This window comes from Oscillospiraceae bacterium, assembly GCA_015065085.1.
Classification (GTDB): domain Bacteria; phylum Bacillota; class Clostridia; order Oscillospirales; family SIG627; genus SIG627.
The window spans coordinates 1-46,474 of the sequence record SVQW01000019.1 but is presented as its reverse complement, the minus strand read 5'-3'; the positions used below and the strand labels follow the sequence as shown (position 1 = coordinate 46,474).

Annotated in this window: 35 protein-coding genes and 1 pseudogene; 24 read left to right on the top strand and 12 right to left on the bottom strand. The window is 44.3% G+C overall.

Going from position 1 to position 46,474, the window contains the following annotated elements; translation table 11 throughout:
• Nucleotides 1–9 precede the first annotated feature (9 nt).
• The gene (locus E7588_10175) at nt 10–474 is read left to right on the top strand and encodes a hypothetical protein (GenBank protein ID MBE6689618.1); all 465 of its coding nucleotides are present in this window, start codon (nt 10–12) and stop codon (nt 472–474) included.
• Between the two features lie 15 nt (nt 475–489).
• Complete coding sequence (locus E7588_10170; protein ID MBE6689617.1) at nt 490–969, top strand: hypothetical protein; 480 nt, start codon at nt 490–492, stop codon at nt 967–969.
• A gap of 1,001 nt (nt 970–1,970) precedes the next feature.
• On the opposite strand, the gene E7588_10165 is transcribed toward E7588_10170, so the two are convergent.
• Complete coding sequence (locus tag E7588_10165; GenBank protein ID MBE6689616.1) at nt 1,971–2,384, bottom strand: hypothetical protein; 414 nt, start codon at nt 2,382–2,384, stop codon at nt 1,971–1,973.
• A gap of 605 nt (nt 2,385–2,989) precedes the next feature.
• Between E7588_10165 and E7588_10160 the strand changes: the two genes are divergently transcribed.
• Nucleotides 2,990–4,483: a hypothetical protein gene (locus tag E7588_10160; protein ID MBE6689615.1), complete on the top strand. Its 1,494-nt coding sequence runs from the start codon at nt 2,990–2,992 to the stop codon at nt 4,481–4,483.
• Nucleotides 4,484–4,637: 154 nt separating this feature from the next.
• Here the strand turns inward: E7588_10160 and E7588_10155 are convergent, their stop codons facing one another.
• Nucleotides 4,638–5,417 carry a helix-turn-helix domain-containing protein gene (locus tag E7588_10155; GenBank protein MBE6689614.1) on the bottom strand — a complete coding sequence of 260 codons (780 nt, stop codon included), beginning with the start codon at nt 5,415–5,417 and terminating at the stop codon, nt 4,638–4,640.
• A 278-nt stretch (nt 5,418–5,695) separates the two neighbouring features.
• Between E7588_10155 and E7588_10150 the strand changes: the two genes are divergently transcribed.
• Together E7588_10150 and E7588_10145 are read left to right on the top strand one after the other, a co-directional pair.
• Complete coding sequence (locus tag E7588_10150) at nt 5,696–7,987, top strand: hypothetical protein (protein MBE6689613.1); 2,292 nt, start codon at nt 5,696–5,698, stop codon at nt 7,985–7,987.
• Nucleotides 7,988–8,234: 247 nt separating this feature from the next.
• A complete protein-coding gene (locus tag E7588_10145; GenBank protein MBE6689612.1) occupies nt 8,235–9,887 on the top strand; it encodes a long-chain fatty acid--CoA ligase in 1,653 nt (550 codons plus the stop codon).
• 130 nt (nt 9,888–10,017) lie between these two features.
• Here the strand turns inward: E7588_10145 and E7588_10140 are convergent, their stop codons facing one another.
• Complete coding sequence (locus E7588_10140) at nt 10,018–10,215, bottom strand: helix-turn-helix transcriptional regulator (protein MBE6689611.1); 198 nt, start codon at nt 10,213–10,215, stop codon at nt 10,018–10,020.
• A gap of 1,062 nt (nt 10,216–11,277) precedes the next feature.
• Here E7588_10140 and E7588_10135 point away from each other — a divergent pair.
• From E7588_10135 to E7588_10120, 4 genes and pseudogenes are all read left to right on the top strand, one after another.
• A pseudogene (locus E7588_10135) lies at nt 11,278–11,370 on the top strand (SHOCT domain-containing protein).
• Between the two features lie 155 nt (nt 11,371–11,525).
• Nucleotides 11,526–13,580, top strand: coding sequence for a hypothetical protein (locus E7588_10130; protein ID MBE6689610.1), 2,055 nt, complete (start codon nt 11,526–11,528; stop codon nt 13,578–13,580).
• Nucleotides 13,581–13,587: 7 nt separating this feature from the next.
• Nucleotides 13,588–14,415 (top strand): radical SAM protein, encoded by an 828-nt coding sequence (locus tag E7588_10125; protein ID MBE6689609.1) that lies wholly within the window; start codon nt 13,588–13,590, stop codon nt 14,413–14,415.
• A 42-nt stretch (nt 14,416–14,457) separates the two neighbouring features.
• Complete coding sequence (locus tag E7588_10120) at nt 14,458–15,930, top strand: DUF853 family protein (protein MBE6689608.1); 1,473 nt, start codon at nt 14,458–14,460, stop codon at nt 15,928–15,930.
• A gap of 131 nt (nt 15,931–16,061) precedes the next feature.
• On the opposite strand, the gene rsmG is transcribed toward E7588_10120, so the two are convergent.
• From rsmG to E7588_10090, 6 genes are all read right to left on the bottom strand, one after another.
• Nucleotides 16,062–16,814: a 16S rRNA (guanine(527)-N(7))-methyltransferase RsmG gene (rsmG, locus tag E7588_10115; protein ID MBE6689607.1), complete on the bottom strand. Its 753-nt coding sequence runs from the start codon at nt 16,812–16,814 to the stop codon at nt 16,062–16,064.
• Nucleotides 16,815–17,233: 419 nt separating this feature from the next.
• Nucleotides 17,234–19,477, bottom strand: coding sequence for an ABC transporter ATP-binding protein (locus E7588_10110; GenBank protein MBE6689606.1), 2,244 nt, complete (start codon nt 19,475–19,477; stop codon nt 17,234–17,236).
• 31 nt (nt 19,478–19,508) lie between these two features.
• Nucleotides 19,509–20,147, bottom strand: a complete 639-nt coding sequence (locus E7588_10105; GenBank protein ID MBE6689605.1) for a DUF1854 domain-containing protein — start codon at nt 20,145–20,147, stop codon at nt 19,509–19,511.
• A gap of 18 nt (nt 20,148–20,165) precedes the next feature.
• Nucleotides 20,166–22,448, bottom strand: coding sequence for an ABC transporter ATP-binding protein (locus tag E7588_10100; GenBank protein ID MBE6689604.1), 2,283 nt, complete (start codon nt 22,446–22,448; stop codon nt 20,166–20,168).
• A gap of 246 nt (nt 22,449–22,694) precedes the next feature.
• A complete protein-coding gene (locus E7588_10095; protein MBE6689603.1) occupies nt 22,695–23,540 on the bottom strand; it encodes a hypothetical protein in 846 nt (281 codons plus the stop codon).
• Between the two features lie 291 nt (nt 23,541–23,831).
• Nucleotides 23,832–24,107 (bottom strand): helix-turn-helix transcriptional regulator, encoded by a 276-nt coding sequence (locus E7588_10090; GenBank protein MBE6689602.1) that lies wholly within the window; start codon nt 24,105–24,107, stop codon nt 23,832–23,834.
• A 160-nt stretch (nt 24,108–24,267) separates the two neighbouring features.
• On the opposite strand from E7588_10090, the gene E7588_10085 reads away from it, so the two are divergent.
• The 11 genes from E7588_10085 (at nt 24,268) to E7588_10035 (ending at nt 34,992) form a co-directional block, all read left to right on the top strand.
• A complete protein-coding gene (locus tag E7588_10085; protein ID MBE6689601.1) occupies nt 24,268–25,149 on the top strand; it encodes a hypothetical protein in 882 nt (293 codons plus the stop codon).
• A 154-nt stretch (nt 25,150–25,303) separates the two neighbouring features.
• Complete coding sequence (locus E7588_10080; protein ID MBE6689600.1) at nt 25,304–27,247, top strand: hypothetical protein; 1,944 nt, start codon at nt 25,304–25,306, stop codon at nt 27,245–27,247.
• A 2-nt stretch (nt 27,248–27,249) separates the two neighbouring features.
• The gene (locus E7588_10075) at nt 27,250–27,954 is read left to right on the top strand and encodes an N-acetylmuramoyl-L-alanine amidase (GenBank protein ID MBE6689599.1); all 705 of its coding nucleotides are present in this window, start codon (nt 27,250–27,252) and stop codon (nt 27,952–27,954) included.
• A gap of 208 nt (nt 27,955–28,162) precedes the next feature.
• Nucleotides 28,163–28,354: a hypothetical protein gene (locus tag E7588_10070; protein ID MBE6689598.1), complete on the top strand. Its 192-nt coding sequence runs from the start codon at nt 28,163–28,165 to the stop codon at nt 28,352–28,354.
• A 30-nt stretch (nt 28,355–28,384) separates the two neighbouring features.
• Entirely contained in the window at nt 28,385–29,953 is a 1,569-nt protein-coding gene (locus E7588_10065) for a hypothetical protein (protein ID MBE6689597.1), read from the top strand.
• On the top strand, nt 29,922–30,320 hold the full coding sequence (locus tag E7588_10060; GenBank protein ID MBE6689596.1) for a hypothetical protein: 399 nt from the start codon (nt 29,922–29,924) through the stop codon (nt 30,318–30,320). Before E7588_10065 ends, E7588_10060 begins: the two co-directional genes overlap by 32 nt.
• A gap of 22 nt (nt 30,321–30,342) precedes the next feature.
• On the top strand, nt 30,343–31,176 hold the full coding sequence (locus tag E7588_10055) for a hypothetical protein (GenBank protein ID MBE6689595.1): 834 nt from the start codon (nt 30,343–30,345) through the stop codon (nt 31,174–31,176).
• A gap of 39 nt (nt 31,177–31,215) precedes the next feature.
• Complete coding sequence (locus tag E7588_10050; GenBank protein ID MBE6689594.1) at nt 31,216–31,665, top strand: phage holin family protein; 450 nt, start codon at nt 31,216–31,218, stop codon at nt 31,663–31,665.
• Nucleotides 31,662–32,060, top strand: a complete 399-nt coding sequence (locus E7588_10045) for a hypothetical protein (protein MBE6689593.1) — start codon at nt 31,662–31,664, stop codon at nt 32,058–32,060. The genes E7588_10050 and E7588_10045 overlap by 4 nt, the downstream gene beginning before the upstream one ends.
• A gap of 13 nt (nt 32,061–32,073) precedes the next feature.
• Nucleotides 32,074–33,843 carry a hypothetical protein gene (locus E7588_10040; protein ID MBE6689592.1) on the top strand — a complete coding sequence of 590 codons (1,770 nt, stop codon included), beginning with the start codon at nt 32,074–32,076 and terminating at the stop codon, nt 33,841–33,843.
• Between the two features lie 12 nt (nt 33,844–33,855).
• Nucleotides 33,856–34,992, top strand: coding sequence for a hypothetical protein (locus E7588_10035; protein ID MBE6689591.1), 1,137 nt, complete (start codon nt 33,856–33,858; stop codon nt 34,990–34,992).
• A gap of 115 nt (nt 34,993–35,107) precedes the next feature.
• Here E7588_10035 and E7588_10030 read toward each other — a convergent pair whose 3' ends face one another.
• The 3 genes from E7588_10030 to E7588_10020 all read right to left on the bottom strand — a co-directional run bounded on the left by E7588_10030 (nt 35,108) and on the right by E7588_10020 (nt 39,087).
• Nucleotides 35,108–38,125: an alpha-mannosidase gene (locus tag E7588_10030; protein ID MBE6689590.1), complete on the bottom strand. Its 3,018-nt coding sequence runs from the start codon at nt 38,123–38,125 to the stop codon at nt 35,108–35,110.
• Nucleotides 38,126–38,251: 126 nt separating this feature from the next.
• Nucleotides 38,252–38,659 (bottom strand): hypothetical protein, encoded by a 408-nt coding sequence (locus E7588_10025; GenBank protein ID MBE6689589.1) that lies wholly within the window; start codon nt 38,657–38,659, stop codon nt 38,252–38,254.
• 32 nt (nt 38,660–38,691) lie between these two features.
• Entirely contained in the window at nt 38,692–39,087 is a 396-nt protein-coding gene (locus tag E7588_10020; protein ID MBE6689588.1) for a four helix bundle protein, read from the bottom strand.
• A gap of 260 nt (nt 39,088–39,347) precedes the next feature.
• Between E7588_10020 and E7588_10015 the strand changes: the two genes are divergently transcribed.
• The 4 genes from E7588_10015 (at nt 39,348) to E7588_10000 (ending at nt 46,202) form a co-directional block, all read left to right on the top strand.
• Nucleotides 39,348–41,573 (top strand): hypothetical protein, encoded by a 2,226-nt coding sequence (locus E7588_10015; GenBank protein MBE6689587.1) that lies wholly within the window; start codon nt 39,348–39,350, stop codon nt 41,571–41,573.
• Nucleotides 41,557–42,273 carry a peptidase S14 gene (locus E7588_10010; protein ID MBE6689586.1) on the top strand — a complete coding sequence of 239 codons (717 nt, stop codon included), beginning with the start codon at nt 41,557–41,559 and terminating at the stop codon, nt 42,271–42,273. The genes E7588_10015 and E7588_10010 overlap by 17 nt, the downstream gene beginning before the upstream one ends.
• Before the next feature lie 170 nt (nt 42,274–42,443).
• Entirely contained in the window at nt 42,444–45,299 is a 2,856-nt protein-coding gene (locus E7588_10005; protein MBE6689585.1) for a glycoside hydrolase family 2, read from the top strand.
• Nucleotides 45,300–45,437: 138 nt separating this feature from the next.
• On the top strand, nt 45,438–46,202 hold the full coding sequence (locus E7588_10000) for a helix-turn-helix domain-containing protein (protein MBE6689584.1): 765 nt from the start codon (nt 45,438–45,440) through the stop codon (nt 46,200–46,202).
• Nucleotides 46,203–46,474 lie beyond the last annotated feature (272 nt).

The following is a 46,474-nucleotide window of genomic DNA, read 5'->3' as shown; positions in this document are numbered from 1 at the left end:
AACGAGCCTATGGCGTTTATGAATGCACTCGGGCTTATCAAAGGCAAGAGCGATACAGCCATTGACCCGCAGGGTACCTGCACCATTCAGGAAGCAATTTTAGTTGCGCAAAGAAGTGTAAATGCTGATGAAATCGGATATTATCAGGCGGTACTCCCCGATGAAAAAAATCTTCGCGGCTGGAAGGGCGGTACAAACGGTAAAAACTTCCTGCCCACTTCGGATAATCAATGGATGATACTTCAGCACTCTTATACTAATGGCGACAGAATCTGGGTAACGGGACCAAAGGTTGGTAATACTCTTCCCGTTACAGACAAATATAACGGAGAACAGATTTGGGCGTACTACGAGGATTTCAAGCCCGTAAGAGAGCTTAGCGAGGATGACATCTATGCGTATGAGTATTACAATAAAAACAATGTTGACAAATTCAAGGCTTTTGTCGCACCGGCATATAAGGGAACTAAATAAATGGAAGATTTTATTATGAAAAAGATTTTTGCACTTTTACTTATGGTAGTTATGTCATTTACGCTTTTAACAGGTTGCAGTGATCCTGTCTATGATGATTTGGAAAACTTCTTAAATGTTGAAATGAAAGAAGTTACTGAAAATTATACAAAAATCACGACAGAGGTTGGAACTTGGGAAACACTTGAAGACGATGCTGCTATCAAGAAAAGTATTGACGATACACTTCTTCCTCTTGTAAACGGTTCGCTTGAAAAACTCAAGGGTATTACCCCTGAAACAGAAGAAGTTAAAGCAATAAAGGATAAGTATGTTAAGGTGATGGAAGCTTACAAGACAGGATTTGAAGCTCTCTCTGAAGGCTGTGAAACTCAGGAGGAAGCAACAATAAATGCAGGAAGCCAAAAGCTTGAAGAAGCTGTTGAACTTCTTGACGGATATAACAAAGCATTAGAAGAACTTGCTAAAGAGCACGGCTCAGAAGTTGAGTATTAATAGCAGAACAGTGTATTGAGAAAAATCGAATGCAAAAAACTACCAAAGGCACTCCGAACGGAGTGCCTTTGGTGTATCTGACGATATGATGATAGCAAGAAATAATTTGCCTAAATTACAATACAGTAGAAATAATTAAATTAAACGGAAATGAAGTTGAATGATTTCAAACTCTTTTCCGTTTGTTTTTTTATAAAGCTAAATTCGCTTACAACAGAAAATGTGTGGTTTCACCCCCTTGCTATTGCTTGTGTCGCTATCGCTCCACAAACACCGCCCCCACTCTTGGTGGCTATAGCTTCAAAATACACTTCTCCCTACGGTCGAAATGTATTTTGGACATTATTTTTCGGTGAGTTGTAAGAAATATCGCCCGGAGGCTTGTACACAATAATCTTTGTGTCTTGCGGTTTTATCGTGCCCAGTGGTTTAGTAATAGGAAAAGCCTTGTGTTTTATGGTATAATAGAGTAGGCGAAATCGAGTGCTTGACATCGTGTACAAGATATGGTATAATGAGCGTGGGCAAATTCTCGTCCACATTTCGTCCACAAGAGTGAAAAACGAATAACAAATCACACATAAATCGTGTGTTTAGGAGCGCATTTCAATGGCTATCCTTGCACCACAGATGCTGGTAACAACCCCGAGGCTTAGCATGACCGTTGCTGTTGCCGTTGCAGTTCAGGAAGCTATGGCGAAATAATTTTATTGTAATTGAATAGTTTTGATATTATCGGGGAGGGCGTTTTTGAAAAAACGTCCTCCCCGTACCCCTCCCCAAAAACTTTTAATTTGAAAGTTTTAAAGGGAGATTTTTTATTTTGTTCGTTGACGTGAGTTTTATATGTCTTTTACCTTTTATAAATGTTTTTCTCTTTTGGAAAAACAGATAAAATTTAAGTCAGACTATTAACACCGATGTTTTAAAATGGTTTATGTTAATAGTCTGACTTTTTATTTTGTTTTTATTATTTGATTATTTTTATAGTACTTTTAAATTTATTCGATTAAAAAAGCACTTTTTAAAGTGGCGTCAGTTGAATTCTTAACTTCTAAAATACCAACAACAGAAATGTGATCACCGTCATTAATTTCCAACATCTCATTTTCTGGTAAATCAAATCTTAATGATAGAGTAGTATATCCGGAGGGTTTGAGAGATATACGATATTGTGTTTCAAGAGTACTTTCACCTTTAAAGTAGACAGGAATATCGTTTAATTCAACAATTTTGTCATTATACTCTTTTTTTGCTCTTGCTACATTAGCATTCATAGTTTCGAGTAGTTCTGCACGATTCAACTCAACAGCCTGCTCCAACATTTCCTCTTTTGAAGTAGAAACCACATTTCCGCAAGCGGCAAAAGATAAACATACTATTATTGTCAAAATCAATGCAAATAATTTTTTCATTTTTTAAATTCCTTTCTTTAATAAATTGATTGATGTAAGATTTAAATTATACCCCTTTCTCAAATCTCACGCAATAAAAAATGCGTGGCAACAGAAACCTGTACCACGCATAAAAACGAGGCTTTAGATTTCATGTCACCACAACAATAATCTTAAAATATGAATACACAACCATACCATATTATAAGCCTGCGTTTTTAACAAAAACACAAAGTGGTTGTGTATTGCATAAAATTGCAACACAAAAAAGATATTCGTTAGAATATCGGCATTATATTTTAAAATTATTGTTGTGGTAATTACATTATATCACTTTATCATCAAAAAATCAATACATCTTCCAATTTTTATGAAGATACGGCAAACAGACAGATGGTTCTGTTATCGGCGCAGGTAACAACCCCGAGGCTTAGCATGACCGCCTCGTTACCGCCCTATTCAGGAAGCTATGGCGAAATAAGCATAAATAAAGGCTTTTCAAGACTTTTCAAAGGACTCCTGAACTTCGGTTCGGGAGTCCTTTTTACGGCAAAAATTTCCCATGCTTTTACTTGACTTTTCGTACAGTATATAGTATAATGCCATAGTAATGGCATTTCATCTTCATGAAGCCGAAAAAAATCTATATAACAACAGGAGTATTTAATATGCTTACTTATTGCAATCCTTTATCCGTTGAGGATGTCAAAAGCGGAAAATGGCTTGACACACTTCTCACACCGGATCTTATCTGCAATGATTTTCGCTCCATATCAGACCCAAGTGTTATATATCATGACGGAAAATGGATAATGTATCCAAGCTATGCGGTGGCATATGTTTCAGAAGATTTCGTACACTGGAAGCACGTGGATATAGGCGTGCCAAACCTCAGATACAGTCCTGCGGTTGTGGAATTCAGAGGTAAATGGTATCTGAACGGTCACAGTATCAGTGAGGTATATTCTGCCGACAGCCCGCTGGGGCCATTCACATTGTGCGGTCACCTTACTGATGTTAACGGAAACATACTTAAGGTTGCCGACGGATGCTATCTTGCCGATGGAGACAGACTTTATTTTTACTATCACGAATTAATACCGAGTGATCTTGATGTAGAGAACATGGCATGTACAATGGGAGTAGAGCTTAACCCCGACAAGCCCTGGGAATGCATTACCGAACCTGTGGTTATAAACAAGTACGACCCGAGTATTTACTGGCAGCCCAAGGGAGAGCACAATCAAAACCTCCGTATGGGATGGATAGAGGGTCAATGGATGAAAAAAATCGGCTCACGCTATTATCTTCTGTACAGTGCCAACGGCACTCAGTACGGAAAATATGCAAATGCCGTTGTTTATTCGGACGAAGGTCCTCTTTCCGGCTTTGTTCCTCAGAAAAGACACACCCCGCTCACACGAAAGCCTGACGGGATAATGCGCGGTGCGGGACACGGTTGCATCGTTGACGGCCCCAATAACACTCTGTGGATATTTTATACCTGTATTTTCAATTTCTATCATAAATTTGAGCGCCGTATAGGAATGGATCCTATCGGCATAGATGAAAACGGTGAGCTTTACTGCCCCGAGGTGACTGAAACACCTCAGTTTGCACCCGGTGTGCTTAAAAATCCCGAAAATGGCAACTCTGCGGGGCTTTTGCCGCTCACCTTTATGGAGCGCCCCACCGCATCGAGCAATGCGCCCGGCAGAGATTCGATTTATGCCGGTGATGACAGTGTTCTTTCGTGGTGGCAGCCTGCAGAAGATGACAAATCACCCGAAATAACCTTTATTCTGGGCACCGCGACATCTTACTTTGTACACTCCGTGCGTCTCATGTGGCGAGATATCGGCATGGACACCGATAACGGTATATTTCCCGGTCCCATATGCTATGTTATTGAATATGCAGACGATCCGAAATGCACAAGCTGGAAAACCCTTGTGGATGCCTCAGATAACACGGACGATCTGTGTATAGATTACAGGCAATTTGAACCTGTTATCGCTTATGCAATACGATTGAGAATAATTTCTGCACCCAAAGGCATCACCCCCGGACTTGTAAGCCTTACCGCATTCGGAAAATGCAACTGTAAAACAAACGATTAAAAATCAGGATAAAACATTCATTTTGCATAAATAAAGTATGCGAGCATGCCGCACACAAATAGCTGAAAACACATTTGTGCAATAAAAACGGACACATCATTCAGGAGCTTTCTCCTGTGATGTGTCCGATTTTCTTTATCTGAAGGCGCAGAGGTTATTCCTTTGTATTGTTTTTTCTATATGCAAACGGTGACATTCCGAAGCGGCTTTTGAAGCGTCGCGAAAAGTTGGTGTAATCCGTAAAACCCGCATCGGCATATACCTCTCCCACGGGAGCATCGGTGAATTCGAGCAGTATTCTGACATAATCAAAACGCAGGTTATCCAGATATGCTTTGAAGTTTATACCCGTTTGTTTGACAAAATAGTCTGATAGGTAAGCCTTTGACAATCCGAGATTTCTCGCAACATCTCCCAGGGTAATTCCTTTTCTGAAGTTTTCCAATATAAAGGTTATGGCTTTGGAAATATATTGCTCGGTGGGCTTGGTGCTTTTATCGGCAAACAAGGACAGCTTTTGAAAAACACATTCAAGTATCAATCTTCCGTAGTATGCATTATTCTGATGAATTTTCACAAGCTCAAAAAGCATTTCATAAATCAACGTTCTGTCCTGCGCGGGGATTTCGGTAACCGATATGCAGGAGCTTCCCACATTGAAGGGTAATATATCACCGCCGGTTTTGAACATGACGTTTATAAGCTCCATGTCGGCGCCCTTTACGGCATGAACGTTGGCAGGGGTCATAAAGAACAGCATACCCTCTTTTATATGATACGATTTGCCGTCTATCTCGTAAATGCCCTGTCCCTTTATTACATACTCTATTTCAAAAAAATCATGACCATGAGCCTTATAATCCCCTATATACCTTTTTTTGATAGCCCATACCAATGCATCGGAGAAGAGGTCTTCCTTTTTCAAAATATGCAAAAAACCACCGCCTTTTATGATATTTTATCACCAATTCCAAATAAAAGCAATATTTTTCCGTAAAAAAGCCATTCTCAAACGAGTTTTTTTCTGATAAAATAAAAGCACATGATATGTTGAATATATGGTAATATCAAAAATCCGTATGTGGTCAAAAAACGCATATCAGCCACGTGTGGCGGTAAGGTTTTCAAAACAAACGCAATATTTGAAAGCGTTATAGCCGAAAGCAAAGATATCCAAGCACATGAAAATAAAGTGTTAAAGAGGTATAAGCAATGTTGAATCAATCACTTAACGGTACATGGCGGTTGTATTTTGCACCCGAATCGGCGGGATGTCCCCAAGCTTTTTCAGAAGAGATTTTGAAGGATTGGGAGTCTGTGTCCTCTTCTGTCCCCGGCAACACACAGCTTGATCTGTTTCGGGCGGGGATCGAGTATGACCCGTTCTATGCCGACAATATTCACCGCTATCGCAAATATGAGTACTATCAATGGGTTTATGAAAAGGAATTTTTTGTCGAAAAGGACCTGCGTTCCGACAGATATGTCTTGAAATTCAGCGGAATAGACACCATATCCGACATATATCTGAACGGCAAACACATCGGCTCGGCAAAGAATATGTTCATTGAGCATGAGTTTGATGTGACGGATATTATATCTCTTGACGGTGAAAACAGACTGGTCGTACATATTCATTCTTCCATGAATTATGTAAGAAACAAAGAGCACACCATGGCCATGTGGGGCACGGCTCACAGAAATGAGATATGCCATATCCGAAAAGCACCGCACTGCTTCGGATGGGATATCGCACCTCGCATTGTAAGCGCAGGCTTGTGGCGCTCGGTAGAGATATGTGCCGTTGCCAACACAAGAATAACAGAGACTTATTATGCCTGCTCCTCGCTCAAGGACAAAAATGTGACATTACGATATGCAGTAAGATTTACGACCGACCGTGACACCCTTGAAAACTTAAAAATCAGAATACACGGCAAATGCGGTGACCACAGCTTTGAATTTATCCGTCCAGCACATTTTGTCAGTATGAATTATACTGCGGTAATAAGTAACGCAAAGCTTTGGTGGCCGTACGGCTACGGCGAGCAGAATTTGTATGACATCACCATGGAGCTTATATGCGGCGACACGGTGCTGGATACAAAAAAGGAGCGTATCGGTCTGCGTACACTCTCACTGGAGCAAAGATTTGACGTCGGGGATCAGCAATTCAGATTTATTGTAAACAACAAGCCGTTTTTTGCAAAGGGAACCAACTGGGTGCCTCTTGATGCGCTTCATTCGCGGGACGCGGAAAGACTTGAGAGAGCGCACAAGCTTCTTACCGAATGCGGATGCAATATGGTGCGTTGCTGGGGCGGAAACGTTTATGAGGATCACTCCTTCTTCTCTCTGTGCGACGAGGCGGGAATTCTCGTATGGCAGGATTTTGCAATGGGCAATACCAATTATCCCAAAACCGAAGAATTCAGGCAGGCAATAGAGGAAGAGGCTTCATCCGTTATCAGAAAGCTGCGCAATCATCCCAGCGTTGCGGTATGGTGCAGTGACAACGAAATCGATTACAAAAACGAGGCAAATGAAGCTCCATCCCGCTTATCTTACCGCAATCACATAGCCTATGACGTATTGCCTAGCGTATGTGCATCACATGACCCGTTCAGAGTTCTGATAAAATCCTCTCCCGAGATTCCCGAGGGCTTCAATAAGTTCAATGTTCCGGAGCAACATCTCTGGGGCGGTAATCGTTGGTTCAGGGACAGTTTTTACACCAATAATACGGCAAATTTTATAAGTGAATGCGGATTCCATGGTTGTCCCGCACCATCCGGCATCCGAAAGTACATTCCCGAGGATTCCGTGTGGCCCCTCGACAACATATTCTGGGCGGTACATTCCACAGAAGATGTCTTTACGGAGCTTTCAAACGGACGAAATGAAATGATGCGTAATCACGTGAAGCTCATGTATGGCGAGGTTCCGAGCGACATGAACGAATTTGCGCTGCTTTCACAGCTCTATCAGGCAGAGGCATTAAAGTTTTTCATGGAGCATTGCCGTGCACACAATAATTTTCACGGTCTTTTGTGGTGGAATATGATTGATTGCTGGCCGCAGATATCCGATTCCATTGTGGATTACTACTTCAACAAAAAAATTGCGTTTCATTATTTGAAACGCGCACAGCAGCCTGTATTATGCTTTGTTGCACCCGCCGACAGCTGTGGATTGAATAACCCGGTGTATATCTCCAATCACACCCACGGCGAAACAGAGGTAAAGGTGACGATATCCGACGGAGATACAGGCGAAAAACTATTTTGCGCAAATGATTCTGCGGAAGCCGACTGCACGAAAATAATCGGAACCATCAAAGGTATCCGTAGCGAGCAGCGCCTTTTGGTCATTAAATACAGTGTAAACGGCAAAGAATACGCAAATCACTTTATCACAGGCTTCCCCACCTACAAAAAGCAAGACATGCTCCGCTGGTTTGACATCATAAAAACACTTGATACTCCGTTTGATTTTATGAATTAAGGTCAAATACGGAACAAATTATATAAGAGAGGGATTTTCGGAAAAGTTTCCTCCCCTTACTCTCTCCAATAAAACTTCCCGTTTGAAAGTTTTATTGGGGAGATTTTTTGTTTTTCATATATTTTTATAAAATTTACTTTTCATACATAGAACAAAATTTAGTTCTGTGATAAAATATACACATAGTTTTGAAAACTAAATAATATAATTCGATTAACTAACTGACTGCGTTTTCAAAGGAGGAACTATGAGTAAACTATACAACGAAAGAAGATTCAATAATTTTCGTGAAATCATTGACAACTCCGCCACACTTTTTCCGAAAAACGATGCTTTTATTATAAAAAAGGGCGAAAATACATACAGGAAAATAAGCTATACCGAATTGCGTGATACATTTTACGGCTTGTGCCGTCGCTTTATCGAGCTGGGTTACAAGGGTAAAAGAATTGCGGTAATGGGCAAAAACTGCTACGAATGGGTGGTTTGCTATCTTGCCGCCGCTTCTGTGGGTGTTGTTGTACCCATAGACAAGGAGCTGGGTGAGCAGGATATAAAGAATTTCACAGATGCCGCCGAGTGCTGTGCCGTATGTGCGGACGATTCGTGTATTGCAAAGGTAACAACAGACACTGCAGTGCATCCGTTTTCATCAGTAGAGCAGATGGCAAAGATGGGAAAAAGCTCCGGGGTAAGTGAAAGCGAAATACCCGACCCGGAAAAGGATGAGCTGCGCGTGCTTCTGTTTACCTCAGGTACTACCGGAAGCTCCAAAGCGGTTTGCCTTTCGCAGAACAATATATGTGTAAATATATATTCCACCCTGCGCATAGTTCACGTGGACAGCACAAAGGACAGCACTATGTCCATTCTTCCGCTGCACCACACCTACGAATGCACACTCAACTGTATTCTCATGATTTCAAAGGGGCTTTGCATTAGCTATGCGGAAAGTCTGCGTACCATTGCAAATAATATAAAGGAATACTCACCCTCCATACTTGTTGTTGTACCCGAGCTTCTGAAGGTGCTTGACAACCGCATAAAGAGCAATATTGCAAAGGAATGTCCCAAAAAATACCGTGCTCTCTATGAAAACCATTCCCTTGCCTATGCACTCAGACATACACCTTTTATAATACGAGCCGTGATAAAGAAGAAGGTAAAAGCCACTCTCGGCGGAAAAATCAGATTATTCATTGTGGGTGCGGCAGACCTTGACACCTCCATAGTGGATGATTTTACCGCGCTCGGCATACGCACTCTCCAGGGCTACGGACTTACCGAATGTTCGCCTCTTCTTGCCGGAAATAACGATTTTTATTTCAATCCCAAATCAACCGGTATTGCAATTCCGGGCGTCGAATTGAAAATCGAAAATCCCAACGAGGACGGTGTGGGTGAAATTCTTGCAAAGGGCGAGAACATCATGCTGGGCTACTTCAACGACGAAGAGGCAACAAAGGCAGTGTTCCGCAACGGCTGGTTCTGCACAGGCGACTACGGAAGAATGGACCCGGACGGTGCACTTTACATTACGGGCAGAAAGAAAAACATCATAGTAACCGAAAACGGTAAAAACATTTACCCGGAGGAGCTTGAAGCGCGTCTTTCAGATTATGAGGCGGTAAGCGATGTTATTGTTGTACCCGCACAGATAAACGGCAGAATTCAGGTCAAGGCAAGAATTTATCCCAATACCGCCGCAATAAAGGAAGCGCTCGGTCACATACCCTCCGACGAGGAAAAGGTAGCGGCAATAAAGAAAGCAGTGGATGAGGTAAATGCCGTTATGCCGAAATACAAGAATATACGTGCGGTAGATATTCTCAAATTTCCTCTCGAAAAAACTACTACCCGAAAGGTAAAACGCTTCGGCGATAATGTGGAAAAGCAATAAATACGCAGGAAAACAGATTGGTGTTGCGAAAAAACGGGAGTGCGGATTTGCCTGTCGTGCAACGTCACTAAAATTTTCGGTTTGATAAATCTAAAAAAGCACATTGTTTAAGAATTTAAACAATGTGCTTTTATTCTCGCTCAACAAGATAATCCAATGTGACCTTATAATAATCCGCCAGCTTTATTGCCACCCACAGCGGTAACTCTCGTTCTCCGCGTTCGTATCTTTGATATACAGTTAATTGCATATTCAGATAGTCGGCAATGTCCCTCTGCGTTTTATCATTATCCTCGCGCAAGTCGCGTATTCTTCTATACACAACAATTCACCTCTTGTGTAGTATACGGAATATTATACAAAAAAACACCAAAAGGTGTTGACAAAAACACCGCTTGGTGTTATAATGTACAAAAATGTATAAGTATAAGGAGATTAAAGCATGAATAAAAAAATACGCACACCAATTGCGGCATATATGTTGATTGTGTTAGCTGTACTGAGAATATTTGATGTACTAAAATTAACTGAACTTCGGGTTCACAACTCATTCTATGTTTCATCGGCCCTAGTAATTGAAATTGTAATCGACTTGGTGCTTTGCGGAATTCTGTTTGCAAAGAAATATAATAACATATTGGTTATCGCACTTGGTTGCAACGCCTTACTGGATGTCATCTACCTTGTCACATCCTTTAGCATCTATAATCTGCTTTATTTGGCGGCACATGCGCTTTTAACTGTACATGCACTCGCCGCTTGCGAACAGACACTTATAAAAGCAGACCTGTCAAAAATCAGAGATTTTTCCAACAAGCTTTTCAATCTTCCCGCAATTATATATTTAATACCGGACATTATTCTTTCACTTCGGGGCGGTACTCTCGGAATGCTCGGCGTTATAAAATTGCTGCTCGGCGGATTTACTTTATTAAGCATAGGAGCTTGGCTGAAAAACCCTTATTCCGAAATCAAGCCTAATATATCGACAAATTCAAGCGAGGGAATAAATGATGAAGTATATTGCGGATTAGGCAAGCATATTTTGCTTCTTCTTTTCACTTTTGGAATTTGGAATTTGATTTGGACATACCGTACAACAAAATACTTAAATAAGAGCCCGAATGCCGAATATTATAATCCTACAAACAAATTGTTGCTTTTCATATTTGTTCCGTTCTATTCTATTTATTGGTTTTACAAACACGGACAAAGAATTGACTCATTCAATAAGTCAAAGGGTATCAACAATTCTGACATGGCAACACTCTGTTTAATCCTCGGTATTTTTATCCCTATTGTTGCTTGTATTATAATGCAGGACAAGATAAACACTCTTTGCACAAGTAAAGCAGCAAACACAGCTTCGCAAGAACAGCCTCAAACGACAGACGAACTGAAAAAGTACAAAGAACTCCTTGACAGCGGTATTATAACACAGGAAGAATTTGATGCAAAGAAAAAGCAGTTACTTGGTTTGTAATACATACACGGAGCGGCAGACAATGCCGCTCCGTTTTTTCTTTATGTTCGTATGGGGGTTTTTATTTTGTTTTGAGCGATTATCGATAAGCTTTAACATTGACAAATGCATAAAAAAATGATATTATATTCATATATCTTTTTTCGGAGGATAATATGGAAACTTCAAATACAAATTACCGTGACATGATTCGCGGAATATCGGTGTGCAACCCTGTTGACATAGACCCCGAATACTTTATGTACACGGTGGATTACGCCATAAAAAACAGCATTACACACATACAGTTCATCGGTCCCATTCACAACTACATAAAGGGCAACATTGACGGTATTACACCCTACCGCAAATACAGCCGTTACAACGGTGACAAGGATACACAGTATATGAACTATAACCTTGAGCACCTTAACGCAGGCTGTGAAAAAGCACACAACGCGGGCATAAAAATGTATATGTGGCATCACGAGCTTGATCTGCCCGACGGCTTTTCCGCCGACTATCCCGAAATACTGGGCAGCGACGGCGACATCGAGGTCACACATCCTCTTGTAAAGGACTTTCTGGAAAACCGCATAGCCGACTTTTTCGCGGCGTACCCTTATATGGACGGCATAATTCTGACACTGCACGAAACAAAAGTGCCGATTTTGCGCCTTAAAAACCAGAAGCTTGACAAGGTTGAGCGCGTAAAATACGTAACCGAAATTCTGTACAACACCTGTCGGAGTCTCGGAAAAGAGCTTATCGTACGTCCCTTTGCCAGCGTGGAAAAGGACTACGAAATGATGACAAAGGCATACGAAAGCATTTCCACAGATCTTCTTATCATGGACAAGTGGACCCAGTTTGACTGGAGCCTTTGTCTGCCTCACAACAAGTTTTTCAACAAGATAAAGAAAAACCCCATTTTCGTGGAAACCGACATTTTCGGAGAATATTTCGGCAAGGGACGTATTCCTATAATGCTGAAAAACCACATAATTGAAAAGTTCGAGTACTGCGAGGGCTTCACACCCGCAGGCTACGTCAACCGAATCGACCGTGGCGGTCGCCATCCCTTCGGCAGTGTAAATGAGGTTAATCTCGACATAATGAACGCCTGCATGCAGGGCAAGAACACCGATACTGCCATAGACGAATTTTTCGAGAGAACATACCCTGAATGTGCTGAAGAAATGCGTGAAATAATGGAACCCACCGAGCAGATTCTCAGAGAGATAATATGGCTCAAGGGCTACTATTTCAGCGAGCTGAGTGCTTTCCCGCGTCTTAACCACTGCAAGAACCATTTCTATTTTGAAATGATGAAGGACGAGTTCTGCATTGCCTCGGAGGAATGGTTCATACCCCAAAACTGGCAACGCGGAAGCATCGAAAGTGTAATGGCAGAAAAACAGCACGCCGTCGACACCTCCGCTCAGATTTACGAAAAGCTCCTCACCCTCAAGAGCAAAATGAGCCAAGGTGCATTTGATGACCTGCACAAAAAATTTGCCAACCTCAAATATATCGCAAGAGTGTGGAACGGTCTTGTAAAGGTATTTTTCAACTACGCAAAATATTTTGAGAAAAAGGATGAAAAGTACATTACAGGGCTTGAAAACGCCTACAAGGAGCTTACGGCGGACAGTGAAGAGGCATTCAGACTTCTGGGCATCGACTTTTACTGCAGAAGCGGTGTTATTTACGGTGCAACACAGGAATTTGACTATGTCAAGAGCTTTATAGACGAGGTAAAGGTAAGCTTTGAAGCGGAAAAGAAAATGACAGACCGGCTTGAAAGTGAAAAAGGACTTGTTGACTTTATAGTCTGCGGTGGTGCAAACGAGGCTCACAAGCTTCAGAAGGAGGTAAACTTCAGCGATACCTTTGTAAGCGAGTCGGGACTTCTGTACCGCATACCCGGAACGGGACGAGGTGCAAGCTGGAGCGTGGTAAACACTCACGGCTGGTTCAGCTATGAGATTGCCGTAAAGCCACATAAGGAAAATCTTATAAAAATCCTTCTGGGCACCCATCTTTGTGATTGCATTGATATAAAAATCGAGCTGGACGGAAAAGAGTATACCGTTTCGCAAAATTCAGGCGGGAAACCCTTTGAGTACATCATACCCTACTGCAGTGAAAAATCTGCCGTTCGCATACGCTTTGACCGTTTTACGGCAAATACTCCCTGTGTACATACAATAAAGGTGTGTGCGGAATAAAAGCACTATGTACAACAAGGTTTATATCGAAATTACCAACGTATGCAATATGAATTGTTCATTTTGCCATGGACACAAACGGCCAATGCGTAAAATGAGCACGGGTGAGTTTTATTACATTCTGGACAAACTCAGAGACAAGACAAAGTATATTTATTACCACCTGATGGGAGAGCCTCTCACCCACCCCGATATTGCGGAATTTATTAAATACGCAAAGGAAAAGGGGTTCAAATCAATTATCACAACCAACGGCACTCTTATAAAAGAGCGTGCCGAAGAGCTTTTAAATTCGGGAGTATACAAAATAAACGTATCCCTGCACAGCTTCGAAAACGGCGATAACGACAGCCACAGTGCCTATGTGCGGGAGCTTGCGGAGTTTTCAAAAAAAGCCGCAGAACGCGGTATTCTTGTGATTTTTCGTCTTTGGAACAAGGGCTTTGAAGATGACAGGAACCGAACCGCCTTTGACATTCTCAGGGAGCATATCAGCGGAGAATGGGTGAAGGACACCAGAGGTATACGGATACGGAATAAAATACATCTGGAATGGGGAGAACGCTTTGAGTGGCCGGACATTGAGGGCGAAATCAAGGGCGTAAACTTCCACTGCTACGGGCTTAAGGACCAGTTCGGCATACTCTCGGACGGCACTGTTGTTCCATGCTGTCTTGACAGTGACGGTGTTATTAATCTCGGCAATATATTTAAGGAAGATATTGAAAGTATTCTTAATTCCGAAAGAGCCCTGAAAATGACCGACGCCTTTAAGTGCGGCAAGGCTTCGGAGGAATTATGCAAAAAATGCGGCTATGCACAGAGATTTGTATAAAATATTGCAGTATTTCGCATACTGCAAAAAAGAGGTTGAGCTATGTATAAGAAGGATATTCATAAAATTTGGCTTGCAACGGGCGAAAAAAGAGTTTACCTTGAGCCTTCAATGGCTAACCGCCACGGACTTATTGCGGGAGCCACAGGTACGGGTAAAACCGTTACGCTGAAAGTGCTTGCGGAAAGCTTTTCAGATATGGGTGTACCCGTATTTGTTGCCGACATTAAGGGCGACCTTAGCGGTATGTGCAAGCAGGGCTGTGAAAACAAACATATCAGACGAAGCATCGATACCATGGGCATTACAGATTTCAATTACTGTACATATCCTGTTCAGTTCTGGGATGTTTACGGCAAAAAGGGCTTACCCGTGCGTACAACCGTTTCGGAGATGGGTCCTGAGCTTCTGGCAAGGCTTTTGGGGCTTAACGACACTCAGAGTGGTGTTTTGCGCATTGTTTTCAGAGTTGCGGATGATAAGGAGCTTCTTCTTATCGATCTTAAGGACCTTAAAGCCATGCTTCAGTATGTTGGCGACAATGCCAAGGATTTTAAGCTGGAATACGGAAATGTATCCTCCCAGACAATAGGAGCCATTCAGCGTGCACTTCTGACCCTTGAGGACGAGGGCGGAGAGATGTTCTTCGGTGAACCTTCTCTGGAGCTTTCGGACTGGATGGAGTGGGACGGCGATGGCAGAGGATATATGAATATTCTTGAATGCTCCGAGCTTTTTCAGCGTCCGCTTCTTTACGGAACATTTCTTCTGTGGATGCTTTCGGAGATATATGACATGCTTCCCGAGGCAGGCGATCTTGAAAAGCCAAAGCTTGCTTTCTTCTTTGACGAGGCGCACCTTCTTTTTGACGATGCACCGAAGGCACTGGTGGACAAGGTGGAGCAGGTTGTGCGTCTTATACGTTCAAAAGGCGTAAGCGTGTGGTTCATCACACAAAACCCCACTGATATCCCCGACAGCGTTCTGGGGCAGATAGGAAACCGCGTTCAGCATGCACTGCGCGCCTATACACCTGCCGATCAAAAAGCAGTAAACGCGGCGGCCAGGTCGTTCAGAATAAATCCCGCCTTCAGAACGGTAGATGCCATTTCGGAATTGGGAACGGGCGAAGCGCTTGTATCGGTTCTGGATGAAAAGGGTGTACCCTCTGTTGTCGAAAGAGCCAATATTCTGCCGCCGAAAAGCAGTATGTCGGCAATTTCGGAGGGGGATTTCAAGGAAGTTATAAATTCAAGTGCCTTTAAAAACAAGTACATGACTGAAAAAGACAATGAATCGGCATACGAACAGCTCACCGAAATAAATGCCGAAAAGGAAAAAGAGCTGGAAAAGCAAAAGAAAAAAGAACAAAAGGCAAAAACCAAAACCAAAAAATCCACCGGAAGAAGACGTCAGAGTGTCTTTGAAAAGGCAATAAACAGTACGGCAACCACCATCGGCAGAGAGGTAGGCAAAAAGATAGTCAGAGGTATTCTGGGAAGCTTTTTGAAGTAATTCAAAAAACAAAAGAGACTGTCTCATCAGATATATTTCTTATGTAAATATGAAAAAATGCAGAGGTAAATTCAAGCATTTACCTCTGCATTTTTTATTTATACGTTTTTCGGTTTGATGAGACAATCTTTTTAGAGCGGTTTTTTGGTTATTGCCGCATAAGCGCGGGGATACTGGGGCGGTGTTTTTTTGGTCTTTTCGATCATTATTATGTAACGTTCAGCAGTAACAAACTCACGAACGGCAGGGTTATCTTCGTAATCGGGCAGATTAAACTCAATTTTCTTTATTTCGGCAATTTTTCCGCCCAGTGAAGTTACGGCATTTTTTGCCTCATCAGCTTCCTCCTGCGCCTTTGCGCCCTTCATGGCAAGGAAATATCCACCGACCTTTACAAAGGGCAGGCACAATTCGCACAGAACATTAAGACGTGCCACGGCACGGGCGGTGGCTATATCATATTTTTCGCGCAGATTAATTTTTGCCCCGTTTTTGGTAAGCTCCTCGGCACGGGCGGCGGTGAAGTCGATATTCTTAAGTTCAAGCGCGGCAGCAGTATTTTTAAGATAATTTATCTTTTTTTCGGTGCTGTCAATCATGTGGAAATGAACGCCCGGCAAAGCTATTTTCATGGGGATGCCGGGGAAACCTCCGCCACACCCTATATCGCACACCTTCTTTCCGTCGGTAAAAAGGCCTGTGGAAATAAGGGAAAGAGAGTCGGCATAGTGCTTGAGGGCAATACCCTCCGGATCGGTAATGGCGGTGATATTCATGGATTTATTGGTGTCCACCATTATATCGGTGAATTTTTCAAACCGCGCCAGCATATTTTCGTCAAGTGTTATAAAATCGGCAGTTGCCGCACAGAGAAGTTTTTTCATAAGTCCTCGTACTGATTATATTTAAAATTCAGAAAAAAAGCAGCAGGCTGAATCCTGCTGCTTTTTCTTCTGATAGGAAATCAAATTATTTGAGCAAACTGTTGAGACTGCCGCTGTTAGCGTTAACGGTCCAACTGCTGAGCCACTGAACGTCGTTATCAAGACTTGCAGCCACACCACTGGCTGTCATGATTACGTCGTTAGCTTTATACTCAACCATTTCGATTTCAGGCTTGGTATAATTCTTCTTCATCGTAATAATCCATTCCTTTCAAACGTTTAAAAAGTAGACTATGCTTCTGATACGCTAGTAGTATATCACATACTTCAAAAAAAGGCAATAGTTTTTTCAACTTTTTTTATGAATTTTTTGTAAACAATAAATTTGTGTGTTTTTAGCATTATGCAAAATATCCATACTATGTAGATATAATTTTATGTGCCATTTCACGCTGAGCCATGACGAGTTTATAGTAAATTCCCTTTTTCTCCAAAAGCTCATCATGTGTTCCGAACTCGGCAACCTTACCTTTATCCAGTACCAAAAGCTTATCTGCATTGCGCAGGGTGGAAAGTCGGTGGGCAATGGCAATGGTGGTACGGTTCTCGGCAAGCTTATTGATGGCGTCCTGAATAAGCTTTTCCGTTTCGGTATCCAGCGCCGCAGTTGCTTCGTCCAGTATGAGGATATGCGGGTCGTGAATAACGGCACGGGCAATAGCTATACGCTGACGCTCGCCTCCCGAAAGCGAATAACCTTTTTCACCGACAATAGTGTTATAGCCCTGTGGAAGATTTACAATAAAATCATGTGCATTGGCTATTCTTGCCGCAGCTATGACCTCTTCGTCAGTGGCATGAGGATTTGCATAGCGGATATTATCGCGTATGGTGCCCGAGAACAGGAAGGTTTCCTGCAAAACGGCGCCTATCTGACGTCTTAAAGCGGCCTGGGAAATATCCTTAATATTAACCTCATCTATATAAATGGCACCCTCATTTACGTCGTACAGACGCATTATAAGGTTAATGAGAGTTGTTTTTCCGCAACCCGAATGTCCCACTATACCCACCATTTCGCCTTTCTTTATCTCCAGCGAAACGTTTTCAAGCACCGGATCGTAGCTTTCGTAGCCGAAGGTTACATTTTGTATGGATATATCGCCCTCGATGTTGATATCTATGGGAAGTCCTATATCGGAGACCTGCTCGTGCTCCTCCAGTATTTCAAATATCTTACCTGCGGAGGTAAGGAAGGAGGAAATCTGGCGCGGGATTCCCGTAAGGGTAATAAGCGGAGAATATATATATGCCGCAAGTGCAGTGAACTGCTGAAGCTCACCCACACTCATACCTCCACCAAGCCCGAGGGAGGTGTTGAACTTATACACCTGAAAGCTTCCGTACAGCAAAATAAGGTATCTGCCCAGCTCCACTGTGAAGGTGAGTATTGGAAAAAGAGTATTCCAGTATTTCTGATTTTCGGTTTCAAGCTTGGAATGGCGGATATTTGCCTGCTTGAAGCGCTCTATTTCCTTTTCCTCCTGTCCGAAGCTCTTTACTACGCGGATTCCGTTGAGAATATCCTGCAAAAGATGGTTAGAACGTCTGCCCGCGTACCATACCTTAAGGTTTCTGCGCTGAATAAAGCTCCAGAACGCCTTTACAAGAAACAGAACCAACGGGACGGGAACTATGACAAACAGCGTCATGGTAAGATTAATAAACGCAAGATATATCGCCGCACCTATAAGTGAGGCAATCTGTATGAAAATATGGGGGAAGGTATTTACAATAAAGCTTTCCACCATAGCGGTATCATTATTGACACGTCCCATAAGGTCGCCGGTGGATTTTTTCTGTATGGAGCCAAGAGAAAGAATCTGGATTTTTTCATACAGCAGAGTTTTGAGCACCACCGAAAATTTACCTGCCGCCACAGCCAAAAGACGTGATTGAAGAATTGAGACGGCACGGCTCAATATCGCCACTCCGACAATAGCGGTAACCAGCCATATAAAGGCGCCGTACTGGGCACCTGTCGGTGTATAGGCTATATCATACGGGCGGAAAAACTCATTGACCGCCAGCTTTTGCAGATACGGGTCCACAAAGCCCAGCACCAGAAGCACGAATGAGAAGATAAAGGGCGAAAATATCATAAATCTCAAGCCCTTTGTCAATGCCCACAGCTTTTTATAGACCTCCGCTCTGTCAAGGCAGAAGGGGCAGATGTTTGTATTGGTCACAAAGGGTCTGCCGCATTTGGGGCAGAATTTCTCCGGCTCGCTGTTGGTAATGGTGTTTTCCGACGGCTCATCCGACAGCATTTGGCATGCCTTACAGATAACTAAATACCGTGCAAGATGACGGCCTGCCACAAACTGCGCTATAAGAGTGGTGCTGCCGTCAATTTTGGCGAAAAATCCACAGCTTCCGTACATGGCATCCACCTTATATTCACAGCTTCCGGAAATATTGTATTGTGCTATAACCTCGCCGTCCAGTATTTTTATTATTTTTTCTTTGGTTATTGCAAGAAAGCCGTTGACAAACCTTTTTTCATGTATGGTAAAGGGCACACAATACAAAAGCTTTTGTCCGCCGCTTTGCTTTTCAAATGCCTCGGCATCGGCACGGGGCATCTCAAATAAAAGTTTCATATAAAATCCCCTATTGAATTTTATTCAATAATTAAAGATAGATTTCTATTTTCTTGTAGCTTGCCGCATCCAGCTTTTTAGGGTCGGGTATCTGGAAGTTGTTACCGTCCATATCGCTGATGAATATTCTGCCGTCTTCAAGTATTCTGATATTGCTGAAGGGGTTATTCAGAATAAAGGTAACATTACCCGAGGTAGTCTCGGCATCCCAGTATGTATAGCCGAATTTTTCCTTTATACTGCGTATTTTCAGTATGGTGGGAGAAAAATAGCGGCGTTCGAGCTCTTCGTTTATGAGCGACTGTGTTTCGGGGTCAAAATCGCTGAGACGGCGTATCATACCGATTTCCTTGCCCCTGCCCATCTTTTTGGAATCCGGCTCACGCACCGACAGGAATTCATTCGGGTTTGTGATGGGGAACGAGCGAAAAATTACGATTCTTTCAAGAAACTCCTTCTCTCCCTTATGGTTTATAAAGTCAATGCTGATAAGATTGCCGGGGGAACGGATGAATTTTATGTTATCGGGTGTAAGGTCGATTGAAATACGCGAGGGCTCAAACAGCTTTTCGTTATCCTCGCCTTCTTTTTCAATGTCAGCGGCGGGAAGCTGATTTTCGTTGGCGTTTTTCTTTTGTTCTGCTACGGGCATAATAAATACCTCCCTCATATATGTCGGTTATATATGTCAGTTTCCTATTACTTTTTTCATTGCTTCGCTCTGGAGAGTGTACAGCTTATAATAAATACCTTTTTTGGCAATAAGCTCTGCATGTGAACCGCTTTCGGCAATTTCACCGTTTTCTATGGCATAAAGGATCGAGCAATCCTTAAGCGTGGAAAGACGGTGGGCAATGGTTATGGTGGTTCTGCCCTTTACGAGACGCGCCAATGCCTGCTGAATGAGTCTTTCCGTTTCGGTATCCATGGCGGCAGTAGCTTCATCAAGAATAAGCACGCAGGGGTCAAGAAGAAGCGCACGGGCAATGGATATTCTCTGCTGTTCTCCGCCTGAAAGCGAACGGCTTCCCACACCTACCACCGTTTCATATCCGCTGGGCAGATTTATGATAAAATCATGTGCATTGGCGGCCTTTGAGGCTTCAATTACCTCTTCCATTGTGGCATCCGGACGGGCATAGCGGATGTTATCGGCTATTGTTCCGCGGAAAAGGAATATTTCCTGAGAAACTATTGCCATTTTCTTTCTGAGTGTCTGAAGCTCGATGTCCTTGATATTAACGCCGTCTATGTATATATTTCCGCTGTTTACATCGTAAAGACGGGTTATGAGATTTGCAATGGTGGATTTACCCGCTCCCGTATGACCAACAAGTCCGATGGAGGTACCTGCCTCGATTTTCATACTCATATTTTTAAGTATCGGGCGGTTGGGGGTATAGGAGAAGGACACGTTTTTGAGCTCTATTTCTCCCTTCATATCCGGCAGAGAAACGGGATTTTCCGATTCGGTTATTTCAGGCACCGCATCCAGCACCTCAAACATACGCTGAGCGGAGTTTGCCATGTCAGTGAAGGATTCCGAAATATTTGTGAAGAATATGATCGGGTTAAGTATCATAGAGGTATAGGCAATAAATGTAAGGAATTCACCGTAGGTCATGGTATCGCCCATTACCATAAACCCGCCAAAGCCCCAGATGGTCTGAACACTGATACTCATCAGAAGTCCGATGGTGGGAAAAATCATAAGATGCAGTGCATTGACGCGCAGATTGGCCTTGGCGTATGCATCAACATATTTTGAAAAACGGTGGGTTTCGACATCCTCTTTTGCAAACGCCTTTACAACACGAATGCCGGTAAGGCTGTCACCCAGCATGGCATTGAGAGCCGAGCTTTTGCGCCAGCGCATGGTAAAGGACTTCCACAGCTTGGGGAATGCTTTTTTTACAAACACCGCAATTATCGGTACAGGCACAAACACTATCAGCGCCAACTGCCACTTGACAGTAAACATCACCACGGCGGCGGTTACAAAGGTAATCACATTAACAATAAGCGATGGCATATTGTCGGTGAAAAAGGCACGTATTCTTGCCGCATCATAGTCAACACGGGTGATAAGACGTCCTGTCTGATTATTATTGAAGTATGACAAAGACAGCCTTTGCATGGCAGTGAAAATGTCCATTTTCATATCCAGCGTAACGCTTACCGACATTTCCGAGTTGGCACGGGCACGCAGTATGGCAGTAACCTGGGTTGCCAGTGCTGTGAAGAACACCGCTCCCACACCAAGCGCAATATTTCCGGCAAATCTTCCGGACGGGTCCAAAACCTCATTATACAGGAAAACACCGCCGAAATACGGGTTGACAAGGGTTATTACGCTCTGGAGCAAAAGGCAGGCAATAATTACCGCCAGCTGTTTTTTGTAGGGCGCGAAATATCTGAAAAGTCTGCCGTATATTGCTCCCTCGTTGAGACAGTTAAGGCACACTTTACGCTTGGGGTCGTTATAGGGTCTGCCGCACTTAGGACAGAATTTATTGAACTGCTCGAATATGGGGTCATCCTCAGGCACATTTTCCCCCTTTTTCCAGCGGTCTATAATTTCCATCATGGCAAAAAGCTTTTGCTTCTTGGCGTTGGTGGCATAGGCGAGAATGATTGTTTCGCCGTCTTTTTTTGCCACAAGACGGTTTGAGGACACAAAGTTATCAATTGCAAGTTCCTCAAGATCACAAATCTTATGGCATACAGTCACGGCACTTTTGAAGCGCTCGGGATTTTTATCACGCGATGATTTTATTTCACCTGCGCAAGCCATGTTATCCGGAATTTCAAAGCGGAAGAAATTTTCCCTGGTAACAATAAGCCAGCACTCTCCGAAAGCCGCATTCATATTGAGGTCAAGACCGAGACACATCTCAATTCCGTCCGCGTCAATACCCTGCTCCTTCGCAGCATCGTAAAGCCCCTCGGGAAGCTTATCAAGCGGTAACATCACATAACCTTCTTTCCGTAAATACTGTGGAACCGAAGTGGTTTTTCTTTTCTTTCAGCCTCATTCTACCACATTTTGAAAAAATTGCAATAGTATTTTTGAAAAAAAACAGATTATATTACATTTGCACAAAAAAAGGTAATTAAAATCTACATACAGATATCAAATATACACTGCTTAATTAATAGTCACACATAAAAAAATCACCTATGGCAAAAGCCATAAGTGATTTTCTGTTTTTAAGTATTAAAGGCTGTTTATGTCAATCCAGGTAAAGGGCTTTTCCGCCGCCATAAGAGCTGCCTGACGGATAGCAATAACGTCTATTGTCTGCTCTGCGGGAACGGGTACAATGCCTGTGTCAAAGAACTCGATAAGAGCCTTGAGGAACAGAGGGAAGTACTCGGACTGAATCTGATGTACGGTTGCGGCATTTTTCTCATTAACAGCTGTCAGGCGGAATGGGATCCAGTCTGCCTGATACATGTGAGCAAATTTTCCGCCCTCAAATTCAATAACTGCGGCAGGATGAGTTTTATCACCCGTGAACATAACTCTCTTTGCACGGCACTGCATGAGGCATACGATGGGTTCGATCTGGTGAATGGAGTAAATCTCCAGCACACCGGGACCTTCACTGTAAATGTTCTTGATGTCGTCCTTATTGAACTCAGCCAGTTCTGTGGTAAATCTGAGTGCGGAGCTGGAGAAGCATTTGGTGTTGTTGGCTTTTGCGTGAGCGAAGATGCGCTCTGCGGTCGCCTTATCGGGAGCAAAGGTCTTGTCAACGTAAACCAGCTTACCGGACGCAAGGGGAAGCTTGCACAGCTCCTCATGCATTTCGGGGTTATCGGGAGAAAGCACAATGAGACGGTCGCTCTTTTCAATAACCTCTTCAATGGTATCAAGCAGCTGTACGCCGTACTTTTCAGCCCACTGCTTGCTTGTCAGACCGCCCTTCTTGGGGCTGTCGATTTTTGCATAGGCATATGCCACTTCGTATTTGCCGCCCGAAAGCTCCTTGAGCATTTTGGGGTAATTATTGGCATGCCATTCGTCCAGATAATAATCTATAAATCCAACTTTCATGATATAACCTCCTATTGTTTTTACTTAATTATAGAGTATAAATTCCAATATGTCAATAGTCCTTCAAAATTTATATGATTTTGAGATGAATTTATAAAAAAAGGGCAGATTACAATTCGTAACCATCAATTTACTCCGCGTCATGCTGAGCAAAGCGGTAAAGCATTGAAGCTGAAGCTTCTTTTAACTGCGTTACGGTTTAAAGATTCTTCACTTCGTTCAGAATGACAACAGGAAGGAAAATACAAAGTGTTTTCTTCCCTCAATTATGAATTGCGGATTTGTCATTGAATGTTATTTACTGAAAAATATCTGCTCCGCATGCACCTCGAAATCCGCCAGCATCCATTCCGCTTTAACGTTCAGGCATTTACATATACACGCCAGTTCGTAATCGGTAACCTGTCTTTCGTTATTCTCTATCTTGCTTATCATCTGCTGGTCGATATTGATATTATGAAGCTGTAATTTTACCGCAAGCTCGCTTTGCGACAGTCTTTTTTCGGTTCTCGCCTTTTTCAGACGTGCGGATATGATATTTTTATTGTTATTGAACTCAATTTTCTTCATTTTAAATTCTTCTCCCCGAAAAACAAAAAGTACTTTAATGTAACGTATTGACTTTATCATATTTTTGTGATATAATTACGTTACATTAACGTATTGCTGATAATATTTTGCAAATAAATATTGCAGTTAATACAATCATAAAAAGAAAGAGGACAATATTATGAAAAAAGCATTCGTTATTCTGTTGATGTTGGCGCTGATGTTAATTATCCCCGCACACGCCAAGGTTGGTGATGTTAACGGTGTGGCACTGCACACAAGTATCGTTGCATACATCAACAATTATGCAATCCCCTCCTATGCCGTTAACGGTCAGTCATGCATAGTAGCTGAAGATTTGGCTAATTTCGGCTTTAATGTATATTGGGACGGAACAACAATGACATTAAGCATCACAAGAGCAAACACTGCACACGTCAACGAGATGAGTTTTAAAAAGGAAGGCGAAAGCGGCTCTAAATTTGCCGATACCCTTGAAACAGAGGTAAAGGTTTTTGCCAACGATCAAAAGCTTACCTCCTACGCCATCAACGGCTTCACCATGATACCGATGGAAGAGCTTACAATGTTCGGAAATGTACAGTGGGTTCCCGATGAAGCCGCATTGAAAATGTGGGTTGACGGCTTGAATACCAGAAGTGAAAAGCAGGGTATAACAAAGTTTTATAAGGCGAAATTCAGTCATTCGACCGAAAAGTCGAAAACACTGTTCATTGAGTTTATTCAACTTGCTATCAAAAATACAACTTCCGCTATCAAAAGCATGACATCCTATATAAAAACACAGAATAAAACTTATGTAAATTACGTTTTTGACTACATATCGCTTTCGCGTGAGGCTTGCAATCAAGCATATAACTTATGCATTGACTATGCCGATATGCACAGTGCACTTCCATATTTTGAGGAAATATTTAAAGAATTTGACTTTTTCAAAAGCGGCAATGTGACAATCAACAATTTTTCAGAACATATTGGTCGAATTAACAATTTGTACAAGGATCTTGCCGACGAATATAAAGCATGGTACTTTTCAAATTAACTTCAGAAGCAATAAGCGGCATTCCCCCAAGCAGTCGTACAGACTGCCCGGGGGAATTTTTTATTTCAAACCAATGTGTCATTGAATGTCATGCTTGCGGTGTGATATCATTAGAGTGCCGTTAAATAAAATTTAATAAAAAGGAGTGGTTTTTATGATAAAAATCAAAATTGACGGACAAAGCGCCCACAAGCTCAACACACCCGTGATAGCGTCGGGCGCGGTGAATTTTTTATTCCTTGAGGCGCAGTTTTCGCCCGAATGGGAGGGACTGAACAAGTCCTACATCTTTACAAACGGTGACGTATGTATTCAGGTGGAAAGCAATGAAGACAAGGTTGCCGTGCCTCACGAGGTGTTGACAGAAGGTGAATTTACGGTGGGCATAAAAGGCATTTCATCAGACGGCGGTGAAAGAATTTCCGTAAAGGCAACCCACAATGTGCTCAGCTACCCTGTTTTGCCCTGCGGAAGCGACGGCGTGCCTAAAAACGGCGGTACACCCTCGCCTACCGTGGCGGAGCAGTTGAGAGAGATAGCTCAAAACGTAGGATTCACACACGGATTGATAGTACCGGGAAAGGGGGAACATTCCGCAAACGCACAGAACTGTAATGCCATCGAAGATTATTCTGTCGCACTGGGAGACAGCAACACTGCCGGAAGAAAGGCATATTACATTTACGCCATAGCCACCAAGGGCAAAAGAATATATCTGACCGACAAGCAGGTAACACCCATTATTGCCGACAATTATCTGGAGCTGGAGCATACCCAGAGAGTTGCAACACCCGACTATGAAATAGGCGATGAATTTTCCATTATCAATGGAAGTCACTACATTTTGTGCGCCAAGATAACAGCAATTGCGGGAGATGTTATCTTTTATGACAGGGAGCTTCCATTCACCGAGGCGGCTTCCAATCCGAAAGAGGATGATTATACACTGTGTGTACCGTCAAAGCCCAACACAGGTGTAATAACTCTTGGCAAATCCGCCTTCAGTGCAGGTGAGGGCAATGTGGCGGCAGGTCGTTCCTCCTTTGCCGCAGGACGTGACAATATTGCCGCGGGTAACTTTTCCGCAGTGTTCGGCAGAGGATGTAAGGCAGGCTATGCAAGTCTTGTGTCGGGGTTTGAGACCTCGGTTGACCGCGCATGTATAGGAAGCGGCTACCACAACAAATTAAGTGGTGTAAGCAGCTTTGTGTCCGGCTCTCAGAATAACGGGGAGGGCGATTTCAACCTGATTTCAGGTTACGGCAATTCTGTCAAAGGCTCTTATCAGCAGGTGACAGGACGATATAACAAGGTGGACGGCGAAAGCAACACTGTCACCGGCGGTACAAATGAGGTATCGGGCGCCTTTAACGACATAAGCGGACGATATCACAATGTCAAAGGCAGCGGAAACATAGTTCACGGTTACAAAAACATCTCTTCGGGCTCCTATCAGTTTATCACGGGTCAGCATAATGCGGATGACCCCGATAAAGCTTTAATTGTAGGCTGGGGAAGCTCGGAATATGACCGCAAAAACATTATGTCGGTTGACAAAAGCGGAAATGTGTATGCCTCGGGCAGATTTGTTTCGCCTTATGATGACGATTATCTGTACACCTTTGACAACTACCGCAGGATAACAAAATTTGTGACCTCTCACAATCAAATCACGCTAGGCTGTTACGACCGCTGTATGAAGGTGGTTTCCACGGGTGTAGACCCTGTTTTCAACCACAAATTCGCCATGCCGTTGGATGGTACGGTTTATCCCTTTATAAAGCTTCGTTACCGAATTGACGGTACCTTGCCAAGCAACTACGATGCCAAAATTTATTTTTCTACCGCGGCTTCATATTCTATTGACGAGGAAAAGCGGATAACCTTCGGCATCACTCCCGACAATGAGTGGCACGATATTATACTGGATATGTCGCAGGTGAACGGATGGGATAATGCGGTCAGGGATCTTCGCTTTGACATTCCCAACACCTCAAAGGGCGGTGTGGCGGTATTCTTTAAATACATCGGGTTTTTCCATGACATGGACGAGGCGGAAAGCTTTAATTATTCGGAAAATGCAAGCCTTGAGGTGTAAACATGACAGAAAAGGACATCATAACGGCATATGCCGTATTAAATAACTGCTACAAGGCAAATAAACCGCTTATACCAAAAGGAATTGTAGTCCATTCAACAGGTGCGAACAATCCGAATTTAAAGCGTTACGTGGACTCCCCCGCCCTTGTTGGTGTAAACAATATGGGCAATCACTGGAACACTCCCAAGCCGGGCGGACGCGAGGTTTGCGTTCATGCCTTTATCGGCAGGGATATAAACGGAGATGTGAGGGTTGCCAACATTCTGCCCTACACCATGCAGTGCTGGGGATGCTCAAGCGGCACAAAAGGAAGCCTTAACAGCAGTTACATTCAGTTTGAGGTATGTGAGGATTCTTTGAGCGATAAACGCTACTTTGAGCTTGCAATATCGGCGGCAGTTGAATACTGTGCATATCTGTGTCACAAATTTTCACTGGACACCGAAAACATTCTGTCCCATGCCGAGGCGCACCGTCTGGGTTACGCATCAAATCACGGCGACATCGACCACTGGCTAAAGAAATACGGCTGGAATATGGATACCTTCAGAAACGCTGTAAGAGATGTATATGACAATCTGTACACCGATTTCGCCCATGAGGTGTGCAAAAAATGCGGTTTCAGCGACGAGACGCGACGTTATCTTGACGCTTACCCCTATTCACATGAGCTTTGGAAAAAGCTATGGGCAAAAATGAAATAACCGACGGATTTATTTTTTTCGAGTTTATTTACGAAAAATAGTAAAACATTACGAAATGTCATTGAATGTCATGCCGCGGATGTGCTACAATCATGGCGGTCAAGGCGGTATCGCTCGGATGGAAAGAGACGTGAGCGACGTCCCCTGACATCCGCCGTCCGGGCTATTACATATACAGCAGGACAATATTTTAAAAGGAGGATGATGTATGACATTATGGTTTGCCTCTGCCGCGGCACTTGTCTTTATGGCATGCGGTATTCTGATTTACCGTCTGGGTGTAAGTGACGGTGTAGCACTCAGAAAGAACGGCTCCACGGGGCTGTTCTGCAAAAAAAGCACCGAAAAAGGCGAAGTGGGCGACTGGCAGAGCATTATCGGCTACGACCACCGCAAATAACTACAAAAATCCTTAAAGAAAGGAGCAGTAATGTCCAAAGAAAAATTTTTAAGCGATTGGGACCTGTACGAAGCCGGAAAGGATTATAACCGAAAAATCGGGCTTTACAGCACTATTGACAAAAACGAGCGGTTTTACCGCGGAGACCAGTGGCACGGTGTTAATTCGGGCGGTCTTCCCACTCCCGTATTCAACATTTTCAAGCGTGTTATAAACTATTTTGTTTCTTCCATCTCGTCCCAGAACATTTCCTTCAGTTTTGAAGCCCACACTCTGGGAGACATGACGGGCACAAACGAAAAGGAGCTGGAAAAGGCGGCAGGCGTCATTTCGGCGTATCTGAATTACCGTTTTGAAAAGGACGGAATAATGCAGCTTTTGCGCGAAGGGCTTCTGGACGCGGCGCTCAGCGGAGACATGTTTCTGTACGTAAGCTGGGATAACGCCAAAAAAACGGCACGTTCCTTCAACGGAGACTTTGTAACCTCGCTTGTTGACAGCACGCAGGTGTTTTTCGGAGATGTCAATTCGCACGATGTGCAAAGCCAGCCCTACATTATAATTTCGGGCAGAGACCTTGCCTCACGCCTGAGAGATGAGGCGAAGGAAAGCGGTATACCCGAAAAGGAATATGTCCGTATCACGGGCGACCGAGAGGTTCAGGACACCTTCGGAGACTATGGCAAAACCGAGCTGGAGGACACAAAATGCGGTTACATAATCAAGCTGTACAAAAAGGACGGCAGAGTGTTTTTCAGTAAAAGCACCAAAAACTCCCGTGTTATTCCCGAAACGGATACAGGGCTTTCGCGTTATCCCGTGTGCATGATGAACTGGGATAAAATCAAAAACTCATATCACGGCCAGGCGGTTGCCACGGGAATGATCGACAATCAGGTGTACATAAACAAGGCGTTTGCCATGGTTATGAAGCACATGATGAACGTTTCCTTCTCCAAGGTAATCTACAATTCCAATATTATTGACGAATGGACCAACACCGTAGGCGAAGCCATTGCGGTCAACGGAAATGTGGAAAACGCCGTTGCTACGGTGCATCCGGGCGAAATGCAAAGCGGATTTCTGGATGTAATAAACATGACAATGAGCATCACAAAGGACCTTTTAGGTGCTACCGATGCGGCGCTGGGCGAGGTTGCCCCGGAAAACACTTCAGCTATTATTGCTTTGCAGAACACCTCGGCAATACCGCTGGAAAATCAGCGCAGAGCACTTTTCTGCTTGGCGGAGGAGCTGGGAATGATATGGCTTGACTACATACTCAGCTACTACGGCACGGGACGTGTGCTTATGTACCGTGAAAACGGTGAAACAGTTCACACTCCCATCAACACCGACCACCTCAGGGATGCGCTTTTCTCCTGCATTATCGATGCGGGGGCATCCACCTACTGGAGTGAAATTTCGGCGGTCAACACACTGGATATGCTTCTCAAAAACGGTCATATTGACTTCATAAGCTATCTGGAGCGTTTGCCCGACGGAATAATCCCCAGAAAAACCGAGCTTATCGAGCAGGTAAAACAAAACATTGAAAGGAGTAATTATGAAGGAAAAGGACAGCAACAGCATGAGTGAGAAGGAGGAGCTTGAAATGCTCCGACTTGAAAATCAGCAGAAGGAGCATGTTTCAAGAGAGCTTGACCGATTGTGGGAAGTTTTCCCCGACATAAAAATCGAGGATATGCCCGATGAGGTATGGGAGCTTGTGGAAAAGGGCGAAACCCTTTTGGGCGCCTACTGCATAACACTTACCAAAAAAGCCATTGAGGAGCGTGCGGCGACTGAAAAGAACGCCGAAAATTCTCTCAAAACTCCCCCTGCCGTAAAAAACAGCGGGGACACAAAGCAATATTTCACCCGTGACGAGGTATCAAAAATGACCCGTGATCAGGTGAGAAAGAATTACGACAGAATTGTTGATTCCATGAAACACTGGAACTGAAAAAGAAAGGATGATTTAACTTATGTCACTGAACAAATTTACTTCTACCGTATGGAGCGAAACCCTTTACAAGGAGCTTGAAAAGAACTATGTTGCCGTAAAGCTGTGCAGCCGTGAGTTCGAGGGCGAAATCAAAAGCCAGGGCGACCGTGTAAAAATTTGCGGTATCAGTCCCATTACGGTTTTTGACTATTCCAAAAACACCGACATGCCCATGGCCGAGGTACTCAACGATAACGAGCGCACTCTTATTATCGACCAGGCTAAAGGCTTCAACTTCTTCATTGACGATGTTGATGCCGCCCAGAGCCGTCCCAACATCATGACAGAAGCCATGCGCCGTGCTTCGGATGCCCTGAGCGATGTGGCGGACAGATTTATATATTCGCTGAGTGACGAAAATGTAACTACCATCACCAACGACGAGGTAACCTCCGAAAGCATTATTTCCACTCTTGCGGATGCAAGACTCAAGCTTATGGAAAACAATGTGCCTGCAAGCGCATCCATTTCCCTTGAGGTATCCCCTGCAATAGAGCAGAAGCTGGTGCTCTCCAAGGTACTTCGCTCTACCGACAACACCGACGTTCTCGCAAAGGGGTATGTGGGAAGCTTTATGGGCTTTGACGTATATGTTTCCAACAACATTCCCAAAAACGGCAATGCCTACAAGTGCATTGCGCGTACCAACAGAGCTATTGCCTTTGCGGAACAGATAAACTCCGTCACCGCCTATGAGCCCGAGCTTCGCCACGGCGATGCGGTGAAGGGACTGCACCTTTACGGCGCAAAGATTGTGTACCCTACCGAAATGGTATTTCTCAATCTGACCCCCGTACAGGAAGCCAACATATAAAAAAGGGGCGCAAGCCCCTTTTTTTGAAAAGGAGAACAAATGAATTTAAAAAATGTTTTTTGCGCCGCACTTGGCACTCTGATAAGTCTTTTGTGTGCGCTGGACCGTTTTATGCCCGTGATGATATGGGTTATTACCTTTGCAACGCTGGATTTTATCACAGGGCTGATAAAGGCAAAGCTTCATCATGATATATGCTCCCGACGCGCTTTTGAGGGATTATGGAAAAAGCTCGCCCTTATCAGTGCCTTATTTCTGGGTATACTTCTTGATTTTGCACTGCCCTCTCTTGTGGGTGCGGGGGAATATGCAGTGATGTCGGGCGGTGTGGTATTCTCAAGCTTTATCGGCTTTTACATTGTAGTGGGTGAGGCTATATCGATAGTTGAAAATCTGTACGAATGCTCTGTGCCGCTTCCGGCATTTGTAATAAAATTCCTAAGGGTCTGCAAAGAGAAAATCGAAAAAGAGGGAGGTGAAGAAGAATGACGGCACAAAAAATATATCAGGCTGCGCTGGAGCTTATAAACGAGCGTGATGAAAACGGCGAGCTTTGCGACAGCACGGGAGATTTCGAGAAAAATGCACCCGGTTATCTGAGTATACTTACCATTTCGCTGTATGAGCTGGATTGTCGCATAAAGGGAGTAAGCTGTAATATCGACGACGACAATCCCCCGAGTGTAAAATCTCTTGAGGACGAAATTACACTTCATTCCGTCCTATGCCGCGGTGTTCTTCCGTACGGTCTGGCATTTATGTTGCTTCTGGAGGAAGAACCGTCACGTGCGGAAAAGTTCCGTATGCTTTACGAAAATGCGGTGTACAATCTTGAAAAAATGCACTTAAGAGGACAAAGAAAAAACATAAAGGACGTATATTGAAAGGAGTGGATATATGATTGAAAAGGAAGCGCTGTTTTACTATCCCATTGAACGCTTTACCGGGCTTAATGTTCCCGATTCGGACCAGACAGCGCTGAAAGCAGGCGAAAGCCCTTACATGAAAAATTTCACAATTACCGATACATATTCCATAAAAAAGAGAGACGGTTACACACAGCTTTACGATTTTGCCGACGGCACACGCGCGGTGTTTGCCGACAACGGCGAAAGCCCCCGTCTGTTTATAGCATCAGGCACCGATATTTACACCTGCCCATTGCCCTTTGACAGCGCAAATCTCAAAAAAGCCGGAAGTGTAGCTGACAGCGACAACTGCTTTTTTATGAAATTCGGGCTGAAGGTATATCTGTGGGGAGGAGGAAAAATACAGGTTTATGACGAAGAAAAACAGGAATTTTCGGATATTGAGCCTTACATTCCTCTGGTGGCTGTTTCCTGTAACTATCTGGGAGCCGGAACGCCCTTTGAGCAGGTAAATATGCTGACAGGAAAGTTACGAAAGCAGTACACAATAGACGAGGACGAGCGCCGTACCTTTTATATAGGAGACGAAAACTGTGTCAAAATAGACTGGCTGAAGTACAACGGAGAAATAATAAGCGCGGATAAGTATACCTTTTTCCCCTCTTCAAACGGCTTCAATATGGACAGCGGAGAGGCTATTCCCCAGGGAATAAACGTTCTTGAGGTGTGTTACTCTGTATCCGACAAGCTTGCAAATGAAAACAAAAAGAAAATTACAGACTGCCGCTACTGTATGTTTTACGGTGGTGAAAATGATACAAAAGTCTTTCTTTGGGGCAATCCCGACTATCCCGATGCGCGAATGTGGTCGGAAATGGCGGACGGAATGCCCTCGGCGGTTTATTTCGGTGAAAACAACTTTACCAGAATAGGCGACGGCTCACCCATAAGGGATATAATACGCCAATATGACCGTCAGCTTATATTCTGTGATAACGCGGCGTATCTTTCCTATATCGAGGAAAAAACGGATGAACTGGGCAGAAACTATTTTTCCTTTCCCGTGCGTACTATTTCGGACAACAAGGGGTCACTTCCCGATGCTCAGGCAAAACTGATAGAGAACGCACCTGTTACACTGTGTCACGACGGGCTTTACAAATGGATTTCCACTGCTCAGCGCGATGAGCGAAACACACACGCCGTTTCCACACGCATTAATGCTCTGTTACTGGAAGAGGAGCTTGAAAAAGCCAAAATGTATGACTTTGAAAGCCGTGGCGAGTTGTATATATATTTCCCCAACGGGAAAGTGTACATATACCGCTACCGTGCGGATGTTTTCTGTATGTACGACAACATTTTTGCACACACCTTTTTCAGAGATAACAAAAACAGCCTGTATTTCTGCGACAATGACGGAAAGCTTTTTGTTTTTGAAAGCGGTGCTGACGATAACGGAGCACCAATAGACTGTCAGTGGCAGTCGGGATATATGGATATAAATTTTCACGGTAACAAAAACCTTTATTATCTGGGAATAACCTATCAGCCTGCCGAAACCACATCACTCAGTGTAGGCTGTACCGACGACAGTGACACCGATGCGGTTATGACCCGTGTAAAGCTTCCCGTTCCCAAAAGCCCCCATGAAACAAAGCGCAGTGCAAAAATCATAAAGCACCGCATGAGAACAAAGAGATTCCAACACATAAAGCTTATGATTAAGGACAGCACAAGTCTTTCAAAAATACACATAAACCGTATCAGTCTTAACGGCAGATACACCCATATATAGAAAGGAGAAAAAATGACATATTCCAAAGATATTTACCTGAATTCCGTGGGCGGTAAAACCTCGCAACGCGATAAAATCGGCAAAAAGTACCTTCAGGTCATAAGTCAGATAGGGGAAATGTACGACAGCGCCGCCAAAGAGCTTCAGAGCCGATATCAGCTTCAGCGCTCACAGCTGAGTGCGCAGTCAAAGATATCCCAAGCAAACACCTCCGCTCAGCTGGCTCAAAAGGGGCTTTCCAAATCAGGAGAATCCATACAAAGCTCCATACTTTCCGATATGGCATACATGGGCGCATTAACATCGCTTGGCAACGACGAGGCATCAAAGCTCAACGAGCTTAACGCACAGCGTTATGCCGCCATGTCAGCTGTTCAAAAGGACATGCTTAACGCACAGAATGAAGCTGATCGTCTTGAAGCACAAATGGAATACCAAAAATCCCGCGATGATATTTCCGACAGCCGATGGGAAAAGGAATTTAACTACAATGCTTCCCGCGACTCGGTTAATGATTACCACAAGAACAGACAGTTTGAAAGTGACAACGCCAAATGGCAGGCGGAGCAGGAATACAAAAAGGAACGCGATGCCGAAAGCGACCGCAGATGGAACACCCAATACCTTTACGACGTAAACCGTGACGCCATTGAGGACGACCGCGCCGAAAGAGCCATTGCAAGAGACATATACGAAAACGACCGAGACTACAATTTTGATATGCAGAAGTATCAGGACTCAAAGAATCAGCAGAGCTTTGAAAACAACCTTTCACAGCGAGAAGCCGACCTTAAAAAGTCACAGATACAGAATGAAAACTACATAAAGGCTCAGTATCTTGAGCTTGAAAGAGAAAAGCAGGAATACGACATGAAGTACACTAAGTCCGGCTCCCATGCAGATGACATAAAGTACGATTTCGGCTATGCCGTAAATGCACAGGGCTTCATAGTACCTGACGTAACACCCGACAAATTCCTTGACAACATGATCAAGGGCAACGGTATGAACAAGCAGGACGGCGAAGTGTTTATAATACCTGCCGACTTTGAAAAAAGAGTAAATGCATTACTGGAGGATGAACGTATCGACAAAGGCTATCGACAGCTTCTGGAGATTTGTGCAAGGTCAAGAGGAATCATAAAATAAAATTCGCAATGCGCAATTCGCAATGCGCAATTAAGGAAAACTCCCGAAACGGAAAATTCCGTTTCGGGAGTTTTCGTTTTGGGAGTTTCAGTTTCGGGAGTTTATTATATACGCTTTACTTAACCTTTATTGTGACTATTTCAAAATTCTTGACGGGCAGAGTAACGGTGTTATTCTTTACCTTGAGCGGAACAATGTCATTTTCCATAAGGTCGCACAGTACCGCCTCGGTTATATCAAATCCGAATTTCAGCGTCACGTTTTCACGGCGGTCAAAGGCATCGTACATACGGACAACGGTGTGGTCACTGTCCTCTGCTTTTTTGACGGTTTCGATAACCACATTGTCCTTATCGCAGGAAACAGCGCTGTAACTTTCGGGAAGTGTTCCTTTTTCATTTTTATTAACGGCTATACTTTCAAAGGGGACATTCAGCATGTACGCCTGACGGATTGTACCTGCACGCCTGAAATCACCTGCATGGGGGAAAAGCGAATAGGTGAAGCTGTGTTTTTCCTTATCCGCATCGGGGTTAGGCCAGGTGGCGCACTTCAGAAGCGAAAGCTTCAGGGTGCTTCCTTCGGCAGAGTAGCCGTACTTGCAGTCGTTCATCAGAGACACACCGTAGCCATCCTCGGAAATATCCGCCCACTTATGGCCGCAAACCTCAAATTTTGCCGCATCCCAGGAGGTATTTGAGTGTGTGTTTCTCTCGAGAGAACCAAACTGGATGTCATAGGTTGCCTTATTGGCATGGATATCAAACGGAAAAGCGGCTTTAAGCAGAACATGATCCTCTTTCCAGTCAATATCCGTTACAAAATCGATTCGGGGATTACTGTTGTAAAGCACAATACGCTGAGATATAAGAGAGTTTGAATACCGTCTTACTATCTCAACTCCTCCGCACTCTCCGTCGGCAAAGGGTGTAATACTCTTGACATCGTCAATTACCCACATTTTCTGTTTATAGTAATCGGTGATTTCCCATGCATCGTACTGGCGGGGGTAGTCCTCATACAACTCAAGACGGTTGGCAACCTGACCTTTTTTGAGTACCTCGCGCTTGTTCTTTTTATCGTACAGAGAAGCTATCTGACCGTTTTTATCAAGCTTTATTACGTAATATTTATTCTCAATGCGTTTTTCGGTCGCCTTGATTTTACATTCGGTATGTTCCGGGGTTATTATCTTCCAGCCGAAAGCGGGAATTTTTCCCGTGCTCACGGTTTTTCCGTCAACCCTGATAAATCCGTCGGTCTCAAACCACAAAGGGTTATACACCAGCAATCCGCCGTCAGTGTTTACGTTGTGTGCGATGCGTGAAAGCTTGCTTTCTACAATACTATCGCCCGTTTTCTTTACAGCGGCGTACTGAGCATCGCAGTCATCATATACCTCTTTGATGGATGAGCCCGGCAGAATATCATGGAACTGATTGAGAAGCACTGTTTCCCAGGCATCATTAATTTCATTTTGAGGATAGCTTCCGCCCAGAAGAACCTTATCCGCAGCACTCAGTGCCTCGGCTTTCTGCAGAAGAAGCTCGCATTTTCGGTTGTTCTTCTTGTTCTTGGCTATGGAGGTGTAGGTTCCGCGATGGAACTCGAGATACAGCTCTCCCTTCCATTCGGGGGTTCTCTTGAGCTTTTTGCAGTTGGCGGTAAACTGCTTTTCCACCTCGTTAAGATACTCGGTTGAGGTGGTTATACGGGTTTTGCCCAGACCCGGCAGACCGTAGGCAAGTCTGCGCTGATATTCCAGCATTAAAGGAGTGGGACCGCCGCCACCGTCGCCATGGCCGAAGGTTATAAGCGTGTGGTCGGAGTATTCCTTTTGCTGATAGCGGTCATATGAGCCATAGACCTGGCTGGGGGTAGTATATGCCACATAAGTGGTAAAATTACCCGTGCCCTTATTCTGGGCGGTCATAAACTGCGTGAATATCTCGGTACCGTCTATACCCTCCCACATGAAGGTGTCATACGGCATTTTGTTGGTTTCGCTCCAGGAGATTTTGGAGGTTACGAATTTATCAACACCCGATTTTTTGAGTATCTGAGGCAGTGCCGCTGAATATCCGAACACATCCGGAAGCCACAGTACCCTGCTGTCGACACCGAACTCCTCTTTCATAAAGCGTTTGCCGAACATTATCTGTCTCACAAAGCTTTCGCCCGAGGTGAGATTGCAGTCAGCTTCCAGCCACATTGCACCCTCAACCTCCCACCTGCCCTCGCGGACACGCTGTTTGAGCTCCTCGTACTTTTTGGGCTGATACTTTTTGAAGTATTTATAAAGCTGAGGCTGGCTGGACATGAATATATACTCGGGGTAGCTGTTCATTAGATTGAGAACAGTGGAAAAGGAACGCTGTGTCTTTTCCTTGGTCTGCGCCAGTGTCCACAGCCATGCCACGTCAATGTGGGTGTGACCTACGCAGTGAACGGTGTTGGTATTTTTGCCGCACAGGGCATTATAGTAGTTCTTTTTAAGGTATTCCCTTGCCGCCTTTACACCCGCATGGAACTCAGGGCTGTCGGCTCTGCGAAAATCCAGAAGATTTGCCGCCTTTTCCAGCTCCGCAAGGGGAATTACGCTGTTAGGGTCGTCATTGGAGAACAGCTGTACCGTTTCAAGCGGAACCAGCATATCATAATAAAGCTCCTTGACTTCAATATCACGCTGTGCAACGGTTACGGAAACATGGCTTTTTGCATCCTGCGTACCTGTGTAGAAGTACACCATCATGTCATAATATGTGTCGGGCTGAATTTCAACCCAGGTGTGATTTACGTCAAGTCCCTGCACCACCTCGCCGTTGAGGTACAAAAGTCCCTGGGGATTTCTGGCATCCCAGCCCGAAACGGCAGTATTGAAAAACAGAATTAACTGCTTTCCGTCCTCAGCCGCCGGAGAGGTAAACCTGCAATTTATCCAGAAATGTCTGTCATCGCCGTAAAATTCCGTACCTCCGGTATATTCCTTCCATTCGGCAGTTACCTCGGGCAAAACAGGCTCCTCATATCCGCAGGAAATGAATTTTACGGGCTTTACGTCAATTACCGTTTTATCCATGGCAGCATTGAGATTTTGCAGTGTAACTTTTATTTTCTCTCTGTAAAATGCCATAGTGTGCCTCCTTATATATTTTTCGTCACGTCACGTGAGCTGTATCCATGACGGGCTTTGAATTGATGAATAATTATGGTGTATCGCAGATTCCGCAAGGAATTTATATCGCTGAGTTTAATCAATTCATTTGCGAACATTTTTAATACTGTCACGTATATAATTAGCAATATCGTCCAGATTTTCTCTTGTTAACCATATATTTAAACTGTCTGTATTCCTTATGTTGATTCCCAATATACCTCTCCACCCGGAAAGAATAAAGCTATAATCCGGTTCCGTAAAATATATCGTTTCGTCATTATTTATGCCATATTTTTTAGTTTTATCAATCATTTCGGCTAATTCCAAAAGTTCTGTTTTTGTCATGGATTCAGCTGCAAGATCATAGTTGATTCCGGGCTTTTTAACAATAACGTGTACATTCCACCATGGATCGTCATCAGTATCTTCTCCTGTTTTATATCTTTCCACTTCCGACAACCCGAATTTTATAATTCTTTCTTCCGTGTTCGATATTACTACATAGTCCACTCGAATTCACCTCGTAACTTCAGGCAATCTTGTTATTTTTTCTTTGCAGTAGTTACAGAAGCTATAAGCATTCTGCGAATTGTTCCGCATTTGTTGTTCAAATTATCGTACACCGTCTTATCTATTGCATTAACCTTGAATAAAATTTCCAACCAGTATTCGGTTTCAAAACATTCTTTGAGTGCAATTTCTAATTTATTTATAAAATCCGCTTTACTCTGTGCATATTTTGCTTCATGAGAATTGGCACCTATCGAAGAACACGACCGTAAAAGTTGATTTGTAAACACTCCTCTGCCTTTAATACCATCGCATATTGCGGTTATTTCTACGGTCAATTCAACAGCTAATTCCTTAATAGTTTTATCGTTCATCATAACCTCTCTGGCGATATACTCGCTTACGCTCGTGCGATATATTTGCTTCACAAATGCGATATAACCTCACTTTGTTCGGTTGCGATATGATATAAATTCCCGGTCACATCCCGAAGGGATATATCGCATCCGCAGGATATATCGCGTACAAAGTACATATCGCAGATTCCGCAAGGAATTTATATCGCTGAGTTTAATCGGAGATTAAACTCATTATATCATAAAAAAATATACCCGTCAATATCAATTTAATGTTGCCGCGGTATAAAATCCGACCGCACGTGTAAAATATTTTCAAAGGAAGTGATTTTATGAAAGCGGTAATAATGGCAGGGGGAAAAGGCGAAAGACTCCGTCCCCTGACTTGTGATATTCCCAAGCCCATGGTACCTGTAATGAATCAGCCCGCACTTCACCGCATTATACGGCTTCTGGCACGTCAAGGCGTAACGCAGGCGGCTGTAACCACCATGTATCTGGCGGAGGAAATAGAAAAAACGGGACGTTTTTTTGAGGGCGTGGAGCTTAACTATCTGCGTGAAAGCACACCTCTGGGCACTGCGGGAAGTGTTAAAAGAGCGGCAAGGGATTTCGATGAGGATTTTATTGTAATAAGCGGCGACTGCATCTGTGATTTCGACCTTTCCGATGCCATAGCCTTCCACCGTAAAAAAAACGCGGGATGTACCGTTATACTCACCCACCGCACCGTGCCTCTGGAATACGGCATGGCGCTTTGCCGTGAGGACGGCGGTATAACCCGCTTTATAGAAAAGCCCGACTGGAGCCAGGTTTTTTCGGGCTGTGTCAATACGGGAATATACATTATAAGCCCCGCGGTGTTAAGTCTTATACCCGACGGGGTACCCTTTGACTTTGCAAAAGACCTTTTCCCGCTTATCACGGGCAAAAGCCTTTACGGCTTTGAGGCAGAGGGCTACTGGTGCGATATCGGAAGCATAAAGGACTATTACAGATGTTGCTTTGATGCGGCGCAGGGCAAGGTAAACGGTATACAAGATATCCGCACCGATGACGGATGTATAATCGGTACAAGCTGCGTTATCCACGGCACTGTACGGGACAGCATACTTCACAACGACGTCACAGTAGGCAAAAACAGCAATCTTGAGGGCTGTATAGTATGCCGCGGTGCCAAGCTGGGTGACAATGTCACGGTTCAAAGCGGTGCCGTTATAGGTGCAGGCTGTGTTATCGGTGACAACTGCACGATAAAAAAGGGCGTTAAAATATACGCCGACATAAAAATACCCGAAGGGAGTATTGTAATGAAAGATATTATTCACGGCGGTGAAAATACCGCTGTATTTTCTGAAAACGGCATTTCGGGAAGTATAAAGGACACTCTTTCTCCCGAAAGATGCTTTGCACTGGGCGCGGCGTGCGTTATAAAGGAAGGGGACCGCGTAGGCGTCATGGCTGAAGAGAACGGCGGAGCAGTGTCCGCACTGGTTAAAAACTGCCTTATGGGCGGTATCTGCCATGCAGGCGGTACTGCTCTGGATTTCGGTGAGGGAAGCCGTACGCTTTCCTGCCATGCGGCTATGTGCTACCGTCAGGATATAATGCTTTATGTTGAAACAGGTGCCGATTCGGTACAAATCTACACTGCCGGACGGGATTCGCTGTCGCTGACGGGCGAAACCGAAAGAAGCATAAAAAAGAATTTTGAAAGCGGAGTGAAATACGGCAAAAACACCTGCAAGCCCATCGTTATTTCGGGGCTTCGGGAGCTTTATATCACTAATCTCATACGTGGCAAAGCAAATATGAAAGGGCTGAGCTGCGGTGTGTCCGACACACCCGCAGGGGGACTTCTTGCCGAGGCTCTGAATATACTGGGGGCACAGGTACAGCTTTATTCCGAAAGTGCAATGCAAAACGGAAAAAACCGTCACAAGCTTTTATTTGAAATTACAGATAATGACCTGAAGCTGTATGCAGACGGGTATCTGAAAGCAGATTTTGAGCATATACGCGCCTATCTGGTGTACCATAAAACACCTGAATACCACAACATTGCCATTCCCTACACCTCACCTGCCATTCTGGACGAAATAATTCACAACCGCGGCGGCAGGGTGTACCGTTATCTTTCCACCCCCACAGGAAGCCCCGACCTTGCCGCACGAAGTCTTGCGGCAGACATTCCCCAGCTTATTTTCCGCGACATGTGCTTTGCCGCAATGCAGATATGCCAGGTGCTGAGCGAAATGGAATTTGACCTTAAAAAGCTGAGCGAAGCATTCAAAGCACTTCCTCCTTTCTCTCGAAATATGAGAGATATAGAATACGAGGAAGAAAAGAAAGCCGCTGTTATGAAGCGTATAACCAACGACCCCTCTCCCGACACCGAGGGTGCTCAGCTTATATTCCGCGGAGGACGGGCGCTTATAATTCCCAAGCGAACGGGTGGTTTTCGCATTATTGCCGAGGCAGTAAGCACCGAGGCGGCGCGGGAAATTTCTTTTGAAGCCGAAAGGAGGCTGTATAACAGCGATGATGAACAGCTTTAAAAACGACATACAGGAAGATGAAGAATTACAGCAGGAAAAAAGCCGTTCGGTACAGCTCTCAAATATCAGCGAAAGCGGAGGGATAATAACAAAAAGCAGTGATATTGCCATACACTGCATGACAGTGGCAGGTCAGATAGAGGGTCACACCGCCTGCCCGCCCCAGGCAAAAGCCACAAAGTATGAGCATATTATCCCTCAGCTTGTAGCGGTAGAGGAAAGCCCCGACATTGACGGGCTTCTCATTGTTCTCAACACCGTCGGGGGCGACGTCGAGGCAGGACTTGCTCTGGCTGAAATGATAGCGGGCATGACCAAGCCCACTGTTTCGCTGGTATTGGGGGGCGGCCATTCCATCGGAATACCCCTTGCGGTATCGGCGAAAAAGTCATTTATCGTAAAATCCGCCACCATGACACTTCATCCCGTACGGCTCAACGGGCTTGTAATAGGCGTACCGCAACAGTTTTCCTACTTTCAGAAAATGCAGGAAAGGATACTCAACTTTATTACCGACCATTCCCGTGCGGACAACAAGACCCTTTCCGACCTTATGATGTGCACCGACGAAATGACAACTGATGTGGGAAGCATTATCGACGGAGATACAGCGGTAAATATCGGTCTTATAGATGCCATCGGAAGCCTTTCGGATGCGCTGAGCGAGTTGAGGAGAATGAGCAAGGAAAATCTTAAATAATAGTGGAAAACTGCGGACAATGTCCGCAGTTTTCTTCATTAACTGTGAATTGCGCATTATTTTTCCGTTTTCAACTGTGAATTTCGCAGTATTTTTCCGTTTTCTATTTACAAAACGCAAAAACAATGATAAAATAGAGCTATAATAACAAACATTAAGGAGCTATCGCCATGAGATATTTCGAGGACCTTTCCCTTATCAGTGAAAACCGTATGCCCCCAAGAGCACATTATATCCCCTACGAATCATTGGAAAAGGCTCTTAAGGGAGACAAAAACACTTCAAAATACTATACACTCTTAAACGGTGAGTGGGACTTCCGCTACTACGAGCGCGAGGCGGACGTCATGCTTCACGAGGATGATTGGGACAAAATCCCCGTGCCCTCCTGCTGGCAGATGCACGGCTATGACAAGCCCCAGTACACCAACGTCAACTATCCCTACCCCGTAGACCCGCCCTATCTTCCCGATGACGTTCCCTGCGGAGTTTATCATAAGGAGTTTATCCTTTCCGCCGAAAACGCACAGAGAGATACATATATCATGTTCGAGGGCGTTTCGTCCTGTCTGTACCTTTATGTCAACGGCAGTTACGCCGGCTGTTCACAGGGCTCGCACATACCCGCCGAGTTCAATATAACCGAATATGTATCCGAGGGCAAAAACGAAATAATCGTAAAGGTGCTCAAATGGTGCTGCGGAAGCTATCTTGAGGACCAGGACTTTTTCCGCTTCAACGGCATTTTCCGCGATGTATATCTGCTTCACCGTTGCAAGGACGCCCTGCGCGACATACGCATAACCGCCGACCTTACCGAAATCAAAGTCGAGGCAGAGGGTGAAATAATGCTGTTTGACGGCGACACACAGCTTGACAGCTTCACTCCCGAAAATCCCCGTCTGTGGACTGCCGAAACACCTGAATTGTACACAGTAATAGTCAAAAAAGGCGATGAATACATCCCCCAGAGAGTTGGTATGCGTACCGTTTCCACCAACCGCAAGGGCGAGCTTCTCATAAACGGCAAAAGTGTCAAGCTCAAGGGCGTTAACCATCACGACACTCATCCTCAAAAGGGCTATACCATGAGCGACGAGGATTTGAGATTTGACCTTGAGCAAATGAAAAAGCTGAATATCAACACTGTGCGCACCTCCCACTATCCCCCCACACCCTATTTTATAGAGCTGTGTGACGAGATGGGCTTTTATGTGGTTGACGAGGCGGATATAGAAACCCATGGCTTTATATGTCGTTACGGCGGCTTCAACGGCTACGACGTTGACAACGAGGACGGCATGTGGATAGTCAACAATCCAGACTGGAAGGATGCAATGCTGGAAAGAATGATACGCATGGTGCAACGCGACAAGAACCACGCCTGTGTCATAATGTGGTCCATGGGCAACGAGGCGGGCTACGGCAGGAATCATGACGTAATGGCTGACTGGACACACGATTTTGATTCCACCCGTCTTGTACATTACGAAAGAGCAAACCTAAGACATACCGATGATGAAAAACGCGTTGACATCAACAACCCCCGTGTGGATGTTATCAGCGCCATGTACACAAGTATTGACGAATGCCGTAAAATAGCCGAGCGCTCCCATGACCCCCGTCCTTTCTTCCTGTGCGAATATGCACATGCCATGGGCAACGGACCCGGCGATATATGCGATTACTGGGATTTATTCTATCAGTATCCCAATCTTATCGGCGGATGCGTATGGGAATGGGCAGACCATACCGTTATCGAAAACGGTGTGGCGAAATACGGCGGAGACTTCGGGGAATTAACTCACGACGGTAACTTCTGCTGTGACGGCATGGTATTCCATGACAGAAGCTTCAAGGCAGGCTCCTACGAAGTCAAAAAGGCTTATCAGGGCATGAAAACCTGGTTGCAGAACGACGTTCTGACGGTAATGAACCTTTACGACTTTATAAACCTCAACAAGTTTGACATCAAATACGAGCTTGTCTGCGACGGCATTGTCACCGAAGAGGGCACTATGAAAATGGACGTAAAGCCTCACAGAAGCTTCGGAACGCTGCTGCCCCTGAGTGTGCCGGACAGCTGTAAACTGGGCTGTTATGCCAACATTTACCTTATGGACGGCGAAAATGAAATCGCTTTCGACCAGCACAAGCTGGATGTACCCGTGGAAACAATGCCTCAGGGCACATGCGAAAAACTCACCTTCCGTGATGAGGGCGAATTTATATATATTGAGGGTGACGGCTTCACCTATGCCTTTAATGTTCATTACGGAGCATTCACTTCAATGGTACGCAACGGCAGAGAGCTGTTGTCGGGCAAGCATTTTCTGAGTATCTGGCGCGCCCCCACCGACAACGAGAGAGTTATCAAAAACACCTGGTACGATATGCGTTACGACAAGACCGCAAACAAGGTTTATGATATTTCGCTTGAGAACAACAAGCTCACCTGCAATATGTCCTTGGCAGGTATGTCACGCCATCCCGCGATTCGTTATACAGTAAGCTATACCTTCTTTGACAACGGCGAAATAAAGGTGGACTTTGACGGAAAGGTCAATGAAAATTACCATGACCTGCCCCGTGTGGGCTTTGAATTCGTTCTGCCCGAAAAGGACAGCGCATTTACCTACTTCGGTATGGGCGACGGCGAAAACTACTGCGACCTGCACCGCTACTGCAAAATGGGTCTTTATTCCTCCGATGCGGACAAAGAGTATGTAAACTACATCATGCCTCAGGAGCACGGTAACCACATAAACACAACACTTCTCAGAATGGAAAGCGGGCTTGAATTCACAAGCGAAAACGGCTTTGAATTCAACGTTTCACGCTACACCTCCCACGCTCTTGATGCGGCTAAGCATACAGACGAGCTGAAAAAGAGCGGTAACACCATCGTGCGTGTAGACTACCGCGGACGCGGAATCGGTTCGCGCAGCTGCGGTCCTGAGCTGATGGAGCAGTACCGTATCGAAGAGAAAAATATTAATTTTTCGTTTACGATTGGGACAAAATAATTTTACTAAAATCTATAATTTAGTGTTTACTTTTACGTAAATTTGTGATAAAATATATGTACAAAACAATTTTATCGCGATTTTGCGGAATTTTAACCCCCCGCAAATCCGAAATTTAAAAATTGCGGGAGCAACAAAATGAGTTTTAACAAAAAGGTAAACGCACTTCTTAAGGAGAAAGGCATAACCAAGGCACAGCTTGCCAAGGCGGCTGATATTCCCTACACCACGCTGGACAGCATGCTGAAAAGAGATACTGATACCGAAAAGCTTAAAACTATTTATTCTATCGCCAAAAAGCTGGGGGTTTCAGTTGAGTATCTGGTGTTCGACAATGTGGGCGAAGCCTTCCGCAACGAAAATCCGGTGTACATCTCGGAGAACGAAACCGAGCTTATCAACAACTTCCGCCTTCTGGACAAGCGCGGAGCCGCCACTGTCAATGCGGTTGTAAAGCAGCAGATAGACTACACTCAGGAAAGGGAAAAATCCGTTATGAAGCGTTCCTTCGTAAGCCTAAAGGAAAACAGAATACCCGTTTACAGCTCCCCTGCGGCGGCAGGTGAATCGTTACCGTTCGGCGATGACGATTTCAGCTACTATGACCGTGGCGACGATGTACCGCACAATGCGGACTTCGGTGTCCGTATCAGCGGTGACAGTATGGAGCCTGCCATAAAGAACAACTGCGTTGTATGGGTTCAGCGTCTTGAAACGGTGGACATAGGCAGTACGGGAATTTTTGTACTCAACGGCGAAAGCCTTTGCAAAAAGCTGGATTTCAGAAACGGCAAATGCCTTCTTACCTCCATAAACCCCAAGTACCTGCCAATAGAGGTTCTGGAAAGCGACGACCTCAGAGTTGTCGGCAAGGTTCTGGGAAGCAGTATAATTGCAGGATAAGTAATCCGCGTACCTATAACGCGGGAGTTTAAACTATAATTATCACGCGAGGTACATTCGCGAATCGGCTCGGCGCTTACGCCGCAGGGTAAGTAATCCGCAATACACTTTACTCTACAATTCGCAATTAAAAAATGCAGGAGAATTGCCCAAGTGTTCTCAAGGACACTTGGGCAGTTTTATTCGCCTTACGGCGAGTTTTATTGCTTCGCAGTGATGATATTGCCTCCGGCAGTTTATGGCGAATAAAATAACACTGAAATCGCAAGATT

Excerpts from the sequence above, each read along its gene's own strand:
- E7588_10175 (MBE6689618.1), top strand. The coding sequence starts at position 10 with ATGGCGTTTATGAATGCACTCGGGCTTATCAAAGGCAAGAGCGATACA.
- E7588_10170 (MBE6689617.1), top strand. The coding sequence starts at position 490 with ATGAAAAAGATTTTTGCACTTTTACTTATGGTAGTTATGTCATTTACG.
- E7588_10165 (MBE6689616.1), bottom strand. The coding sequence starts at position 2,384 with ATGAAAAAATTATTTGCATTGATTTTGACAATAATAGTATGTTTATCT.
- E7588_10160 (MBE6689615.1), top strand. The coding sequence starts at position 2,990 with ATGAAGCCGAAAAAAATCTATATAACAACAGGAGTATTTAATATGCTT.
- E7588_10150 (MBE6689613.1), top strand. The coding sequence starts at position 5,696 with ATGTTGAATCAATCACTTAACGGTACATGGCGGTTGTATTTTGCACCC.
- E7588_10145 (MBE6689612.1), top strand. The coding sequence starts at position 8,235 with ATGAGTAAACTATACAACGAAAGAAGATTCAATAATTTTCGTGAAATC.
- E7588_10130 (MBE6689610.1), top strand. The coding sequence starts at position 11,526 with ATGGAAACTTCAAATACAAATTACCGTGACATGATTCGCGGAATATCG.
- E7588_10125 (MBE6689609.1), top strand. The coding sequence starts at position 13,588 with ATGTACAACAAGGTTTATATCGAAATTACCAACGTATGCAATATGAAT.
- E7588_10120 (MBE6689608.1), top strand. The coding sequence starts at position 14,458 with ATGTATAAGAAGGATATTCATAAAATTTGGCTTGCAACGGGCGAAAAA.
- rsmG (MBE6689607.1), bottom strand. The coding sequence starts at position 16,814 with ATGAAAAAACTTCTCTGTGCGGCAACTGCCGATTTTATAACACTTGAC.
- E7588_10110 (MBE6689606.1), bottom strand. The coding sequence starts at position 19,477 with ATGAAACTTTTATTTGAGATGCCCCGTGCCGATGCCGAGGCATTTGAA.
- E7588_10105 (MBE6689605.1), bottom strand. The coding sequence starts at position 20,147 with ATGAGGGAGGTATTTATTATGCCCGTAGCAGAACAAAAGAAAAACGCC.
- E7588_10100 (MBE6689604.1), bottom strand. The coding sequence starts at position 22,448 with ATGTTACCGCTTGATAAGCTTCCCGAGGGGCTTTACGATGCTGCGAAG.
- E7588_10090 (MBE6689602.1), bottom strand. The coding sequence starts at position 24,107 with ATGAAGAAAATTGAGTTCAATAACAATAAAAATATCATATCCGCACGT.
- E7588_10085 (MBE6689601.1), top strand. The coding sequence starts at position 24,268 with ATGAAAAAAGCATTCGTTATTCTGTTGATGTTGGCGCTGATGTTAATT.
- E7588_10080 (MBE6689600.1), top strand. The coding sequence starts at position 25,304 with ATGATAAAAATCAAAATTGACGGACAAAGCGCCCACAAGCTCAACACA.
- E7588_10075 (MBE6689599.1), top strand. The coding sequence starts at position 27,250 with ATGACAGAAAAGGACATCATAACGGCATATGCCGTATTAAATAACTGC.
- E7588_10070 (MBE6689598.1), top strand. The coding sequence starts at position 28,163 with ATGACATTATGGTTTGCCTCTGCCGCGGCACTTGTCTTTATGGCATGC.
- E7588_10065 (MBE6689597.1), top strand. The coding sequence starts at position 28,385 with ATGTCCAAAGAAAAATTTTTAAGCGATTGGGACCTGTACGAAGCCGGA.
- E7588_10060 (MBE6689596.1), top strand. The coding sequence starts at position 29,922 with ATGAAGGAAAAGGACAGCAACAGCATGAGTGAGAAGGAGGAGCTTGAA.
- E7588_10055 (MBE6689595.1), top strand. The coding sequence starts at position 30,343 with ATGTCACTGAACAAATTTACTTCTACCGTATGGAGCGAAACCCTTTAC.
- E7588_10050 (MBE6689594.1), top strand. The coding sequence starts at position 31,216 with ATGAATTTAAAAAATGTTTTTTGCGCCGCACTTGGCACTCTGATAAGT.
- E7588_10045 (MBE6689593.1), top strand. The coding sequence starts at position 31,662 with ATGACGGCACAAAAAATATATCAGGCTGCGCTGGAGCTTATAAACGAG.
- E7588_10040 (MBE6689592.1), top strand. The coding sequence starts at position 32,074 with ATGATTGAAAAGGAAGCGCTGTTTTACTATCCCATTGAACGCTTTACC.
- E7588_10035 (MBE6689591.1), top strand. The coding sequence starts at position 33,856 with ATGACATATTCCAAAGATATTTACCTGAATTCCGTGGGCGGTAAAACC.
- E7588_10030 (MBE6689590.1), bottom strand. The coding sequence starts at position 38,125 with ATGGCATTTTACAGAGAGAAAATAAAAGTTACACTGCAAAATCTCAAT.
- E7588_10015 (MBE6689587.1), top strand. The coding sequence starts at position 39,348 with ATGAAAGCGGTAATAATGGCAGGGGGAAAAGGCGAAAGACTCCGTCCC.
- E7588_10010 (MBE6689586.1), top strand. The coding sequence starts at position 41,557 with ATGATGAACAGCTTTAAAAACGACATACAGGAAGATGAAGAATTACAG.
- E7588_10005 (MBE6689585.1), top strand. The coding sequence starts at position 42,444 with ATGAGATATTTCGAGGACCTTTCCCTTATCAGTGAAAACCGTATGCCC.
- E7588_10000 (MBE6689584.1), top strand. The coding sequence starts at position 45,438 with ATGAGTTTTAACAAAAAGGTAAACGCACTTCTTAAGGAGAAAGGCATA.